The following is a 57,671-nucleotide window of genomic DNA, read 5'->3' on the forward strand; positions in this document are numbered from 1 at the left end:
CAGCACCCCCCGGATCATCAAGGACAGGGGCAACGAGTCATACCGGGCCTGGAGGCCACGAGCCCGAACCGGGCTCTACAAGGAAGGTAATGGGCAGAGCGGGCGGAGGGCGAAGCAGTGTCGGACGAAGGGCGGCTCGTCGCCGGGCGCTACCGGCTGGTCGAGAGCATCGGTCGCGGCGGTATGGGCACCGTGTGGCGCGCCGAGGACGAGGAGCTCACCCGTCAGGTCGCGCTCAAACGGCTCCACACACCGCCGCACCTGTCCGACGCCGAGATCACCACGCTGTACGAACGCGTCCGCCGCGAGGCGCGCAGCGCCGCCCGGGTCGTGCACCCCAACGTGGTCGTCGTCCATGACGTCGTCGACGACGAGGGGCAGCCGTGCATCGTCATGGAGTACGTCCCCGCCGGCACCCTCGCCGACGTCCTCGACGGCGGCCAGACGCTGCCGCCCGAGGAGGCGGCACGCATCGGCCTCGGTGTGATCTCCGCCGTACGCGCCGCGCACGCGGCCGGCGTGCTGCACCGCGACATCAAGCCCGGCAACGTCCTGCTCGGCCCCGGCGGCCGGGTCGTCCTGACCGACTTCGGTATCGCGCAGACCGCCGGGACCTCGACCCTCACCCAGACCGGGGAGATGATCGGCTCCATCGACTTCATGGCCCCCGAGCGGATCCGCGGCCACAAGCCCGGCCCGGCCTCGGACCTGTGGTCACTGGGCGCGACGCTGTACCAGGCGGTGGAGGGACGTCCGCCGTACCGCCGTGACACGCCCATGGAGACCGCGTACGCCATCGTCGTGGACCCGCTGGAGCCGATGCGCAAGGCCGGTCCGCTGGAACCGCTCATCGAGGCCTTGCTGTCGAAGGACCCCGAGGACCGGCCCACGGCGGAGCAGACGGAACGGGCGCTGCGGGCCGCCTGGTCCACCGGCCCGCCGACCGAGCGGTCCCCCGCTCTCCCCGTCGGCCCGGGGGGCGACGACTCGACCATGCACCACACCTCCGCGGCGCCGCCGGCCCCACCGGCGCAGACGGGAAGGAGCGCACGCCGTCGCCGTCGCGGCCGTAGGGGCCGTGTCCTGGTGCCGGTCGTGGCGGTCCTGGCCGTGGCCGCCACCGCCGTCACGCTGTACATGACGTCGCACCGGGCCGACCGGGCCGGAGCGGGCGCGGTGACCACGCCCACCCCGTCCGCGTCGCCCTCGCCCGTCCCCGACGGCTACCACCTGGTCCGCGCCGACCGGCTCGGCGTGTCCTTCCCCGTGCCGGACGGCTGGCGGCCGAAGGGGCAGCCGAGCGACGACGAGGTCACCTACACCGACCCGACCGGCCTGGCCGGCGTCACCATCGGCATGGTGGACCCTGCGGGCTCCAACCCCGTCGGCCACTTCAAGGACATCGAGGCGAACACCAAGGCCAACTACTCCGTCTACCGCAGGCTGCGCATGCAGGAGACGACCTTCCGGGGCAAGCCGGCGGCGGTGTGGGAGTTCACCTTCCAGGGTCGGGCCCGTGTCTTCCGCGCCATCGACCTCGGCTACGGCACCGCGGGCGGCCGGGAGTACGACATCTATCTGTCGGCCCCGGAGGCCAAGTGGAGCACCTACCGCCCGGTCTTCGACCACGTCAGGGACGGGTTCACGGAACAGCCCCGGTGAGTCCGACGGGCCCATGAGCCCTATGTGCTCGGAAAGGGGGCACGCCGTGACGCGGGCGTGGACCCGCAGCGGTGTCTCCAGCGGTACGGGCCGGTGGTAGCGCATGTCGAGCGAGACGGTCATGGCGGGGCTTCCGGCCGCGTAGCAGGCAAAGCCCATCAGCTCGTCCAGCAGCACGCTCGGCATCGCACACGAAGGCGTGCCCGGTGTCCACCAGGGTGCGCAGCTCGCGTCCGAGCGCGGCGATCGCTGCGCGCCGGCACTCCCTGCGCCAGTCCCCGTCCATGACGGCCACGTCGATCACCATCACGTCGAGTTCCCGCTCGCAGACCGCACGGAAAATACCCCCGGGGGTACCCGTGTTATGGTGGAAAACAGATACCCCAGGGGGTATTTCTTCGGCGGAAGGGAGTGTCTCGTGTTCTTCGTCGACACGATCGAAGTGGCCGGCCTCGGCAACCGGAGCTATCTGGCGGGCGGCAGGCTCACGGCCGTCGCGGTGGATCCGCCGCGCGACATCGACCAGGTGATCGCGGCGGCGGCGCGGCGGGGTGTGCGGATATCGCATGTGGCCGAGACCCACCTGCACAACGACTACGTCACCGGCGGTCTGGAACTGGCCCGTGTCACGGGCGCCGCCTATCTCGTGCCCGCCGGCGCCACGGTCGCCTTCGAACGGGTGCCGGTCGACGACGGGGACCGTACGGAGGTCGATGCCGACGGCGGGCTGGTTCTGCGCGCGGTGGCGACCCCCGGGCACACCCCGCACCACACCTCCTACGTCCTGGAGGAGCGCGGAACGGCGGTCGCGGTGTTCACCGGCGGCTCGCTGCTCATCGGCACCGTCGGGCGGCCCGACCTGGTCGAACCACGGCTGACCGAGCGCCTCGCCCGCGCCCAGCACGCCTCCGCGCACCGCCTCGCGGCCGAACTGCCCGACGAGACGCCGGTGCTGCCCACCCACGGCTTCGGCAGCTTCTGCTCCTCGGCCCGGGCGGAGGGCGGCGACACGACCATCGGCAAGGAGAAGGCGTCGAACGGGGCGTTCACCCGTGATGTGGACACCTTCGTCGCCGATCTGCTGGCCGGACTGGACGACATTCCCGCCTACTACGTCCACATGGGCCCCGCCAACGCCGCCGGACCCGCGCCCGTCGACCTCACCCCGCCCGCCGTCGCCGACGCCGACGAGATCGCTGCCCGGCTCGCGGCGGGGGAGTGGGTGGTGGACCTGCGCAACCGCGTGGCCTTCGCCGAAGGACATGTCGCCGGTTCCGTCAACTTCGAGGCCGAGGGGCAGCTCGCCACCTATCTGGCCTGGCTGATCCCTTGGGGCAAGCCGCTGACGCTGCTGGCCGAGTCGGCCGGTCAACTCCGCGCCGCGCAGCGGGAGCTGGCCCGCGTGGGCATCGACCGCCCGGCCGCGGCCGCGACCGGTGATCCGTCGGACTGGGTGCGCGCGGGCGAGACCCCGGTCTCCTTCCCGCGCGCCACGTTCGCCGACCTGGCGGACCGCCGACGGGACGGGCACGTGGCCGTGCTCGATGTCCGGCGGCAGAGCGAACGCGAGGGCGGCTTCGTGGACGGGGCCGTCCACATCCCCCTGCATGCCCTGCACCGGCGGCTCGGCGAGGTCCCCGACGGCCAGGTGTGGGTGCACTGCGCCGGCGGTATGCGCGCCGCCATCGCCGCTTCCCTGCTGCACGCCGCCGGCCGGGACGTCGTCGCCGTCGACGACTCCTTCGGCGCCGCGGACAAGGCGGGACTGACCGGGAGGAGCGGACCGTGTCGTTGAACCTGTTCAGACGCGGGCCCGGCCGGGTCGACGCGCGGCGGGCCGCCGAGTGCACCGGACACGTGGACGGTGTGCCGGCGGAGCGGGACGCCGTACTGCTGGACGTCCGCGAGTCGTACGAGTGGCAGACGGGTCACGCCCCGGGCGCCGTACACGTCCCCCTGTCCGCGCTGGCGGCGGGCGCGGCACTGCCCGAGCGGGTGGCGGGCCGGCCCCTGGTGGTCATCTGCGGCTCGGGCAACCGGTCCCGGCAGGCGGCCGAACTCCTGGTCGCACGGGGCGCCGACGCGGTGGACGTGGTGGGCGGGATGCGCGACTGGGCCCGCCTCGGGCTGCCCGTGGTGGACCGGCACGGTGAGAGCGGAACGGTCGCGTGAGTGTTCTCGTACTCGCCCTGGTGTCCGGTGCCGTCATCGGCCTGGCGCTGGGCGCGCTCGGGGGAGGCGGCAGCGTCCTGGCCGTCCCCGCCCTGATCTACCTGTTCGGTTTCACCCCGGTCGCGGCCACCACCGCCGGCCTGGTCATCGTGGCCGTCACCACGGCCACCGCGCTGCCCGCGCACGCCCGGGACGGTCAGGTCCGCTGGCGCACCGGACTGCTGTTCGCGGCCGCGGGCATCGGGCCCGCCATGCTCGGCGGGCTGGTGGCCGCGCGGCTGCCCGCGGCGGTGCTCACCGCGGCCTTCGCCCTGGTGGCGCTGGTCGCCGCGGTGCGCATGCTGCGCCCGCGGCCCGGCCCGCCCGATGCCGTCCGCACGGTCCGGCCCGGCCGGGCGGCCGCTGCGGGGGCCGGACTCGGGGCGGTGACCGGAATCCTCGGAGTGGGCGGCGGCTTCCTCGCCGTACCGGCCCTGGTGAGCGTCCTCGGGCTGCGCATGCGGGCGGCGGTGGGGACGAGCCTGCTGGTCATCACCCTCAACTCGGTCGCCGCCCTGGCGCTGCGCGCAGGCACGGCCGACGGACTGGACTGGGCCGTCATCGGACCGTTCGCCGGGGCCGCCGTCCTCGGCGCCTGGGACGGCAAGCGCCTTGCCACCAAGGTGTCGGGGCACGCGCTGCAGCGGATCTTCGCCCTGGTGCTGCTGGGTGTGGCCGGCTTCATGTTGATCGGCTCGGCCGTGTGACGGCCGCAGCCGATGGATCCCTCACGCCAGTGACAGGAACAGCTTCTCCAGACGGGCGCGCATCTGCTCGACGTCCTCGCCGTTCCTGCGGCCCGACTCGACGTCGGTCAGGCACTGCTGCAGACCGGTGGCGATGATGGCGAAACCCGCCCGGTCCAGGGCGCGGGAGGCCGCGGAGAGCTGGGTGATGACGTCCTCGCAGTCGCGCCCCTCCTCGATCATCCGGATCACACCGGCGATCTGGCCCTGAGCGCGACGCAGCCGGTTCAGCACTGCCTTCAGTTCCGCACCCGCGAGCTCCATCTCCACGACTACTCCTCCGTCGACGTATACCCCTAGGGGTACTGTACGTCCCGGTTCGGGACGGCGTCGAACTCCGACGAACTCAGAGCCCAGCAAAGGATCACCACTGCCGTGACTGCCTCCTCCGTTCCCTCCGCCCTCGCCACCGACCAGGTCCATGGCCTGCTCCACCGGCTGACGGTCATCGATGTGCGCACGCCCGGCGAGTACGCCTCCGGCCATCTGCCCGGTGCGCTCAACATTCCCCTGGATGCGCTCCGCCGCGCCCTGCCCGGCATCCGGCAGGCCGCCGAACGCGGCGACGTCCTGGTCGTGTGCGCCTCCGGGGCCCGCTCGCGGAACGCGTGCAACCTCCTTGCCGAGCAGGGCATCCCGGCGGCGACGCTGACCGGCGGCACCGCCGCCTGGGCCGCCGCAGGACACGACCTGCACCGGCCGACTCAGCGAGCACGGGCAACCTGGGGCATGGAGCGCCAGGTACGTTTCACCGCGGGCACGCTGGTGCTGCTGGGCTTGGCGCTCGGCCTCCTCGTGCACCCGGCCTTCCAGCTCGTCTCGGCGGCCATGGCGGGCGGCCTGGTCTTCTCCGCGCTCACCGACACCTGCGGCATGGCGGCCCTGCTCGGCAGACTTCCGCACAACCGGCCCCGCCCGGCCGACCTCGACGCCGCGCTGACGGCCCTCCGCAGCGGCTGACACCCCTGGGGCTGGACCTGGCCGAGTGACCGGAGAGCCCTGAAGACCGATGGATATCGGATGGCATGAGCCGGCCCCGAACTGGCACGCTGCGTCCCATGGATCGCGCGGAGGTGCTGCTCATCGGAGGACGGGCCGGAGTCGGCAAGACGACGGTCGGCTGGGAGGTGTCGGCGCTGCTGCGGACCGCGGCGGTCGCTCACGCGGTCATCGACGGTGACTTCATGGGGCAGGTGCACCCCGCCCCGGAAGGCGATCCGCATCGCGCGGAGATCACCGAGAGCAATCTGACCGCGGTATGGGCGAACTACGCCCGGCGCGGCTGTCGCCGTCTGATCTACACGAACACGGCGAGTGTGCTCCCCGAGGCGGCGGGCATGTTCGAGCGCGCCATGGGAGCGGAGGTGCGGGCCGTACGGGTCCTGCTCACCGCCACCGATGCCACCGCCCGAGAGCGGCTCGTACGGCGGGAACTCGGCTCGGAGCTGGAGAAGGAGATCGAGGGCAGCGCCCGCAAGGCCCGGATCCTGGACCGGCGGGCCCCCGCGGAGGCGGTGCGCGTCATGACGGACGGACGCACCGTCGGGGACATCGCGCGCGAGGTCGTCGCCCTCACCGGCTGGGCGGGGCAGGGGAGTTGACCCTCTCCACGGAGTACCGGCAACCGCCGAGTCGCGCCGTAGGGTGGCGCGCATGAGCATCGACGGTGTTGCGCTGCGTCCGGTGACCGAGCCCGACCTGCCTGTCATGGAACGCTTCCTCATCGATCCGGAGACCGTTGTGCCCTTCCAGTGGTGGGGTTGGTCGGACACCGGGCGCTGGCGGCGCCAGTGGGCGGACAACGGCCTGCTCGGCGACGACGGAGGGCATCTGATGGTGGTGCGCGGCGCGGAGCGGCTGGGGTTCGTCGCCTGGCGGCAGGTCAGGCCCACCCGGACCACCACCTACTGGAACATGGGCATCAACCTGCTGCCGGAGGCCCGCGGACAGGGCGTCGGAACCGAGGCGCAACGGCAGTTGGTCCACTACCTCTTCGCGAACACCACGGTCGTACGCATCGAGGCGGACACCGAAGCGGGCAACATCCCCGAACAACGCGCCCTGGAAAAGGTCGGGTTCACCCGGACGCTACAGCATCCTGCGCGGCGAACTGGCCTGAGCATCGCGCTCGAACCCTGAGCACCCCGCTCAAAAAAACCAGGGCAAAAAGCAAAGGCAAGGAGGTCAGCCACTCCTTGCCACTCTCAACTTATAGCGCACTGGGGGGCTTGCGGCAAGGCCCCGGTCGTGCCGCACAATCGCACGCCGAGGCCACAAGCTGCGGAAATGGGAGCTTCACGACGTGCATGTTCTGTCCGGTGACATGACCCCCTTGACCACCCGTGCGTTCGACCTTCCCGACCGACTCGCCCACAAGGCCGACCCCACCCTGATCGCCGGCGACGAGCGGCACTTCGCCGCGATCGCGCAGAACCTCGAGCAGACGATCGCCGAACTGTCCGCCCGCCTCGAGACCGAGCTCAAGGGACCCGGCGGCATCGGCCGGCAGGCGATGGACCGGGACATGGAGGTGCACCGGCTGACCGGCCGACTGCGTGCCCTGCGCCGCTTCGGCCTGGACCTGTGCCTCGGACACATCGTCAGCGCGGACGACCCCGAGCCCGTCTACATCGGACGACTCGGCCTGACCGACAGCACAGGCCGTCGCCTGCTGCTCGACTGGCGCTCTCCCGCGGCCGAGCCGTTCTTCGCGGCGACCCACGCCAACCCGATGGGCCTCGCCAGCCGCCGACGCTATCGCTGGACCCGCGGCCGGATCAGCGACTACTGGGACGAGGTGTTCACCGCCGACGGGCTGGAAGGGCGCGCCGCGCTCGACGACCAGTCCGCGTTCATCGCCAGCCTGGGCAGCAACCGTTCGGCCCGCATGCGGGACGTGCTCGCCACCATCCAGGCCGACCAGGACGCCATCATCCGGGCGGGATCCCGCGGCGCTCTCGTCGTCGACGGCGGCCCCGGCACCGGCAAGACCGTCGTCGCCCTGCACCGCTCCGCCCACCTGCTCTACTCCGACCCCCGCCTCGGTCACCGTCGTGGCGGCGTCCTGTTCGTCGGCCCGCACCGGCCCTACCTGGACTATGTCGCCGACGTCCTGCCGAGCCTCGGCGAGGAGGGCGTGCAGACCTGCATCCTGCGGGACCTCGTCGACGAGGGAGCCGGCGCGAGCGTCGAGAGCGACCCCGAGGTGGCCCGTCTCAAGTCGTCCGCGGACATGGTGAAGGCGATCGAGAAGGCCGTCCGGTTCTACGAGGAGCCGCCCACCGAGGCGATGACGGTCACCGTCGACTGGACCGGCATCCGGCTGACCGCGGACGACTGGGCCGAGGCGTTCGACGCGCCGGAACCCGGCACCCCGCACAACGAGGCGCGTGATCAGATCTGGGACAGGCTGGTCACGATCCTGGAGGACGGATACGACGGCGACGACCTGCCGCCGGAGCAGTTCCGCAGGGCGCTGCGGCAGGACAAGGAACTCGTCGGGACCCTCAACCGGGCGTGGCCGCTGCTCGAAGCGGCCGACCTGGTCGGAGATCTGTGGTCGGTGCCGGCCTATCTGCGGATGTGCGCGCCCTGGCTGAGCCGCGAGGACGTCCGCAGGTTGCAGCGGGCGGATGCCCAGGCCTGGACGGTGTCCGATCTGCCGCTCCTGGACGCCGCCCGGCAGCGGCTCGGCGACCCGGAGACCGCCCTGCGCAGGCGCCGGCACGCGGCTGTCCTCGCCGCCCAGCGCGAGCGCATGGCGCAGGTCGTGGACAACCTCATCGACGCGGCGGCCGATTCCGGCGCCGACGGTGACGACGGCGAAGGCCTGGTGAGGATGTTGCGCGGCCAGGACGCCAAGGTCAGCCTGGTCGACGAAGCCGAACTGACCGTCGCCGAACCGGACCTGCTCGCGGGCCCGTTCGCGCACATCGTCGTGGACGAGGCCCAGGAACTCACCGACGCGGAATGGCAGATGCTGCTGCTGCGCTGCCCGTCCCGCAGCTTCACCATCGTCGGTGACCGTGCCCAGGCCCGGCACGGGTTCACGGAGACATGGCAGGAACGGCTCGAACGGATCGGGCTCGACCGGGTCAGTGTGGCCTCCCTGAGCATCAACTACCGCACGCCGCAAGAGGTCATGACGGAAGCCGAGCCGGTCATCCGGGCCGTACTCCCGGACGCCAACGTGCCGACCTCCATCCGCAGCAGCGGCATCCCCGTCGTACACGGCGCTGTCGCGGAACTGAACCCGATCCTGGACACCTGGCTGGCCGGGCATGCCGAGGGGATCGCCTGCGTCATCGGCGATCCCGCATTCCGGGCGACGCCCCGGGTCCGGTCGCTGACCCCGGAGTTGTCGAAGGGGCTCGAGTTCGACCTGGTCGTCCTCGTCGACCCGGAGGCGTTCGGCCAGGGCATCGAAGGTGCGGTCGAAGGCGCGGTCGATCGCTATGTCGCCATGACGCGAGCGACGCAGCAACTCGTCATCCTCAACTCGTCACCCTCACAAGCTGAAAACCATTGAAGGGCCGTCGGAGATCCTTAGTAGGTTCCCTTCAGGGACTTACGGCTCGTCGCCTACTACTTAAACGGCCTGCTCGTCGAAGAGGACGACGCCCTGCTCGCCTGCCGCCACGGCGGCGAGCGGGCAGGGCTGCCGCCGCACCAGGTCGCCTTCAACCAGGGCCTGGCTCGCCCGGGCCCTGCCGGAAGGCGGGCGCCTGGTCACTCTGGAGGCCGACGAGCACCACACCGCCGTAGCCGCCGCCGACATTGCCCGTGCCGGGCTCGACCACATCGTCGACCTACGCGTCGGCAGGGTCCTGGATGCTCTGCCCCGGCCGGCGGACGAGGTCCCGTTCGGCCTCGTCTTCATCGACGCCGACAAGCCTTTCAACCCCGCCTACTTGGAGGGGCGTTCGAGCTGACCCGGCCGACACCGCCCCGCGCGTCTGGGGCGTCGGCCGCTTCACCGAGCTGATCGCGGAGCACCCCCGCCTCACGCTCGCCCAGTCCTGATCGCCGCGGACGTGGCGGACGCAGAGCCGCGACAGCTACATTTGTATCGCTACAAGAAAGCGGTTGTCATGCAGTGTCGCCCCCATCCACGTCCGTGACCCGACACAGGAGTGCGTCCGTGCCCAACGCCACCGCGGTCATCAACCTCGACATCGAGGGCCCGAGGATCAGCCGTCACCTCTACGGTCACTTCGCCGAGCATCTCGGCCGCTGCGTCTACGGCGGCTTCTGGGTCGGGGAGGACTCGGCGATACCCAACGAGCGCGGCATCCGCCTCGACGTCGTCCAGGCGCTGCGCGCCCTGGACATCCCCAACCTGCGCTGGCCGGGCGGCTGTTTCGCCGACGAGTACCACTGGCGGGACGGCATCGGCCCGCGCGAGCAGCGGCCGAGCATGGTCAACACGCACTGGGGCGACGTCGAGGAGAACAACCACTTCGGCACCCACGAGTTCATGGCCCTGTGCGAACTGCTCGGCGCCGAGCCGTACATAAGCGGCAACGTCGGCTCCGGCACGGTGCGGGAGATGAGCGAGTGGGTCGAGTACCTCACCCGGGACGGCGACAGCCCGATGGTGCGGCTGCGCAGGGCCAACGGCCGCGAGGAGCCCTGGCGGGTGAGGTTCTGGGGCATCGGCAACGAGACCTGGGGCTGCGGCGGCAACATGCGCGCCGAGTACTCCGCCGACCTGGCCCGCCAGTACGCCACCTACTGCCGCGACCACGGCGACAACAAGCTCTACCGCATCGCCTCGGGCGCCTCGGACGACGACTACAAGTGGACCGAGACGCTGATGCAGCAGATCAGCTGCTTCGGCTGCGAGGCCACCCCGAAGAACTTCTTCCAGGGCCTGTCCGTGCACTACTACACGCTGGCCGGCCCCTGGGAGGCGAAGGGCAGCGCGACCGTCTTCGACACCGAGGACCACTACCGCACCATGGTCGCGGCCCGCCGCCTCGATCGCATCCTGACCGGCCACTCCACCGTGATGGACGTCTACGACCCGGGCCGCACGGTCGGGCTGGTCCTGGACGAGTGGGGCACCTGGTGGGACGTCGAGCCGGGCACCAACCCGGGCTTCCTGTTCCAGCAGAACACCCTGCGCGACGCGCTGGTGGCCTCCACCCACTTCGACATCTTCCACCGGCACGCCGCCCGCCTGTACATGGCCAACATCGCACAGACGGTCAACGTCCTGCAGGCGATGCTGCTGACCGACGGCGACAGCTTGGTGCTGACCCCGACCTACCACGTCTTCGAGATGAACAAGGGCCACCAAGACGCCACTTCACTCGCCGTCCATCTGCGCGGCGACGCGCTGCGTCGCACGGTCGGCGACACGGAGCTGGAGACCCTGTCCGCCTCGGCCAGCGTCAAGGACGGGACGGTGCTGATCTCGCTGTCCAACCTGGACGCGGAGGAGCCCGCCGAGGTGACGCTCGACCTGCGCGGCCGCTCCGTCGGCGAGCCGAGCGCCCGCATCCTGACGGCCGACCGGCTGCAGGACCACAACACGCCCGGCACGCCGGGGACGGTCGCCCCGCGCCCCTTCGACGCCCTCAAGGCCACCGGCCAGGGGCTCACTCTCACGCTGCCGCCGCACTCGTTCGTCACGGTCAGCGCCCCGCTCGCCTGACACGACCCGATCCGACCGCGATCTCCGGCTCCGGCCGTCTCCCGGGAGGCCGGCAGTCGGCTCGGCGCCGCGTCCGAGGCCCCTGCCGGCGACCTGGCCGACGGGGACGGTGCGCAGGTCCCCGCCGCACTCCTTCACCGTCCTGCGCGACCGGGGTGAGGCATAGCATGCGAACGGGTTCCGAGACGGCAGGTCAGGGGTGAGGGTGACAACGATCCAGGACGTGGCGAAGGCGGCCGGGGTCTCACCGATGACCGTCTCGAACGTCATCAACGACCATCCGAACGTCCGACCCGCGACGCGCGAGAAGGTGCTCGAGGCCATGGCCCGGCTCGACTACCGCGTCAACGTCGCGGCCCGCAATCTGCGCAAGGGCCGTACCGGAACCATCGGCCTCGCCGTTCCGGAGGTGGACAGCGCCTACTACGGGCTGCTGGCCGCCACCATCATCGCCGCGGCCGAGCGGCGCGGCCTGAGGGTGAGCATCGAACAGACCGCCTCCCGGGACAACGAGCTGGACGCGCTGTCCCTCTCCCGCAACCGGCTCTACGACGGGCTCATCCTGAGCGCAGCGGGCATGGGGCAGGGCGATGCCGAGCGGCTCAGGGTGGACCACCCGGTGGTCATCCTCGGCGACCGGATCTTCGGCGGCCCCGCGGACCACGTCGCCATGCCCAACTTCGACGCGTCCCGCGCCGCCACCCGGCACCTGATCGAGCGGGGCTGCCGGCGTATCGCGATCGTGTGCGGGGCGGTCGAGGAAGTGGACACCTCCAGCCTGCGCATCGCCGGCTACCGCAAGGCCCTGGAGGACGCCGGCCTGTCCGCGGACCGCGCCCTGGTGCAGCAGGTGGACCGGCTCGGCATGCGCGAAGGCGCCGAACGGGCCCAAGAGATGGCGAGGAGCGGGCTCGACTTCGACGGCGTGTTCTGCGTGACCGACTCGCTGGCCATGGGCGTGCTGCGGGGCCTGGCCGACGTCGGCACGCGCGTACCCGACCAGGTGAAGGTGATCGGCTTCGACAACGTCTCGGAGAGCGAGTTCTTCATCCCCTCGCTCTCCAGCGTCGATCCGGACCACGACGGCATGGCCGAGCGGGCGGTCGACCTCCTGATCCGGCGCATCGAACAGACCGGCCCCCCGGCCCCGCACCAGGACGTCGTCGGCGGCTTCTCCCTGGTGATCCGGGAGTCGACGGGCGGCTGACCACCCCCTGACCCACCAACCGCGGCGAACCCGTCCTGCCCGACCTCGCCCCTGAGCGACCACACCCCAATGGCTCCACGGTGGGGAAGTTTTTGCCTGTGGCCGATTCCCGGCGGACGGGGCCTGGTGGCGCGCGGCGCCGCGGGTTTCGCCGATGCAAAGTGGGGCTGAAAAGGGCGGGTCGACGGGTCGTTCATGTTACGGCCGTGTTGACCAGGTGGTCGGTGCGGCGCACCCTCGCATATGCGTGGCAGTTACATCTTGTCTGTCGGTGAGACGTCGTTGCATGCGAGAAATCGCAGGTGGAACGGCATCCCCGTGCAGACCTCGAGCGGGAGGCACCCCATGTGCGGCATCACCGGCTGGATCTCCTTCGATCGCGACCTGGGCAGCGAGACGGTCGTATTGGATGCAATGACCGAGACGATGGCCTGCCGTGGCCCCGACGACCGCGGCACCTGGGTGCAGGGTCCCGCGGCCCTCGGGCATCGCAGGCTCGCGATCATTGATCTGCCCGGCGGCCGCCAGCCGATGACGGTCGGCACCCCGCACGGGACCGTGGCACTTGTCTACTCCGGGGAGACGTACAACTTCACGGAGCTGCGCCGCGAACTCACCGGCCGGGGCCACCGTTTCACCACGGACTCCGACACGGAGGTGGTCCTGCACGGCTACCTCGAATGGGGCGAGCGGATCGCGGAACGGCTCAACGGCATGTACGCGTTCGCCGTGTGGGACGGCCGCCAGGACAGGCTGGTGATGATCCGCGACCGCATGGGCATCAAGCCCTTCTACTACTACCCGACACCCGACGGCGTCCTGTTCGGCTCCGAACCGAAGGCGATCCTCGCCAACCCCCTGGCCCCCGCCCGCGTCGCGCCGGACGGCCTGCGCGAACTGTTCACGATGATCAAGACGCCGGGGCACGCCGTATGGGACGGGATGGCGGAGGTCGAACCCGGTACGGTCGTCACCGTCGACCGCACGGGGGTGCGGCGCCGCGTCTACTGGCAGCTGGAGACCCGGCCCCACACCGACGACCGCGACACCACCATCGCCACCGTACGCTCCCTCCTCGACGACATCGTGCGCCGCCAGCTCGTCGCCGACGTGCCCCGCTGCACCCTGCTCTCCGGCGGCCTCGACTCCTCGGCCATGACCGCGCTCGCCGCACGCCGGCTCGGCGAACACGGCGAGAAGGTACGCAGCTTCGCCGTCGACTTCGTCGGCCAGACCGACCATTTCGTCGCCGACGAACTCCGCGGCACGCCCGACACCCCGTTCGTGCACGACGTGGCCCGCACCGCCCACACCGAACACCAGGACATCGTGCTCGACGCGCAGGCACTCGCCGACCCCGCCATCCGCGCGAAGGTGATCAGGGCCCGCGACCTGCCCGCCGGGCTCGGCGACATGGACGCCTCGCTGTATCTGCTGTTCCGGGCCATCCGGGACCAGTCGACCGTCGCCCTGTCCGGCGAGTCCGCCGATGAGGTCTTCGGCGGCTATCTGCAGTTCTTCGACGAGGAGGCCCGCCGCGGCGGCACCTTCCCCTGGCTGGTCAACTTCCGCCGCCACTTCGGAGAGGACGCCGAGGTCCTGCGCCCGGACCTGCTCGCCTCCCTCGACCTGGACGGATACGTCGACGCCGGCTACCGCACTGCCGTCAGCGGCATCCGCCGCCTGGACGGCGAGAGCGACTTCGAGTACCGGATGCGGCAGATCTGCCACCTCCACCTCACCCGCTTCGTGCGCGTCCTGCTCGACCGCAAGGACCGCGCGAGCATGGCCGTCGGCCTGGAAGTCCGGGTCCCGTTCTGCGACCACCGCCTGGTGGAGTACGTCTACAACACGCCCTGGTCGCTGAAGTCCTTCGACGGCAGGGAGAAGAGCCTGCTGCGCGAGGCGACCGCCGATCTGCTCCCGAAGTCGGTGTACGACAGGGTCAAGAGCCCCTATCCGTCCACCCAGGACCCCAAGTACGCCACTGCGCTCCAGGACCAGGCCAAGGACCTGCTGGCCGAGCCCGCCCACCCCGTCTTCGACCTCGTCGACCGTGACCGCCTGCACCGCGTCGCCCACCGCGACACACCTGTGAACACGCAGTCCGAACGGCGCGGTCTGGAACGCGCGCTGGACCTGGCGGTGTGGCTGGACATGTACCGGCCGGACATCGAACTCGGCTGAGGCGGGCGGCGGTCCGGGCAACGTCGTCAGAACCGGCGCGTGGCGGCTGACGACCACGGCGTTGACGTCCATCGCGGTGGTCGTGGGGCCAGAGCCCGATCTCCTCGGCAAGCGGAGACCCACACGCCGAGGGAGCTTGCCCCCCCCGGGTCTCCACTCGGGCCGGCCTCAGCCCCGAAGCACCTGCCTGCCGGAGTGATCGACGCAGCGCGCGGCTCTGGCGTGACGTCACCTGCCGATCTCCTCTTTCACCTCCGCGTCGGGTGGGCGTGTCGGCCTCACGGCCTTGGAGACGGCCCTCGTACGGGGCGCCGGTCCGCCGGCGACCGCGCATGCGGAGCAAGCGCGCTCCTTCGCTGGTCGTGCGGGCCGGATCGCGGAAGCGGCCGTCCTGGTGTCCGGGCCCAACGCGCAGGCACCGTACGGCCGTTGGGCCGAGGCGGCCGGTACCGCCGATCTGCGCACCGGGCGCGCCATGAACACCGCCGACCCGCTGCGCATCGTCGGCGCCCTGGGAGGGCTCGCCGACTTGGACGGGGCGCGGGTCCGGATCGGCCGGGCCGCCGCCCCACGTCTCTCTTCCTCAGCGCCCTGTCGGCACGGTCGCGTTGCACCTCCCTGCGCGCTGTGCCACTTACGAGAGCGGTCCCAGGATCTCCTGCGACTCGATGAGCCCCTGGTCGACCTCGACGCCCTCCTGACGGCGCTGCTCGACCGGCAGCAGGCACGCGCCTTCGGACGTCTGCTGGAGGCGGTCCCCGGCACGCAGGAGCTGCACGACCCCGCCGCGTTCGTCGCCGAGGCGGTGCGCCGGATGTCCGCGATGCTCCGCGAGGACCCGGACACCTGGCGGCTGATCCTGCTGACCCCGGGCAACATGCCCACGGTGGTCCGTGACCGTATCGAGGCGGACCGCGAGCGGTTTCGGCTCCAGGTCGCGGGCTGGATCTCCACCGTCCTGGCCGACAGGAGTGGTCCGGCGCTCGACCCGCAGGTCCTCGCCCACGCTCTCGTCGCCTGCGCGGAGCACTTCGGCCGCATCGCGCTCACGGATCCCGGCAGATTCGATCCTCCGCCCTCGTCGACCAGGTGCAGATGATCCTCGGTGCCCTGTGGCCGCCGACGCGTTGACGGTGCGTCAGCGACTTCAAGCCGTGACGTGGAGAACGGCCCATCTGGTGGTCCTCCCGGGGTGGCGGGAGATTCCGTGCCGGGCGGAGAGGGCGGCGACGATGCCGGTCCCGCGGCCGTTTTCGAGGAGCTCGGCGACGTGCGGGCCGCGGCGCGAGGACCCTTGTCGACGTACCGGCCCCGCGTCGGTGACCTCGACACGGAGTGCGTCGCAGGTGCCGTCCTCCGGCATGGACAGCCGCAGCACTGTCGGCGGCAGCGCGTGGACGATCGCGTTGGTGGTCAACTCCGAGATCACCAGGAGGGCGTCGTCGGCCGTCGACGTGGGCACCAGCCATCGGGCGAGAACGGCGCGCGCCCGTCGGCGTACGGCGGAAACGGCCTCGGGGACGTGCGGCACCCGGAGGTCCTCGATCCGGGTGGTCGGCTGTGTCTCGGCGTCAGGCGTGTGTGTGGCGGGGGTGCTCACCTCGGTCGCCTCCACTGGTCTTTGCATCTCGTGTCGCCGGGCGGCAGTGGGTCCGCGCCGCCGGTGGCGTGCGGGTCACTCGGCGGTGGCGAGGATCTGGGCCAAGGCCGTGACGGCCTGTTCGGCGTCGGGGCCCTCGGCGCGGACGGTCACGGTGCTTCCGAGGGTGGCCCCCAGGGCCATGACAGCCAGGACGCCGGTCGGATTGACCGTCCGGTCGCCGTATGCCAGCTGTACGGCACTGGTGAAGGTGGCCGCGGCCCGGGCGAGTCGGCCCGCGGGGCGAGCGTGCAGATTGGCGGGCAGGACCACGGCCGCCTCATGGCTGGACGGGGGCGTCGCGGTCGTGGTGGTGGACTCAGAGCTTGTGGACATGACGGGCCTCCTTGGCGGCGTCGGCGACGGTCTTCAGATCGGCGCCGGATGCGGCGGTGACGACGGCTGCGACGGCCCCTTCGACGAAGGGGGCGTCGACGATCAGCACGTCGGGGTGCGGATGGTCTTGCAGGACGGTGCGGGCGGTCAGGACGGAGCTGCCCAGGTCGGGCAGGACGACGACACCCTGACCGCGGTCGACACCCCGGATGGCGGCGAGGACGAGGTCGTAACTGGTGCCGATCCGGCCGTCGTCGGTGCCTCCGGCCGTGGCGAGGGGAACGGAGTCGGAGCCGATCTGCTCCACCAGCAGGCGAAGGCCCGCAGCGAGCTCGGCGCTGTGGGACACGAGTACGATGCCGACAGATGCGCTCATGAACAGCTAACGTAGATGTCGGAACAGCGTTCAGCAATAGTGAACCGAGGAGAATTTTTCGATGGTGCAGGCTGTGCAGCGAGCGGTGCAGATACTGCGGGAGCTCGCGTCCACCGGTCCGCGGCTCGGAGTGACCGAGCTGGCCGACCGCCTGGGCGTGGCCAAGCCGACCGTGCACGCGCTGCTGCGCACGCTGGAGGCCGAGGGTCTTGTGGTGCAGGACCGGGACAGTTCGAAATACCAGCTCGGCCCGGAACTGGTGCAGCTGGGCAATGCCTACCTGGACACCCAGGAGCTGCGTACCCGCTCGCTGACCTGGGCGGACCAGCTCGCGAACCGGACGAACGAGGCGGTCTGGGTGGCCGTGCTCACCGGCGACCACGTCCTCGTGGTGCACCATGCCTTCCGGCCCGAGGGCGCCGTGCAGATCCTCGAGGTGGGCGCGAGTATCCCGTGGAGCACATGCGCTCTGGGCAAGGCGATCGTGGCCTTCCTTCCGGCCGGCGAGCGTGAGCGGCTGCTCGCGGCCGAGCCGGCGGTGCTCACCGGCTCCAGCATCACGGCCCCGGAGGAGCTGGCCGGTCAGCTGAAGGAGGTCCTCAGGACGGGCTACGCGATCGAGGACCAGGAGTCCGCCATCGGCGACGCCGGTATCGCCTCTCCGGTTTTCGACCGCTCCGGCGAGGTGGTCGGCTCTCTCGGCATCGTCGGCCCCGTCGAGCGGATTCTGGCCGAATCGGCACGTCAGGAGCTTGCCGTCGCCGTCCGGGAGACCGCCCGCAACCTCTCCCGCGACCTGGGCGCCCCCCGCGGGGCCGCCGCGCGCACCACGCTCGGCTAGGCCCCGCCCGATCCAGGCCCCTCGGCGTACCGCCGTGGGGCCTTCTTCGTATCGGTCTGCTCGTCAATGGAGCGCGAGGGCTGTCGAACCTCTTGACAGGCCGGAAACGCGGGCTTAATTTCCGGAACAACGTTCATCCATAGTGAACGACCTGGTAGTCGGAGGCTAAAGCCACCACCTGGCTTCCCTCTCCCTTCACAGCCCGCTCCCCGCGGAGGAGGTGAGACGCCCGAGCCGCCGCTCGGCGCCGGGCGCCTTTCATGGAAGAAAACACCTACCCACAGAAGCTTCTGGCCGAGGTTCTGGGCACCGCGATGCTGGTGTTCATCGGCGTCGGTTCGGTTCCCGCGACTCTCATCGTCAACGGCAAGGCCCCGTTCACCTTCGCCGACCTGGGCATGATCTCGCTGGCGTTCGCCACGGTCGTCATCGCGATGATCTACGCGATCGGCCACATCTCCGGCTGCCAGATCAACCCGGCCATCACCCTCGCGCTCGCCGCGACGGGGAAGATGCCCTGGCGGGACGTCCCCGGTTACATAGCCGCCCAGGTCGCGGGCGCGGTACTGGGAGCCCTCGCGATCATCGGGGTGCTCGGCCACAAGGCCGTGACCGTCGGTCTGGGCATCGCCTCGTACGGCCCTCAAGTCAGCGCCGGGCAGGCCTTCTTCGCCGAAGCCGTCGGCACGGCCGTACTCGCCTTCGTCGTCTTCGGCGCGATCGACCGCCGTTCGGCCGGGGGTTTCGCCGGGCTCGCCATCGGTCTCGCCGTGTTCGCCGTCATCATGGTCGTGGGACCCGCCACCAGTTCCGCGATCAACCCGGCGCGTGTCGTCGGGCCCATGCTGGTCGGCCAGTTGTTCAACGGCACGGTCCACTGGAACCAGCTTCCGGTCTACCTGATCGGCGATGTCGTGGGAGCGGTCGCCGCCGGTTTCCTCTACGTCGCCCTGAACGCCCGCCGAGGCATCACCACCATCGCCGAGTCGACCCCCGAGCCCGTCGCAGCCGCCGAAGGAGCCCTGTCATGAAGAAGCTGATCAACGCCCCTGAAGCGGTCCTGGCCGACGCGCTGTCCGGGATCGCCGCCGCCCACCCCGCACTGAAGGTCGACGCGGAGCACAGGGTGATCACCCGCGCCTCGGGCACCAAGCCGGGCAAGGTCGCCCTAGTCTCCGGCGGCGGTTCGGGGCATGAACCCCTGCACGGCGGCTTCGTGGGACGGGGCATGCTGGACGCCGCCTGTGCCGGTGAGGTGTTCACCTCGCCCGTGCCCGGCCAGATGCTCACCGCGGCCCAGGCCGTCGACGGCGGCGCGGGCGTGGTGTTCATCGTGAAGAACTACACCGGCGACGTCCTCAACTTCCAGATGGCCGCCGAACTCGCCGTCGAGGAGGGCATCACCGTGGAGACGGTCCTGGTCGACGACGACGTCGCCGTCCAGGACTCCACCTATACGGCCGGCCGCCGGGGCACCGGCGCCACCGTGTTCGTCGAGAAGATCGCCGGGGCGCTCGCCGAGCAGGGCGCCGACCTCACCGCCGTCGCCGAGATGGCCAAGCGGGTCAACGCCTCCTCCCGGTCCTTCGCCGTGGCGCTGACCGCGTGCACCACGCCCGCCTCCGGCAGGCCGGGCTTCGATCTGCCCGAGGACGAGATGGAGGTCGGCGTCGGCATCCACGGTGAACCCGGACGGCGCCGCGAGAAGCTCCGTCCGGCCCGGGAGATCGTGGCCACCGCCCTGGACGCCGTCCTCGGCGACCAGCCTCTCGACGCCGGTGACGAGACCATCGTCATGGTCAACGGTCTCGGCGGCACCCCGCTCATCGAGCTCTACGTGGTCTTCAACGAGGTTGCCGCCGCACTCGCGGACAAGGGCGTGGTCATCGCCCGCAACCTCGTCGGCAACTACGTGACCAGCCTGGACATGGCGGGTGTTTCCCTCACCGTGTGCAAGGCCGATGCCGACATGCTGTCCCTGTGGGACGCACCCGTGAACACCCCGGCTCTGCGCTGGGGCATCTGAACCGAGCCGGGGGCGGGGTGCGCCACCCGCGCGGGCCGGGACGGTGCCTTCCCGCTGCCACGCCGCCCGGACCGCACCCCGCGCGCCGCCGCCCCGGCCCCGGCTCACCACACCACCCGCCAACCCCGTACCGACCCCGAACGGAGACTCCGTGGACACCGACCTCGCCCGCACCTGGGTGCAGGCCATCGCAGCCGCCGTGGACCAGCACAAGGACCACCTCACCCAACTCGACTCGGCCATCGGCGACGCCGACCACGGCACCAACATGCACCGCGGCTTCTCCGCCGCCGTCACGGCCCTGGCCGACTACGAGCCGGACACCGTGGGGGCCGTACTGGTCAAGACCGGCACCACCCTCATCTCCACCGTCGGCGGCGCCTCCGGACCGCTGTACGGCGGCGCCTTCCGTGCCATCGGCAAGGCCCTGGACACCGCCACCGCCGACCCGCAGCAGCTCGCCGCCGCTCTGGCCGCCGGCCTCGCGAGCATCGAGAAGCTCGGCGCGGCCGCACCCGGCGACAAGACCATGATCGACGCCTACACCCCGGCGCTGGCCGCCTTCCGGCAACAGGCCGACGCCGGGGCCGACTTGGGCGCCGCGGCAGCGGCCGCCGCCGACGCCGCCGAAGAGGGCATGCGCGCCACCACCCCGATGCAGGCACGCAAGGGCCGCGCCTCCTACCTCGGCGCCCGCAGCATCGGCCACCAGGATCCCGGCGCCACCTCCACCGCCCTGGTCTTCCGCGCCCTCGCCGAGACGCTGGGGGCCCGGTGACCGACCGCCGCACCTTCACCGGGCACGCCGCCGCACCCGGCACAGCCCTCGGCGTTCTCCACCGCACCGACCGTCCCTTCACGAGAGGAGCATTGCCCCACCGCGCAGGCGGCGATCCCACCCAGCAGATCACCGACGCCTTCGACGCGGTCGCCCTCCGCCTGCTCGAACTGTCGACCTCGCTGCGCGCACAGGGCAAGGACGAACAGGCCGACATCATGGAGGTCAACAGCTACATCGCCCAGGACCCGGATCTGCGCGACCAGGCCGTCAAGGCAGCGAAGGACGGCCGGCCGGTACCCGTCGCCGTCCGGCAGGCCATCGACACCTACGCCAAAACCATCGCCGCTCTGGACGACCCCAACCTCGCCGAACGCGCCGCGGACGTACGGCAGGTCGGCCGGCGCGTCCTCGCGCACCTCCACGGCGACACGGGGCCGGCCCCGGACCAGCCCCTCGTCCTGGTCGCCCGTGAAATCGGCGCCGCGGACCTGCTGGAACCCGGCCGGACGGTGACAGCCGCCATCTCCGTGACCGGCGGCCCGAACTCCCATGCCGCCATCGTCGCCCGCTCGCTGGGCGTCCCCTTCCTCCTTGCCGTCGACCCGCGGCTGCTCGACCTGCCGGACGGGCGGGAGATCCTGCTCGACGCCGATCAGGGCAGCGCTGTCGCCCACCCCGACGACGAGGAACGCGCCAGTGCCCTACGAGCGATGGAGGCCGCCCGGACCCGCAGGCTCGCCCTCGCCGAGGAGCGTGACCTGCCCGCCGAGACACTCGACCGCCACCGCATCGTGCTGCGGGCCAATGTGGCCACCCCGGCCGAGGCCCGCGCGGCCCTGGCCACGGGCGCCGAAGGTGTCGGCCTGCTCCGCACCGAACTCCCCTTCCTCAACCATCGCGCCTGGCCCACCCGCGCTCAGCACGCGGCGACCCTCGTCCCCGTCCTGCGCGCACTCACCGGGCAGGTCGTCACGGCGCGCACGCTCGACTTCGCCGACGACAAGCTGCCGCCGTTCCTCGCCGAGAGCCGCGAGGACGGGCGGCTCGGGCGCGGCCTGCCCCTCATGCTCGCCCAACCGGACGCATTCGCCGACCAGTTCCGCAGCCTGCTCGGTGCCGGCGCCGGCACGGACCTGCGCATCATGATCCCCATGGTCGCGAGCGTCGGGGAACTGCGCGCCTGCCGACGCCTCCTCGAGACCGCGGCCACCGAAGCCGGCGTCCCGGTGCCACCCCTGGGCATCATGGTGGAACTGCCCGAAGCGGTCGCCGCCGCCGACGACCTCGCCCGCGAGGCCTCCTTCTTCTCCATCGGGAGCAACGACCTCACCTGCCAGATCCTGGGCCTGGACCGGCGCGACCCCGCCGCCACCCCCGCCATGGCGGCACACCCCGCCGTACTCGACGCCATCGCCCGCGTGGTCGCCGCCGCCCACCGCCACGATCGCCAGGTCTCCGTCTGCGGCGACGCCGCCGCACACCCCCTGGTGACCCCCCTCCTCATCGGCCTCGGCTGCGACAGCCTCTCGGCCGGCCCCGCCGCCCTCGACGAGGTCCGGTCCCGCATCCGCCGCCTGCGCCACGACACCTGCGCCTCCCTGGCCGCCGTCGCCCTCACCCGCGAGACGCCCGAAGAGGTCTGGCGACTCGTCGAGCAGTGCTGTCAGCCGTCGCTGCCCTGGGACGAACGCGCCTGAACCGCGAGGGGGGCGAAGTCGTGCATTTGTTGTGAGACTGCTGTGGAGCAGTGTGGCGATGTTCTGGTTTGATGCCCCACGTGTCGCTGCACGAACTGCGCATGACGGTGCTCGGCGAGGTCGGCGCCGGCTTCCGGGCCCAGCCGCTGGAGCTGGGCGGGCGGCGGCAGCGTGCCGTGCTCGCCATGCTGATCGTCGCCCGGGGCTCGGTCGTCACCCGTGACCGGCTGGTCGAACGGGTGTGGGGCGGCACACCGCCGCCCAGTGCGGCCGCCTCGCTGCACGCCCATGTCTCCCATCTCAGGCGCTGCCTCGAACCGGACCGGGAGGCGAGGGCGCGCGCCGGAGTCATCGTCAGCGAGGGAGCGGGTTACGCCTTGCGGCTGCCGGACGACGCGGTGGACGCCTGGCGGTTCGAGGCGGCGCTGCGGTCCGCCGCCGTCCACTTGGACCAGGACCGGCCCGCTCAGGCGGTGTCCCTCCTGGAATCCGGGCTCGCCCTGTGGCGGGGCCCCGCCTACGCGGAGTACGCCGCCGAGTCCTGGGCGCGCCCGGAGGCGGTGCGTCTCACGGAACTGCGTGAGCTGGCCCGCGAGCGCCTGCTCGCCGCCCGTCTCGCCCTCGGCGAGGACGCCGTACTCGTCCCCGAACTCGAATCCCTCGTCGCTCAGGACCCGCTCCGTGAGGAACGCCGCCGTCTTCTCGCCCTCGCCCTCTACCGCGCCCACCGCCAGGCCGACGCCCTGGAGACCCTGCGCCACGGGAGGAAGGTGCTGCCGGCCGGGTCCTGCGCTCCAGGGACGGCTCTGGGCGACCTGGAAGCCAGGATCCTGGCCCAGTCCCCTGAGCTGGACGCCCCACCCCGACCGATGGCGGACACCGCCCCTGCTTCGTCCGGCACGTCTTCTCCCTCAGGGCCAGGGTTCGTCCCTCGCCCCGCCCCACGCACCGACGTACTCGTGGAGCGGGATCTCCAGATCTCCGAGCTGCGCGACAGCCTGCGCGCGGCGATGGACGGCAGACCCGCCGTCGTGCTCATCGAGGGCCCGGCCGGCATCGGCAAGAGCCGTCTGCTCGGCGAGGTCTCCGAACTGGCCGCCGGGGAACGCGTCCTGACCCTCACCGCCAGGGGCAGTCAGCGGGAGAAGGACTACGGCTTCGGGGTCGTACGCCAGTTGTTCGAGCGGGTGGTGAGCGGCAGTGAGGAGTCCCTCCTCGCCGGGGACGCCGTCGCGGCGGGCGCCGTCTTCGGGGGGATACGGGGGCAGCAGCCGCAGAGTTTCGCCGTGCTCAACGGCCTGTGCGAGCTGACGCGGAAGCTGGTACGAGCCCGTGGGCCGCTGGTGCTGGCCGTGGACGACGTGCAGTGGTGCGACAGCGGTTCGCTGCGGTTCCTGGCGTATCTGGCGGGCCGGCTCGAAGGGCTGCCGGCGCTCATCGCCCTCACCCTGCGGACGGGGGAGCAGCAACACGGCGAGGAGCTGCCGGGAGCGCTGACGACAGATCCCGAGGTGGTGCGGATCAGGCCCACTCCGTTGACGGCGAGCGGGGTCGCCGGACTCGTACGCCGGACGCTCGGTGCGGAACCCCAGGAGGAGTTCACGGCGGCCTGCCATCGCGCCACGGCCGGAAACCCGCTGCTGCTGCGGCAGTTGCTGCGGGCACTGCATGCACGCGGGACACGGCCCGACGCCGCGCACACCCGGGAGGTCGCCGAGACCGGGGCGCGCGCGGTGTCCGGGCTGGTCCTTGGCCGGATCGCGCGGCTGCCCGAAGGCGCACGGGCCGCCGCGCAGGCCGTCGCCGTGCTGGGAGACGGGGCGGCGACGCTCGCCGAGATCGCGGCGCTCATGGAGAGGCCGGAGACGGAGGCGGCACAGGCGATCGTGCCGCTCGTGCAGGCCGACATCCTGCGCGACGGCCGACCCCACGCCTTTGTCCACCCCCTCGTCGGAGACGCCGTCTACCGCGAACTGCCTCCCGGCGAGCGGCAGTTGCGGCACGAACGGGCGGCCCGCGCGCTGTCCGCCGCGGGCGCACCTCCGGAGCGGACAGCGGCCCAGCTGCTGCTCGCCCCGCACCGGGGCGACCCGGGTGTGGTGGACATCCTCTGCGCGGCCGCCCGTGAGGCCGCCGGCCGGGGCGCCCCCGACGCCGCCACCACCTACCTCACCCGCGTTCTCGACGAACCGCCCGCCCCCGAACGCCGCCCCGAGGTGCTCCTCGAACTCGGGCGCGCCGAGATGCTCGGCAACGGCCCGGCCGCCGTGGACCATCTGCGGCAGGCCTACGACACCCTCGCCGACCCGGAACGCAGAGCGGTCGCCGCCCTGCTGCTCGCCCGGATCCTGGTCTTCGCCGGCGGGCACGGCCAGGCCACCGAGTTCGCCCGCCGGGCAGCGGCGGAACTGCCCGCCGAGCTGAGCGACGAACGGCAGGGGCTGCTGGCGCTGGAGCGCATCAGCGGGTTCATGCACGGCCTGGACCAGCGACTGTGGCGCACCGTCGAGGACCCCGTCGTCGAAGGCGAGGGCCCCGGCGCCCGGATGCTCGCCGCCAACCTCGCCCGGGAGGCCGCCTCGGACGGCAGCAACCGGGCCCGGGCCGTCGAACTGGCCCGCTTCGCCGTCGCCGACGGAGTGCTCCAGGCCGCCGGGGAGGAGATGCTCTGGTACACCGCCGCCATCGTGCTGCACCTCGCCGACGAGGAGGTCGGCGAGCTGTGGGACGCGGCGGTGTCCCGCGCCGTCGAGCGCGGCTCGCTGTTCTCCGTGCTCGCCACACACCTCTGGCGCGGCTTCACCCAGTGGAACCACGGGGACCTGAACGCGGCACGGCAGTCCCTGGAGACCGCGGTCGGACAGTCGGAGATCTGGGGTCTCGCGCCCGGGGCCCCGCAGGGCCGCACCTTCCTGACCGCCGTCCTGCTGGACCTCGGCGACACCGCGGCGGCTCGCGCCAGTCTGGAGCGGATGCGCGGCTGGATCCGGGGAACGGAGGGGCAGCGGCTGCTGGGGGAGAGCGAGGCAGGCGTCCTGAACGCGGAAGGCCGCTACGAGGAGGCGCTGGCCGCCCTCGACGGCGTGGGGCACCTCCAGCCCGCCGTGGCCAACCCGGCGTGGTGGCCGTGGTCGTTGCTGCGGGTGCGCGCACTCGCGGGGGTCGGCCGACGGGCCGAGGCGCTGGCGCTGGCCGAGGAGCAGCTGACGGTCGCCCGGGGGTGGGGTGCTCCCAGCACACTGGGGCGGATGCTGCGGATCGTCGGACAACTGCGCGGGCCCGAGGGCGAGCCTCAACTACGCGAGGCGGTCGCCCTCCTGGCGCATGGCCCGGCACGGCTGGAGTACGCCCGCGCGCTGTACGCGCTCGCCGCACACGCCCCGGAGGACGAGGCCGGCTCCTTGCTGGGCCGGGGGCGGAGCATCGCGCGGGAGTGCGGGGCGGCGGGTCTCGCGGAACACGGACTAACAGGCGTAGGTGAAGCTGGTCGAGGCCGTCAACCGGTCCGGCGAGAGCACGTCGAGGGTGGCGGTGGCCTTCATGGTGCCGCGGCCGTCGAAGCTCCAGCGCAGCACGACCTCTGAGCTTGTGACGTTCCTGCCGACCTCCTGATGGAGGACGGCCGACGCCGTGCCGTCGCTGCGCTTCCAGCGGTAGTCGACGGTGCCGGCATGGCCGTCCGTCTTGAGGACTCCGGTGACGACGACCGTCTTCGCGCAGTGCCCGGCCTCGGGTGCCGTCACCGTGGCGTCCAGCACGTTCAGCGGTGACCCGGCCGCCGTGCAGGACCGCATGGCCACGACGACGGCCACGACGACCGCGACCACCACCAGCAGGAACCGCAGTTCGCGTCGCCACCACGGCCGGGGCCGGCGAGCGGTTACGGCGGACGGCACCTCCGGGGTGACCGTGCCCCGCCAGATGCCCGTCGCGCGGTTGTCGGTGGTGCCCGGCGCACCGGGCACGCCGGGCCCGAAACGGGTCTCGCCCTCCGCCGCTTCCGAGGGCGGAAGATGCAGCGTGGCGGCGGGATCGGTCGGCGGGAGGGTGGCGGTGAGGTCGAGGTCGCCGGAGTGGGACTCCGGGTCGGTGCGGGCGAACCGCAGTCGGGGGTCCTCGGAGGGTGTGCTCATCGGGGCGGGTCGCAATCGACGGGAGCCGCGGTGGACTGGAAGGAACCGTTGCCGGAGTCGGCGGCGGGATCGGTGGTGACCCTGACGCCGAGGTAGTCGTAGCGCGTCGGGACGGGGAAGGCGTGGGTGTAGCGGCCCGAGATCTGCGTCTTCCCCTTGGGCAGTGCGACCGGGTCGGTGGCGACGACGGTGCCGACGGCGCCGGCCGAGTCGCTGACGTACCAGCTGAGGTAGAGCGTGCCGTCGGCGGCGCCGTCGGTCGTCACGCTGACGGAGGCCACGATCGTGCAGGTGGCCGAGGTCGGGCCCACCGCGTTGATCTGTGCCGAGGTGACGTCGAGGGTGGGTGTGGGTGTGGGCGTGGGGGTGCCGCCGCCGCTCGTGGAACCACCGCTTGTCGTCGTCCCGCCGCCGCTGGTGGAGGAACCGCTCGTGGTCGTACCGCCGCCGGAGGTGCTGCCGCCGGTGGTCCCGCCGCCGCCCGTGCCGCTCGTACCGCCGCCCGTCGTGGACGTCGTCCCGCCTGCCCCGGACGATCCGCCGCCCGTGCCACCGGACGTTCCGTCGGCACTGGGCGAGGCGCCGCCCTTCCCGGACGCCGACGCGGAGGGCGCATCGCTCCCGGAGGGTGACGCGGAGCCGTCCGGCGCCGAGGGGCTGCCGTCGGGAGAGTCGGCCGACCCGGTCGGACCGGTCCCGTCGCCGGAGTCACCGGACCCGGCACCGTGCGTCGTGCGGTGCCCACCGCCCCCACCCGTGGCGACGGCCGTCACCGCGACCCCGCCGACCACCAGCACGACCCCCGCCGCCACTGAGGCCAGGACCTTCCCCCTTCTGCCGGGCAGCCGACGGGCGCCCGACCCGAGGGTGGTCGTGGCCAGGGCAGTCGTGCCCGAGGCCGTACCGTCCGCGAGCGGGAAGAGCAGGAGGAACAGGGCAGCAAGGGCGGCGAGTTCGCGTCGGCCGTTCTCCTCCCACTCCTCTCCGTACGCGCCCGCCGCGACGGCCTCGAGCTCCTCGACGAACGCCGCCGCGCTCTCCGGGCGCTCCTCGGGCGTCTTGGCCAGGCCCCTGCGGATCAGCGGGCGCACCGGTTCGGGAGCCAGCTCGGCCGGGATCGGTGCCTCGATGTGCTGGACGGCCAGCTCGGCCAGCGTCTGGCCCGGATACGGCTTCATGCCGGTCAGGCACTCGAAGAAGGTCGCGGTCGCCGCGTACACGTCCGTGGCCGGCCCGGCCGCACCGCCGGTCCACTGCTCGGGCGCCATATAGGTCGGCGTGCCCGAGGCATTGGCGGCCACCCCGCTCGGCACGGCGATCCCGAAGTCCACCAGCTTGGAGGAACCGTCGGCGGCGACCAGGACGTTGTCCGGCTTGTAGTCGCGGTGCACGACACCTTCCGCATGGGCCGCCGCGAGGCCGAGCAGCGACCCCTTGAGCACGACGAGCGCGGCCTCGGGGGTCGTGGCGCCGTGCTCCCGCAGCAGCTTGCGCAACGGCACGCCGTCCACGAGCTCCATGACGATGGCGGCACCGCGCGGACTCTCCACGTACTCGTACAGCGCCACGACATGAGGGGAGCGCAGTTCGCCCAGCAGCCGGGCCTCGGTGCGGAAGACCTCACGGAAGGCGGGGTCGTCACAGAGCTGTTCGGCGAGGTACTTGATCGCCACGTGGGTGCCGGTGGTGTCGTGCGTGGCCAGGACCACCCGGCCGCTGGCCCCCGAGCCCAGCTCCTTGATCTGTGTGTAGCCGGGGACCGCCCACGGGCCCCCACCGCGTATCGCTTCGCTCATGTCCTGTGCGTCCGGCCCGTCCCCCGGACCGCCCCCGTTCGTGCTCTTGCCGTGCCTCTGCCTCGTGATGCATCTGCCTCGTGATGCGTGTGCTCCCTCTGGGAAATGGACGATGCACCATCGGCCTTGCGAACCGCTTGCAAGCCGATCGCAAGTCGGGCGTCGGATTCTCCTCCCGACGGTTAGTCGTACGCCGATCACACAGGGGGGAATCGGCGTACGACGCCGTCCTCGGAGGTGTCCCCGCAGGTCACGGCATGCAGGGACTGCCGGGCACGCCGGTGCTCCAGGCGAGCCGGGCTGTCGGCCGCAAGGTCGAGCGCCTCCCGGAGTTCGGTCGCGCCGTCGGGCCCGCGCGCCTCACCGAGCAGCCGCAGTACCCGGGCGACGGTGCCGGGCGCGCCCCACCTGCGGGCCATCAACAGCTGCTCCCGCGCGAGCTGTTCGGCCCGGTCCCGCTCATCCAGCCCGGTCAACGCCCGCACCCGCAGCAGTTCCCCGTCCCACCACACCGGGTTCACCACCTCGGGCTGGAGATGCCGTACGCCGTCCAGCACGGCCAGCGCCTGTGCGTACCGGCTCTCGGCGAGCAGCACGCGGGCCTCGCTCTCCCCGCGCAGCCGCGCCCCCTCGGCACCCGCGCTCCGCTGCCGCATCCGCTCAAGGCAAGCACGGGCCGCGCCGATGTCCCCGAGGTCGAGCAGCACACCCGTCAGGAAGGCCCGGCACTGCGGGGCCCCGGGCGTGACCCCCCACGCGCCGAACTCTTCCAGCGCGGCCTCCAGCGACCGGCGCGCCTGGTCCAGCTCGCCGTGCCGCCACCGGGTGAACCCCTGCCACAGATGCGCCGAGAGCGCCCCGACCAGCGACCCCCGCTGCCCGGTGTACGTCAGCGTCTCGTCCCACAGCCGCCTCACGTCCTCGCCGGCCAGCTGCAGCACAACGCCCGCGGTGCACCAGGAGAGGATCTCGCCGCTGTGCAGCAGGACACGTTCGGTGAGCGCGAAGCGGGCGGAGGCGACGGCTGCGGCGCGGTCGAGTGCCCATACGGTGGCCTCCCTCGCCGCCTCGGCGGAGAGCATACGGGCGCCGGGCCCCTCGCCCAGGGGAGGTGGCAGTCGACCGCCCGGTCCGTCGGCGCCCGCGGTGCGGAGCCCGTGCGCGAAGGCGCCGAGCCGGGCCAGGGCCACCAGCCCCTGCCACTCGTCGGCCCTGCCGTCCGCAGCGGCTCGCCCGGTGGGCGGCAGCTGCGCCGCCGCCCGTGCCGCGAACTCGGCCGCCTCACCGGGCTTGCCGGTGTAGATCAGCGTCTGCGCGAGCAGACGGGCGGCGCCCGCGGCCGACGGTGACGTCTCGTACGCCTCCCGCAGATGCCGGGCCGCCGCCGGCCCGTCGACGAGGGCTTCGGCGCGGCCGAGTTCCAGCAGCACTTCGGGCCGGACGTCCTGGGCGGGCGGTTCGAGCAGCGCCCGCGTGAGCAAGGTGGCGGCGGCGTCGTTGGCGCCGCGGGTCCGCGCGCGTGCCGCCGCGGTGCGCAGGACGTCGACCACCCAGGGGTCGCCGCGGTAGGGGACCAGGAGCAGATGCGCGGCGATCCGCTCCGGAGCCGCCCCGGCACGGTCGAGCAGCCGCGCCGCCCTTCCGTGCAGGGCCGGTCGCTCCCGCTGGGACACCGTCCGCAGCACGGCCTCGCCGGCCAGGGGATGGACGAAGTCCAACGGGTACTGGTCACGGACCACTTCGGCCCGCACCAGGGCCGCCGTCGCCGTGGCCACGTCCTGCTCGGACAGCTCCGCGAAGGCGGCGACCGCCGGCAGCGAGGCCCCGCCGCCGAGGACCGCGATCGCCCGTACGACCTGCGCGGCGGCGGACGGCAGCCGGTCGAGCCGCGCGAGCAGGAGGCCGGAGACGGCACGGATGCCGGCCTCCTCCACGACGCGCGGATCCGTCGCTTCTTCCGCCGTCTCCAAGGTTCCGAGGACGTGTGTCAGCAGCAACGGCAGCCCCGCCGACACCCGGTGGCAGGCCTGGACGACGTCCTCGTGCACCAGGGCGCCGAGCCGTCGCCGTACGAGCCGATCGACACCTGCCGCACCGAGTGGCTCCGGCCGGATGTGGACCACCGTCGGGTCCTGCACGATGTCGGCCAGGACCTGCTCGTTCTCGTCCACGGCAGGAAGTTCCCCGGTGCGCAGCGCGGTGACCACGAGAATCGGCAGGGTCTGAATGCGCGGCAGCAGATGGGCAAGGAAGCGCAGGGACGCCGTATCGCACGCCTGCAGATCGTCCACGAGGAGGAGCAGGGGACGCCGCGAGGGCTCGTCGACGGTGACCAGGCGCTCGGTCAGTCGGTACAGCGCGTGCAGAACGTCGAAGCCGTGCGGGCCGCCGGCGACCGGCGTCGCAGCGGTCGGCGGCACGCCGGCCTGCTGGGTGGCTTCCGGGCCGAGCAACTGTCGTACGGCGTCGTAGGGTTCACGCGGGCGAGCGGGCGAGGAAGCGTGCGCACCGCGCACCCGTACGCCCGACTCCCGGCCCAACCGGTCCGCCTCCGCCAGCAGTGCGCTCCGGCCGATCCCGGCGGGCCCCTGCACACACACCAGTCCACCGCGGCCGGCGACCGCGTCCGACAGACACTCCTGCAGTTCGGCCAACTCATGTCCCCGCTCGACGAGTTGGCCGGACGCGGAGGTGAGCGCCGACCCGGTAGCCGGTACGGGCACGGCGAGGCGCGGCGCCCGGGACAGGATCTCGGCCTCGACGCCGCGCAGGGCGGGACCGGGATCAATGCCCGTCCGGTCGGCAAGAGTGCGGCGGGCGCGACGCAGTACGGAGAGGGCCTCGGCCCGGCCACGGGCCCGATAGCAGGCAAGGGCCAGCAGGGACCAGCGCTCCTCGCGCAGGGGCTGTTCGGCGACGAGGTCCTCGGCCTCGTCGAGCAGGACCTCGCCCTGCTCGCCGCGCTCCAGGCGGGCCGCCAGGAGCCGCTCCCGTACCACCTCACGCAACTCCGCAAGGCGCGCCGCCTCCGCCCGTGCCCAGGCCGCGTCCTCGAATCCCGCGAAGGCCGGGCCCCTCCAGAGGGTGAGCGTCTCGGTGAGCAGGCCGACCCTCTCCGCCGCCGATGTCGCGGGCCGGCCGGCCTGGTCGAGCAGCGCTTCGAACCGCCAGGCGTCGACCTCGTCGGGGGCGAGGCGGATCGCGTAACCGGCGCCCTCCCGTACGAGGACGCTGCTGCGGGAACCGGTCGTACGGGCCGGGTCCAGCTCCCGCCGCAGCCGCGAGACGTACGCCTGCAGAGCACCGACCGCGCTCGGCGGCGGCTCCTCGCCCCACATGGCGTCGACCAGCCGGTCGCAGGTGACCACAGCGCCCCGAGCCAGCACCAGCAGCGCGAACAGCGCACGCGGCCGGGGCCCGCCGAGGCTCAGTGCCCGCCCGCCACGCGTCACGGTCAGCTCACCGAGAACACCGATCCGCAGCCCGGCGGCCTCACGGGGCTCCGGCCCCCGGGCGCCCGGTCTCGGCCCCTCACCGTCGGCGTGCTCCATACGCCCATAGTGCCCGGCATGCGCCCACCTGGATGCCTTTCCCGACGGCTCCGGCCGGGCGGTCCTGGCTGATCCCGAAGGCAACGAATTCTGCGTTCTGCCCAGCGAGTCCGACCGGGCCGCCATGACTTCCCGAGGCTCCGGAAGGGGCATGGGCCCCGCACGAGCCGCGGGGCCCACGGGGTCAGCAGCTGGAATTGGTCTGGGTGAGCAGGCCCAGCCGCCACGGCAGGCTGTTGTAGTCGCCGCCGGCGCCTGGGTCCTTGCCCTGGTACAGGTACTGCAGCTTGCAGGCCGGGATCGTGAGCGTCTGGTCGTAGCCCGCGCGGATCATCTCGCCGTGACTGATGTCCCGGCTCCAGGCACCGGCCGGGAACGTCACGTTGCTCGCCCTGGCGAACGGATTGCTCTCGGACGCGGCCAGCGGTGCCCAGGAGCCGGCGAGGCTGCTCGCGGACCAGGAGCGGAAGTAGCGCCGGCCGTCCGAGCCGATGGCCTCGATGAGCAGGAGGTACTGGTTGCTGCCCTGCACCTTGTACACGTTGCTCGCTTCGAACAGGGCGTACTTGTTGGCGTCCTGGGCCGCGATCACGGTGTTGGTGAAGCCGTTCGGGAACTGGCCGACGGTCGTCTGCGAGCGGTAGAGGTGTCCGTTGTCGTCGGAGGAGAACAGGTAGCAGTTGGCGCTGTCGCAGATCACCCACATGTCGACCCAGTTGCCGCCTCCGATGTGCTGCCGGATGACGTCCGGCATCGACGAGTAGAAGTTGCGGGGCGCGCTCCACCCGTTGGGATTGCTGATGTCGGAGTTGGTGGAGTACGAGGCGTTGCCGGTCTGGTAGACGAGGTACCAAAGGCGCTGCGGCGCGTAGTAGAAGACCTGGGGCGCGGCCCGGTATCCGGTGCCGATGGCGGTGCGGTCCAGGTAGTGGTGCGTGGCCGAGCCGGCCTGGGACCAGTCACTGAAGTTCAGGTACACCAGGCTGTACCCGGAGGAGCCGGCCACGCTGGCGAACACGTGGTACTTGCCGTTGTAGAAGACGACCGTCGGATCCTTGATCCCGGCGATGGTGTGGCTGGCGTCCGGTTTGGGGGCGATCAGCGGGCCGCTGGAGCTCCATGAGTAACGGCTGGGCAGGGCGGCGGCCTTGGCGGCGCCGCGGGTCGCGGCGGGCGTGCCGCCCATCGCCGTCAGCGTGGCGTTGTACGCCGGCTTCTTGTTGCCGTTGCGGTCGAACAGCAGGGGGTTGTCCCCGCTGCGCCAGGAGTCGCTGTCGCGGATGCCCCACACCGTGATGCCGTTGCAGCGCGGCACGTTCAGACAGGCCCGCACCGTGTTCGCGTACGCCGTCGGCGAGGCCTGCGCGATGTCCAGCTCGGTGATCTGTACGTCCACACCCAGGGCGGCGAAGTTCGACAGGGTCGTCTGGAAACTCGCCGGAGGGCCGCCGGTGCCGAAGTGCGACTGGAAGCCGACGCAGTCGAGGGGCACCCCGCGCGACTTGAAGTCGCGGACCATGCGGTAGACACCTTGGGTCTTGGCGTCGCTCCAGTTCTCGATGTTGTAGTCGTTGTAGCAGAGCTTGGCCGCCGGGTCGGCCGACCGTGCGGTGCGGAAGGCCTGCTCGATGAAGCCGTCGCCCAGCAGGTTCTGGAAGACCGAGGAGCGGTGCTGGCCGCTGCCGCCGTCGGCGAAGGCCTCGTTGACCACGTCCCAGGCGTAGATCTTGCCCTTGTAGTGGTTCATGACGGTGGTGATGTGGTTGTTCATCACGCTGCGGAGCGTGTTCGCGTCCCTGATGGAGCTGACCCAGCCGGGCAGTTGGGAGTGCCAGACCAGGGTGTGGCCGCGCATCCGCTGACCGTGCGCCGTGGCGTGGCTGACGATCTGGTCGCCGGGGCCGAAGTTGAAGTTGCCGCGGGACGGCTCCGTCGTGTCCCACTTCATCTCGTTCTCGGGCGTGATCGCGTTGAACTCGCGGTCCAGGATCCTGCCGTACGTGCTGTCGCCGAGCCGTCCGGCGGCCACGGCGGTCCCGAAGTACCGTCCGGACTGGGCCGCCTGGGCGCCCAGCGTGGATGCCTGGATGGTGGGGCCGGGCGCGCCGGACGCCGTCCCGGGTGTCACCAGGGCGGCCACGGCGAGCAGGCCTAAAACCGGGACTCGGCGACGGCCGAGCCACTTCAGTGGGTTCATGCTTCTCCTCGTGATCGGGATTGACGCGTTCATGACATCCGACATGTCGAACGACCGTCGACTTGTCGAGCATCTCGGATGATAGGGACGCCTTAAGACGCGTCAATCCCTCTCGCATGATTCGTCGCTGGCGTCGAAACATTCGAAGGCCGCTGTCCGGTCAGAACCTGCCACGCAAAGCTGCTTCGGCCATAAGTATTGACATCCTCGATGGCATGCCTAGGATCCGTGACTGCTTGAGTTTCGTAATGGCCAACGAAAGTTGGGGAGTCCACTCGGGGAACCCGCGCACCGCTGTGCGCGAGTTCATCGAGACGGCCGGCGCGATCAGTGCCGGGCGAACTGGACCTGGGTCGCTTGCGCGACGTCCGGCCGCAGGGCGATCCCGCTGACGGTCAGCTGTTGCCCGTAGACGTCCGTGACTCTGATCGAGCCGCCGCATCCGGCGCCGTCGGCGGAAATGAAGTAGTTGTAGTCGGTGCGCGGCAACTGCCGCCAGCCGCCTGACGTGCGGACCTCCAGCCGCGCCACCGGATTCCGGTGGCCGATCACCTGGATGCCGCACCAGTAGGGGCTGGACCCGGTCTTGTACCTGATCGACATCGTGCCGACCGTGCTGGGGCTCACCAGCTGCCAGGTGATCGGCAGCCGGCCGACCTTGAGGTCGGCGAGCTTGGCGAAGGCCTGCTGACTGAGGTCGAGTTGCCCGGGTGCGCAGGGCAGGGGGCATTCGTTGGTGATCCGTACGGTGACGGAGGCGCCGTTGGCCGCGTGGACGAGCACGTAGGCGCCGCAGGCCCTGGCCGTCTCGTAGTCGGTGGTGTTCATCGCGGCGATCATGAGGTCGGCGCTGGGTCCGAACAGACAGGCGCCGTTTCCGTCACCGGCCTCGTAGGCGGTGGCGACCCCGGTGTAGGTCGTGTTGGGCCGGATCCGTCCTGCCGGTGCTGCCGCGGTGGACGTCGTTCGCCGGGAGTGCGGGGTGCTCTTGGCCGACGGACGAGCCGAATGGGTGGTCGCAGCGGCTGTCGGCGACGGCGTGCCGGTCGTGGTCGGGGACGCCGACGTGGCCCCGGGGCGCGCCTCGGCCGAGTCGGCGGCCCTCACCTGGGTGGTGGCGGAGGGGGTGCCCGCGGCAGACACTCCATTCGCCCCGCGGCCGGGGACCACCCCCATGACCATGACGGCGAGAACGCCCGCGGCGGCCAGTGCCAATGTGGTGCCCAGCTGGAGTCGGCGTCTGTACCTGCGCTCCCGCTCGGCCTGCCTCGCTGTCTTCATACCTGTCCGTTCGGAAGAGGGAACCGATGGTGCACTGGTCAGTTGCCGCGGGCCGCGAAAAGGTTGCCGACCATTTTCCCGGCGTCTCGCCGGCGGTTCCGGTCTTCCAAGCCGGACGGCGGCTGCGGCAGCGCACCAGAGGTACGCCACCGCAGCCGCTCGCAGATCCCGAGGGTCAGAGGGCCGTGAACGTCCACAGCAGGTTCGTACTGCTGCCGTACGTCCACTGCTTGGTGACGGAGCCCGAGGCGACGTTGCCGCCGCCGTCGAGGACCAGACCGGTGGTGCGGTTGGCGATCGAGTAGCTGCCGCCGCCCCGGTTGGTGATCTTCCACTGCTGGTTGGTGCCGCCGTTCCAGGCGGCCTGTCGGGCCGCGGAGCCGTCCGCGGTGGCGCCCCAGCCGTCGGCGACCATGCCGTTGGTGCGGTTGACCAGCTTGTAGTAGCCGCCGCCCACATCGACCGCCTGCCACTGGAGGTTGGAACTGCCGTCCCAGGTCCACTGCTTGAGGTTGGACCCGGAGGCCACGTTGCCGCCGCTGTCCAGGGCGAGACCGTCGGTGACGTTGGTGAGCCGGAAGTAGGCCGCCGGGTTGAACTGGACCCTCAGTGAGGTGATCTGGTCGTTGTTGCCGGTGGCCCGCAGATCCGGGTTGTCGGCGGTGAACGTCCAGGCGGTGCCGGTGAAGTTGTCACCGGAGTAGCCGATCACCTGGTAGCCCTGGGCCGGCCGGAGGGAGGAGATGCTGCGCGCGCCCACTCCCGCCGCGGTCAGGTCGGCCGCGGTGTAGTCGCCGAGAGCGAACGTGGCGGAGCTGCCCGTGTAGTTGACGTCCGTGAAGGCGACGGCCCCGGCGAGCGGCGTCACGGCCGGGATGGTGCCGGAGAAGGAGAGCTTCAGGACATAGGCGTTGGCGCTGTACGGCGCGGAGGACGGCAGGGTGACCGTGAGGCCGGAGGCGCTCTGGGTCGGCGTCGGCAGGTCGATGTAAGTGCCGGCTGTGGAGCCGAGAAGTTTCACCGAGGTCAGCGACGACAGGTTGATGCTGCCCGTGCCGAGTGTCTTGATCGTCAGCGAACTGCCCGGCCAGCCCAGGACGGTGGCGTACAGGATGTTGTTGTCCTTGTTGCGGGTGAAGCGGACGTCCTGCGCCGTGCCGGCCGTCGGATTGGTGAAGGCGCCGCCGCCCATCTTCGTCGGGCCCTCGCCGTACACGCTCCACGCGCGGGTCGAGTAGATCGACTCGCCGAAACGCTTCAGATGGTCGCCTATGCCGAGCAGGACGTCCTTCTGCGCCTGGGGGATGGTGCCGTCGGCCATCGGCGCGATGTTCAGCAGCATGTTGCCGTTCTTGCTGACCCGGTCGATGAACGAGTGCAGCATCTGCTGGATGCTGTAGTAGCCGATGCCCTGCGTGTAGCACCAGCTGGAGCTGGAGATGCTGTCGTCGGTCAGCCAGTACGGCGTGGTGATGTCGGCCGGACCACCGCGCTCGTAGTCGAAGACCTCGCCCTTGTTGTCGAACCCGTCCTTGTAGGTGGCGACCACCTCACGGCCCCAGCTGTTGGCCTGGTTGTAGTAGTACGACAGGAAGTTCAGGCGCTGGGTCTCGTCGACGGCGTCCAGCTTGAAGTCCTGCCACAGGATGTCGGGCTGGGCGCGGTCGATGACCTCCTTCAGCTTGTCGTACCAGAGCTGGTTCTCCGCGGCCGAGCCCAGCTGCCCGTAGAGCTTCTTCAGGCTCGGGTCCGTCTGGGCGGGGACGTACTCGTAGTAGCCGTTGAAGTGGTACGCGTGGTGCATGGCGACCAGCAGCTTGAGGCCCTTGGCGCGGATGGCCGTCGAGAACAGCTTCAGGAGGTTCAGCCCGGGGCCCTTGTTCACCGAGTTCCACTCGTTGACCTGGCTGTCCCACATGGAGAAGCCGTCATGGTGCTCGGCGACCGGGCCGGCGAACCTGGCGCCCGCGTCGACGAACAGCTGCGCCCACTCGTCGGGGTCGAAGTTCCCGCCCGCCGACTTCAGCTTCGGCGCGAACTTCACGAAGTTGCCCGCGAGGTCCTGCGCTCCGTTGATGAAGTTGTGGTAGGGCCACGCCGACGGCTGGCCGTAGGTCGCGATGTGGTGCTGGTTGGCGTTGCTGCCCGCGTTGTACATGTTGCGCGGGTACCACTCGCTGTCGTACGCGGGGACGCTGAAGACGCCCCAGTGGAAGTAGATCCCGAACTTCGCGTCCTGGAACCACTCCGGGGCCGGCGGGTGCTGGTCGACCGAGTTCCAGTCGGGCGTGTACGTGCTGGGCGCCGCCTGGGCCGTACCGGCTCCGAACACACCTCCGGCGACGGCGGCAGCGGCCACGCAGGTGGCGCCGGCCAGGAAGTGGCGTCTGCTGAGCGAACTGGACATGGAACATCCCTGGTTCAGAAGGGGACAGGGGAATGCAGCGGGCCGCTTGTTACGGATGAAGGTCCGCCATGTCTCCCGGGGATGTCAACCGGCGTGCAGGGATGAAAAGCACTGTGCAGTACGGTAGTTAGACCAAGCTGCAGCAGATTTAGTCCATTTTGCGACAGCGCAAACATGGCATGTCTGCCGGGGTCTTGCGTGTCGAGTGGGCTGACCCGGCGCTATGGATTGATGGGATGCATCTGTCGCCTCCGTGGTGCCGATCGGGCCGTCGAGATGGCTGTGACCTGGCATTTCATTTAATTGGCGACGAGGGTCTAGACAGCTCGCTGGAATCGAGCCTATAAACATCCCATCTCTACCGCGCGACGATAGTCAGGTGTCGTCGAGTCGGATCATCTCCCGCCCAGGGACGAGCGCGAGGAAGCATCGATGAGACTCAGGACCGCCCTCTGTTCAGCCGTCTCCGCCGTGTCCGCACTGGCCCTGCTCAGTGCGTGCAGCAGCGGCTCCACCACTTCGGCGTCGTCGGGCGGTAAGCCGCTGGTCGGCGTCGACTACCCGCGCTCCGACACCGACTTCTGGAACTCCTACATCAAGTACACGCCCCAGTACGGCAAGGAGCTGGGGCTGGACCTGAAGACCACCAACTCGCAGAACGACGTCGCCAAACTCACCGCCAACGCACAGACGTTCATCAGCCAGGGCGTCAAGGGCATCGCGATGGCCCCGCAGGACACCGCCGCCATCGCGCCCACCCTCGCGCAGCTGGAGGCGAAGAAGATCCCGGTCGTCACCGTCGACACCCGCCCCGACAGCGGCAAGGTGTTCATGGTCGTGCGCGCCGACAACCGGGCCTACGGCGAGAAGGCCTGCCAGTACCTGGGCACCAAGCTGGGCGGCAAGGGCAAGGTCGTCATGCTGGAGGGCGGTCTGGACTCCATCAACGGCCGTGACCGCACCGAGGCGTTCAACGACTGCATGAAGAAGAACTACCCCGGCATCAAGGTGCTCGGTGAGGCCACCAACTGGGACGGCGCGACCGCCGCGCAGAAGCTCCAGACCGACCTGACCGCAAACCCGGACATCAAGGGCGTCTACATGGAGTCCAGCTTCGCCCTGTCCGGCACGCTCCAGGTGCTCAAGCAGAAGGGCCTCCTGGTGGACCCGAAGGACAAGAAGCACGTCTTCATCGTGTCCAACGACGGCATCCCCGAGGAGCTCAAGTCCATAGCCGAGGGCAAGATCGACGCCACCGTCTCCCAGCCGGCCGACCTCTACGCCAAGTACGCCCTGTACTACCTGAAGGCGGCGATCGACGGGAAGACGTTCAAGCCGGGCAAGACCGACCACGACAGCACCATCATCCAGGTCCGCGAGGGTGTGCTGGAGGACCAGCTCTCCGCCCCGCTCGTCACCGCCGACGGCGCCACCTACGGCGGCGTGCCCAGCGTGAAGAGCGACGACAAGGCGCTGTGGGGCAACAACCTCGGCTGATCCTCCCCCGGAACACAACGGCCCACGAGAACAAGGCGGTTGAGATGAGCGACGGGGAGCGAGCAGTGACCCCCGCGCCCGCCCCGGCGGACGACGGGCGGGCCCCCGCAGCCCCGCCCGTCGTCCAGGCGACGGGCATCGTCAAACGATTCGGTCCGACGGTGGCCCTGAACGGCGCCCGGATCACCATCAGGCCCGGCGAGACCCACGCGCTCGTCGGCCGCAACGGAGCCGGCAAATCGACCCTGGTGTCGGTCCTCACCGGCCTTCAGGCCCCCGACGAGGGAACGGTGACCTTCGGCGGCGAGCCGGCCCCCCGGCTCGGCGACCGCGACGCCTGGCGCCGGCGCGTGGCCTGCGTCTACCAGAAGTCGACGATCATCCCCACGCTGACCGTCGCCGAGAACCTCTTCCTGAACCGGCACGACCACGGAGCCGGCCGACTCATCAGCTGGCAGGCCACCCGCCGCCGCGCACAGGACCTGCTGTCGGCCTGGTCGGTGAACGTCGACCCGCAGACCCCGGCCGCCGAACTGAGCGTCGAGCAGCGGCAGTTCGTCGAGATCGCCCGCGCGCTGTCCTTCGGCGCCCGTTTCATCATCCTCGACGAGCCGACCGCCCAGCTCGACGGGGCGGCCATCAACCGGCTCTTCGACCGCATCCGCGATCTGCAACGCCAGGGCGTCACCTTCCTGTTCATCAGCCACCACCTCCAGGAGGTCTACGAGATCTGCGACATGGTGACCGTGTTCCGCGACGCCCGGCACATCATCACCGCCCGGGTCGCGGACCTGCCCCGCGCCGACCTCGTCGCCGCCATGACCGGCGAGGCGGCCGCCGACCGGCGCGCGGAACGGGCCGTCACTCTCGACGCCGGCGCCACGGCCGCACTGAACGTCCGCGCGCTGCAGGGCGAGGGGTACGACGACGTCAGCTTCCGCATCGGGGCCGGCGAGATCGTCGGCCTCGCGGGGGCCGCCGGCAGCGGCCGCACCGAGGTCGCCGAGACCGTCGTAGGACTGCGGGCGGCAGCGGCGGGGGAGGTGGAGATCGCCGGGAAGCGGCCCCGGCCGGGCAGCGTGCCCGCGGCGCTCGCCGCAGGCGCCGGGTTCGTTCCCCAGGACCGCCACCACCAGGGCTTCGTTCCCGACATGTCGATCGCGGACAACGCCACGCTCTCCGTGCCGAAACGGCTCGGACAGAACGGGTTCCTGAGCCGCAGCCGCCGTGACCGGCTCGCCGAGGGCATGATCGAGAAGCTGGCGATCAAGACTCCCGGACCCGACCTGCCCGTCTCCGCGCTCTCCGGCGGCAACCAGCAGAAGGTCGTCATGGCCCGCGCCCTGGCCGACGACCCCCGGCTGCTGGTCCTGATCAACCCGACCGCGGGCGTGGACGTGCGCTCCAAGGAATTCCTCCTCGGCAAGGTCGAGGAGACTGCGCAGACCGGCACCGGAGTGCTCATCGCCTCCGACGAACTGGACGACCTGCGCATGTGCGACCGGGTCCTGGTGATGTTCCAGGGCCGTGTGACCTCAGAGATCGCCCGCGGCTGGCACGACCACGACCTCGTGGCCGCGATGGAAGGAGTGGACCTCCATGCCTGAAACCGTCCTCGCGGACACCGCCGCGGCGGGCACCCCCGAGCCCAAGGCCAAGCGGACCGCGCTGCTCGGCGGCCGGATACCCCTGGCCCGGCTGCGCGACCTCGCGCTCGTCCCGGCCATCGTGGTCATCGCGATCGTCGGACAGATCGTCAACCCGGTGTTCCTGCAGGCCGACAACCTCATCAACGTCCTGCAGACCATGTCCGAGATGGCCCTGCTGGTCCTCGCCCAGACGATGATCCTGATCGTCAAGAAGATGGACCTGTCGCTCGAGTCCACCATGGGCCTGGCACCCGGCGTCGCGGCCTGGCTGGTGGTACCGGCGGGCGCGGGCCACGGACTGGGCCTCCTCCCCGGCGCCTGGGCCATCCCCGTCACCCTCGCCACAGGTCTGCTGATCGGCGTGATCAACGCCCTGCTGATCATCCGCTTCGGCCTCAACGGCTTCATCGTCACCCTCGGCATGCTGATCGTGCTGCGCGGTGTCCTCACCGGCATCTCCGGTGGCCAGACCTTCTTCCAGCTGCCGCAGTCGATGCTCTACCTCGGCACGACCGAATGGTTCGGGATGCCCGCGTCCATCTGGGTCTGCCTGGCGTTGTTCGCCGTCGCGATCGTGGTGCTCGGCTGGACCAGCTTCGGCCGCTCCCTCTACGCCATCGGCGGCAACGTCGACGCCGCGAAGGCCGCCGGCATCCGCACCGACCGGGTGCTGTGGATCGTCATCGTCACCGGCAGCCTGCTCGCTGCCCTCGCCGGGCTGATGCTCTCCGGACGCCTGGCCTCGGTCGCCTCCGCGCAGGGCAACGGCTACATCTTCACCGTGTTCGCCGCCGCGGTCATCGGCGGGATCAGCCTCAACGGCGGCAAGGGCACCATGTTCGGGGCCTTCTGCGGCATCCTGCTGCTCTTCATGATCCAGAACGTGCTCACGCTGGCGGGTGTCCCCGCGCAGTGGATCGGCGCCCTCAACGGCCTGATCATCCTGGTCGCCCTGGCCATCTCACGCATCACCGGCGGCAAGGTCCAGGAGTGAACCGGGCGGCCCTCCGGCCGCCCGGCACCCTCCGCCGCACCGCCATCTCGTCGCACGGGGCCGTACCGCCCCTGCTCTCACAGGAGTTGCCGCCATGTCATCCGCCCCGTCCGCTTCCCCGGCCTCTGCCCGTATCACCGCCCTGGACGTGCTGGACGTGCGTTTCCCGACGTCCGAGCACCTGGACGGGTCGGACGCGATGAACCCCGAACCCGACTACTCCGCCGCCTACGTCGTCCTGCGCACCGACGCCTCCGACGGTCTGGAGGGCCATGCGCTGGCCTTCACCACCGGCCGCGGCAACGACGTACAGGCCGCCGCCATCGCGGCCCTCGCCCCGCACGTGGTCGGCCTGTCCGTCGAGGAGGTCTGCGGCGACCTCGGCGCGTTCTCCCGCTCCCTCGTCCACGACCCCCAACTGCGCTGGCTCGGCCCGGAGAAGGGCGCCATCCACATGGCCACCGGCGCGGTCGTCAACGCCGCCTGGGACCTGGCCGCCAAGCGCGCCGGCAAGCCCGTGTGGCGCTTCCTCGGCGAGATGTCCCCCGAGGAACTGGTCGCGCAGGTCGACTTCCGCTGGCTCTCCGACGCCCTCACCCCCGAGGAGGCCCTCGAGATCCTGCGCCGCGCCGAGCCGGGGCGCGAACAGCGCATCGGCCGTCTCCTCGACCGGGGCTACCCCGCCTACACCACCACCCCCGGCTGGCTCGGCTACTCCGACGAGAAGCTGGCCCGCCTGTCCCGCGAGGCCGTCGCCGACGGCTTCACCCAGATCAAGCTGAAGGTCGGCGCGGACCTTCAGGACGACATCCGGCGCATGCGCGTCGCCCGCGAGACCGTCGGCCCGGACATCCGTATCGCCGTCGACGCCAACCAGCGATGGGACGTCCAGCCCGCCATCGACTGGATGCGGGACCTGGCCCCGTACGACCCGTACTGGATCGAGGAGCCCACCTCCCCGGACGACATCCTCGGCCATGCCACGGTCCGCGAGGCGGTCACCCCCATCAAGGTCGCCACCGGTGAGCACATCGCCAACCGGGTCGTCTTCAAGCAGCTCCTGCAGGCCCGCGCGGTGGACATCGTGCAGATCGACTCCGCGCGGGTCGGCGGCGTGGGCGAGAACATCGCCATCCTGCTGCTCGCCGCGAAGTTCGGCGTGCCCGTCTGCCCCCACGCGGGCGGCGTGGGCCTGTGCGAGATGGTGCAGCACCTTTCGATGTTCGACTACGTCGCCGTCTCCGGCACCACCGAGGACCGCGTCATCGAGTACGTCGACCACCTGCACGAGCACTTCGTCGACCCGGTACGGATCGCCGACGGCCACTACCTTGCGCCGACCCTGCCGGGGCTGAGCGCGCAGATGCACGCCGAGTCCCTCAAGGAGTACGCCTACCCCGACGGCCCCGTCTGGACCGCCCGTGCCTGACGCACCGGCCCTCGTCGACGGCCACCACCACGTGTGGGACCTGCACCTCAGGCCGCAGCCCTGGCTGGACGAGCCCGGTCACGAGCCGATCCGCCGCAACTTCAGCTCGCACGCCCTGCGCTCGGCCGCGACCCGGCCGATCGCCGGACGGCGACTGACGAGCACGGTGGTCGTCCAGTGCATCGCCTCCGTGCCCGAGACCCGCGACCTCCTCGCGCTGGCCGACAGTGACCCGCTGATCGGCGCCGTGGTCGGCTGGGCGGACCTGACGTCCCCCGCGATCGGCGACGTACTCGACGACCTGCGGGCCGGGCCCGCAGGCCGCTACCTGCGCGCCGTACGGCACGTCGTGCAGGGCGAGCCGGATCCGCAGTGGCTGCAACGGCCGGACGTGGAAAGGGGGTTGCGAGCGGTGGGGGAGCGGGGCCTCGGATACGACGTGCTGGTGAGCAGCCGGCAGCTCCCGCAGGCCATCCGCCTCGCGGAACGGCTGCCGGAGCTGCCGCTCGTCCTGGACCACGCGGGCAAGCCCTCCGTCGCGCGGGGCGAACTGACCGACTGGGCACGGCAGGTGCGGCTGCTGGCCCGGCATCCCCAGGTCCACTGCAAGGTGTCGGGTCTGGCCACGGAGGCCGACCACGAGAAGTGGACCATCGACGACATCCGCCCGGTGTGGGACGTCCTGCTCTCCGCCTTCGGGCCCGACCGGCTGATGTTCGGCTCCGACTGGCCCGTCTGCGTCCTCGCCGGCGGCTGGAACCGCTGGGCCGCCACCGTCGAGGAACTCCTGGACGACTGCTCCGCCACGGAGACCCAGGCGGTGCTCGCCGGCACCGCGACCGCCTTCTACCACCTGACCCCCACCCCCACCCCCACCCCGACGAACGAGGGGACGCCGTGCTCCTGACCGAACTGCTGCACCCCGGCATCCTCGAATCCCTGGCCGGAGCCGGCCACGGCGCCCGCGTGCTGCTCGCCGACGGCCACTACCCGGCGAGCACCGCCACCGGAGAGCGCGCCAGAACCGTCCACCTCAACCTCGCCCCCGGCCTGCTCGACGTCACCACCGTGCTCGACGTCCTGCTGCGCGCCCTGCCCGTCGAGGCGGCGCACGTGATGGTGCCACCCGAGGGCGAACCGGAGCCGCCCGCCATCGCCGAGTACCGCTCGATGCTGGCGCCCCTCCCGGTCGACGCGCTCGGCCGCTTCGAGTTCTACGACGCCGCCCGCGCACCCGACCTGGCACTGGCGATCGTCACCGCCGACACCCGCACCTACGCCAACCTGCTGCTGACCATCGGCGTCCGCGCTGAAGGGACCCTGACCACACGATGACACTCGCCGTCCGTTACACGTCCGCCCGCACCCTGGACACCGCGCCCGCACTCAGTGCGCCGCCCGGTCCCGGCGAGGTGGAACTCGCCCCCGCCTTTGTCGGTATCTGCGGCACCGATCTGCACATCTTCCACGGCGACATGGATGCCCGGGTGGCCGCGCCCGCCGTCCTGGGACACGAGATGTCCGGCCGCGTCGTACGCGTCGGCCCGGACGTCGAGGGCTGGCAGCCCGGCGACGCGGTCACTGTGATGCCGCTGCGCTGGGACGACACCTGCCCGGCCTGCCAAGCGGGCCATCAGCACATCTGCCAGCACCTGGACTTCATCGGCATCGACTCGCCGGGTGCGATGCAGCAGCGCTGGACCGTGCCCGCCTCGACCCTGATCCGGCTGCCCGCCGCCCTGCCCCTGGACCGGGCCGCGCTCGTCGAGCCGACGGCGGTGGCCGTGCATGATGTGGGCCGGGCCGGCGTGCGCGAGGGCGAGCGCGTCGTGGTGGTCGGCGGCGGGCCGGTCGGCATCCTCATCGCGCTGGTCGCCCGCGCCGCCGGCGCGGAGGTGCGGGTGGTGGAGCTGAACCCGCACCGGCGGCTGCTCGCCGAGGAGCTGGGGCTGACGGCCTGGAACCCGGCCGACGAGGACGTGCCGGAGCTGGTGCGGGAGTGGAGCGGGGAGGCGGGCGCGGACGTCGCCTTCGAGGTGTCCGGCGCGGCGGGCGGCGTCGACACGGCGGTCGACGTGCTGGGAGTGCGCGGCCGGCTCTGCCTGGTCGCGATCCACCCCCGCCCCCGCGAGGTGAACCTGCACCGCTTCTTCTGGCGCGAACTCACCCTCGTGGGTGCCCGGTTGTACGACCGCTCCGACTTCGAGAAGGCGGTCGCCCTGGTCGCGGACGGCACCATCCCGGCCGAGCGGCTGATCAGCAAGGTCGTGCCCCTCACCCAGGCACCGGCCGCCTTCGAGGCCCTGGAGGGCGGCGGCGACGTGATGAAGATCCTCGTGGACTGCACCGACGACGCCCCGCTCGGGGAAGAGGGAGCCGCCGTATGACCGCCTTCGACCTGACCGGCAAGCTCGCCGTCGTCACCGGCGCCCGGCGCGGCATCGGCCGGGCCATGGCCCGCGCGCTCGCCGAGGCCGGCGCGGATGTCATCGGGGTGAGCGCCTCCCTGGAGGAATCCGGCAGCGCGGTGGAGAAGGACGTCACCGCCGCGGGCCGTACCTTCGAGGCGATCCGCACGGACTTCGCCGACCCCGCCGCCGTGCGGGCCCTGGGCGCGGATCTTGCCGGGCGGGAGCGTCCGGTGGACATCCTGGTCAACAACGCGGGCACGATCCGCCGCGCCCCGGCCGCCGAACACAGTGACGCGGACTGGGAGTTGGTGCTCCAGGTCAACCTGAACGCGCAGTTCGCGCTGACCCGGGCCGTGGGCGCGGCGATGGTCGCCCGCGGCGCGGGGAAGGTCGTCTTCACCGCGTCGCTGCTGAGTTTCCAGGGCGGTATCACGGTGCCCGGCTACACCGCTGCCAAGCACGGCATTGCCGGTCTGACCAAGGCGCTGGCCAACGAGTGGGCTGCTCACGGTGTGAACGTCAACGCGATCGCACCGGGCTACATCGCCACCGACAACACCCAGGCCCTGCAGGACGACCCGGTGCGCAGCAGGGCGATCCTGGACCGCATCCCGGCCGGACGCTGGGGCAACGCCGACGACCTGGCGGGCGCCACGGTGTTCCTCGCCTCTGATGCGGCCGCCTACGTGCACGGCGTGGTCCTGCCCGTGGACGGCGGATGGCTGGGCCGATGAGCGGCACATCCCTGGCCTCGGTACTGGGCGATGCCCGCCTGATGCCGGTGCTGACCGTGCCGTCCACGGCGAGTGCCGGCCCGCTGGCCGAGGCGCTCGCGGCGGGCGGCGCCCGCTGCGCGGAGGTCACCTTCCGCACCCCGGACGCCGAGCAGGTGCTCAAGACGATGGCCGCCCACGGCGGGCTCACCGTCGGCGCCGGCACGGTCCTCACCCCCGAGCAGGCGGAACGGGCCGTCGCGGCTGGGGCCCGCTTCGTCGTCTCGCCGGGCTTCGACGACGAGGTCGTGGCCAAGTGCCGTGAGCTGGGGGTGCCCGTGGTGCCCGGTATCGCCACCGCCACCGAGTTGATGCGTGCCCTGAAGGCGGGCCTGGACACGGTCAAGCTGTTCCCCGCCGAGCCGCTCGGCGGCCTGCGGACACTGCGCGCCCTGGCGGCCCCGTTTCCCGGGGTGCGGTTCGTGCCGACGGGCGGGATCGACGCATACCGCATGGCCGCCTACCTGGCCGACCCGGCGGTCCTCGCGGTCGGCGGCAGCTGGATGGCCACCCCGGCCCTTCTCCAGAGCGGTGACTACGAGGAGATCCGCCGGCTGACCGCCGACGCGGTCGAAAGGAGCAGGACGTGACCGACGTGGTGGCCCTCGGGGAGGTCATGCTGCGCTTCGATCCGGGCGAGGGACGCATCCGCACCGCCCGCACCTTCCAGGTCTGGGAGGGCGGCGGCGAGTACAACGTCGTGCGCGGACTGCGCCGCTGCTTCGGCCTGCGCACCGCCGTGGTGACCGCGCTCGCCGACAATGCGGTGGGCCGGCTGGTGGAGGACTTGATCCTGCAGGGCGGCGTGGACACCTCGCTGATCCGCTGGGTGGCGGACGACGGCATCGGCCGCAGTGCCCGCAACGGCCTGAACTTCGTCGAACGCGGCTACGGCATCCGCGGTGCGCTGGGTGTCAGCGACCGCGCCCACACGGCCGTCTCCCAGTTGCGCAAGGGTGACGTGGACTGGGACACGGTGTTCTCGGCCGGGGCGCGCTGGTTCCACACCGGCGGGATCTTCGCGGGCCTGTCCGACACCACGGTCGACGTCGCCGACGAGGCGATGGCGGCGGCCCGCCGTCACGGGGTCACCGTCTCCTACGACCCCAACTACCGCCCCAGCCTCTGGGCCGGCCGGGGCGGCGCCGAACGGGCCCGGGAGGTCGACCTGCGGCTCGCCCGCCACGCCGACGTGGTCGTGGGCGCACTGGGCCTGGCGGGCGAGCATCCGGGCGCCGTGCGTTTCCGGGCGCACGAGGTGCAGGACGCGCTCGCCGCCGTGGCCGACCTGCTGCCCGATGCCAGGGTCCTCGCGACGACCCTGCGCGAGGTGCCCTCGGCCGGCGTCAACGACTGGTCCTCGGCCGCCTGGTCCGCCGAAACGGGCCACGTCACCGGCCCGCGGATGCCCGGCCTGCACGTCCTGGACCGCATCGGCTCCGGCGACGCCTTCGCCGCCGGACTCATCCACGGTCTGCTCACCGACACCGGTCTGGAACGTGCCCTCGCCTACGGCACCGCCCACGGCGCCCTGGTCATGACCACACCTGGCGATGTCTCGATGGCCACCCTCGCCGAGGTCGAGGCACTCGTCGCGGGCGCATCGGCCCACGTCCGACGCTGACCGGCCTCCTCCACCCCTGTCCCCAGGAGCACGTCTTGCACCAGCGGAAGATCCAGAACACGCCGGTCACCGTCACCGACCTCGGCTTCGGGGCCTCCGTGATCGGCAACCTCTACCGCGTCACCCCGGCCGACGAGGCGACAGCCGCCGTCGACGCGGCCTGGCAGGCGGGCATCCGCTACTTCGACACCGCGCCGCACTACGGCCTCGGCCTCTCCGAACGCCGGCTCGGTGCCGCCCTGCGCGACCGGCCGCGCGAGGAGTACGTCATCTCCTCCAAGGTGGGCCGCCTCCTCGTCCCCAACGAACACCCACGGGGCGTCGACACCGAAGGCTTCGTCGTACGGGACGACCTGCGAAGGCAGTGGGACTTCAGCCGCGACGGCGTACTGCGCTCCATCGAGGACACGCTTGAGCGCACCGGCCTGGACCGCCTGGACATCGTCTACCTCCACGACCCGGACGAGCACTGGCGCCAGGCCGCCGAGGAGGCCATGCCCACCCTCGCCGAACTGCGCGACCAGGGCGTGATCGGCGCGATCGGCGCCGGCATGAACCAGTCCGCCATGCTCGCCCGCTTCCTGCGCGAGACCGCCGCGGACGTGGTGATGCTCGCCGGCCGCTACACACTCCTCGACCAGTCCGCGCTGGACGACGTCCTGCCCGCCGCACTCGAACTCGGCAAGAGCGTGGTGGCGGTCGGTGTCTTCAACTCCGGACTGCTCTCCTGCGACCGCCCCGCCGAGGGCATGAAGTACGACTACCAGAACGCCCCACCCGCTCTGATCGCCCGCGCCCGGGCGATCGCCGACGTCTGCGAGGCGCACGGGACCACCCTGCCCGCCGCCGCGATCGCCTTCCCGCACACGCATCCCAGTATCATCAACGTCACCCTCGGCATGCGGACTGCGGAACAGGTCGGACGAAACGTGCAACTCCATGATCAGCGCGTCCCGGACGCCCTCTGGGACGAACTCCGCGCTCAGGGGCTGATCAGGTCGGACGTGCTCGCGGGGCGCGGTGGCGGGAGGGATGCGCGGTGTCTCTGACGGACAAGGCCATCGAGCAGATCCGGGAGCTGATCCGCACCGGCGCGCTGCCGCCGGGCTCGAAGCTCCCGCCGGAGCCGGACCTGGCCGCCCAGCTGGGGCTGTCCCGCAACCTCGCCCGCGAAGCGGTCAAGGCACTGGCCGTCGCCCGCGTCCTGGAGGTCCGGCGCGGCGACGGCACCTATGTGACCAGCCTGCAGCCGAGCCTGCTCCTGGAGGGGCTCGGCGGCGCGGTGGAACTGCTGCAGGGGGACTCGGTCGCCCTGCAGGACCTCATGGAGGTACGGCGGCTCCTCGAACCGCTCGCCACGGCCCTTGCCGCCACCCGGATCTCCGACGATCAACTGACCGAAGTCAAACGGCACTTGGACGCGATGCGGGAGGCCCGCGACGACGTCGAGCAGCTCAACGCCCACGACGCCGCCTTCCACCGGGCCGTCGTCGCGGCCACGGGCAACGAGACCCTCCTCACCCTCCTGGAAGGGATCTCCGGCCGCACCCTGCGCGCCCGCATCTGGCGCGGTCTGGTCGACGACAAGGCCGCGGGCCGCACCCTCGCCGAACACGAGGCGATCTTCAACGCCCTGTCCACCCGCGACGCGGCCCTCAGCCAGGCCGCCGCACTGCTCCACGTGAGCAACACCGAGCAGTGGCTACGGGAACATCTTCGCTCGAGCGAATGAGTACGACTCATGTGCGAGACGGTCTCGTCTGCCGTCTCGGAGAGCATCGGACGACATCTACATCGACCCTGTGGGCGGCAGTGACAGCACCCCGGGAACCAGTTCCGGCGCCGCCTTCAAGCCGATCTTCCGGCGTCAGTCGCGCCGCTCGTCACAGGGGCCGCAGACGGTAGGCGGCGGTCGCCGTGCCGCCGAGGAGGGCCTGGAGGTCGTGCTCGGAACAGCCGGCGAGCAGTTCGTCCACCGTGGCGGCCCAGCGGTTCCAGCCGCCCGCCAGGTTGGCGACCGGCCAGTCCGAGCCGAACATCAACCGCTCGGGGCCGAAGGAGGTGAGCAGGACCTCCCAGACGGGCCGGATGTCGGCTGTCGTCCAGGTGGCATGGTCGGCCTCCGTGATCAGTCCCGACACCTTGCAGAACACCTGGGGATGGTCGGCCAGCCGCCGTATCCGCCGTTCCCAGTCCGCCAGTTCGCGCCGGGCGATGCACGGTTTGCCTGCGTGATTGAGTACTTGGGGGAGGCCGGGGAAGCGCTCGGCCAGTCGTATCGCCTGGTCCAGTTGGTGGTCGCGCACCAGGACGTCGTAGCTGAGCCCTCGATCGAGGACCGCCGTCAGTCCGCGTTCGACCTCGGGGTGCTGCAGCCACCGCGGGTCCGTCTCGCCCTGGACGAGGTGGCGCAGGGATCGCAGATATGTGCCGCCCGGGCCGGCGAGGAGCCTGTCGAGGACGTCGCCGATGGCCGGGGACCGCAGGTCGGCCCATCCGACCACCGCGCCGATCAGCGGTTCCTGGTCCGCGAGGGCGAGCAGGTCCTCGGTCTCGGACAGGTCCGCCATGCACTGCACCACCACCGTGCTGTGCAGTCGGCGGCCGGCGATCGGGTGGGTGGCGGCGGACCGGAGGTCGTCCGGGGTGAACGTGCGGTGGATCGATTCCAGGGCGGGGTCGTCGAGCCAGGGCTGCGGGCGCTGGTCGAGGTTCCACAGGTGGTGGTGGGCGTCCACGAGTGCGGGGGTGGGAGGTGTGGGCACTGGAGGTTCCATGTCGGGTCGGTGTGCTTGCGCGGTCAGGTGCCGGCCTTGTCGTCGGGTGTGTTCAGGTGCCAGATCTCGGGGAGCTCGGTCCACTGGCGTCCCTCGCCCCGGTCGGGGAAGGGTTCCTGGCACGGGTCGGTGAGCTTCCACCACCGCTGGGTCTCGGGGTCGGCCTCGATGGACGCCATGTCCGCCTCGAAGTCGTCCCCGATGTACTCCATGTAGGCGAAGAGCACGTCACCGTGGAGGTAGATGCTGTAGTTGCGGATATTCGCCCGGTGCAGGGCGGCTTCGACGCCGGGCCAGACCGCGGAGTGGAGCCGGAGGTACTCCTCGCGGTGCTCGGGGCGGAGCCTGATGGTCTGGGCGATGCGCTTCATGCCGATTCCCCTGTCGTGTCGGTGGAGTTGGTCTGCTCGGCAGCGGTGCCGAACGGCGTGCGATAGCTGGGAGTACGGGTGCGCAGCCCCAGCCGCAGGGTGAGCCGGATGCGCGTGGAGGCGGGCAGACGAACCGTCAGATATGGGCTGTCACATGGGACTTCGACCTCCGAGACCACCGGCTCGGTGTGGCCGTAGTCGTACATGTCCCCGATCCAGCCGTCGTCCGTGCAGGTCGTGTAGCGAACGCCGGTGATGGTGTGTTCGGCGAACGCGCCCGCCTGGACGATGACCACGCGGTCCGCTTCGGGGGCGAGGTTGACCAGTTCGACGGTGGTCGCCTCGGGGTCGATGGAGGTGACCAGGGCGGCCACGTCCGGGGGCAGGCCGGCGCGGCGGGCCTCGGCATCGTGGTAGCGCAGCCGTGTCTGCTGCAGGCCCCCGTTGTACAGGACCTGCGGGCCGCCCCAGGTCAGCTGCACGAGAGCCTCGGTGACCACGGGGTTTGACTGCTGCCAGACGTGGATGTCGGCCTCGGGCACGTCCAGGTCGCGGTAGCGGTCGATGCGCCGCAGCCGGTGGCGTACCTGGGCCTGCGCGGCGGCGAGGATGCGCTCGGGGTAGCCGGGGTCGTCGCCGGCGAGGAAGGCGAACCAGGCCTTCTCGTGCCCGGATTCCTCCTTGGCGCGAAAGGGCCGTAGGGTGCGCCAGTCGATGCCGCTCGCCTCCCGGAGCCCCTCGAGACGGGCGCGGTCGGCAGCCGAGGCCGTGTGGTGCCACAGGGCCACCGGTACGGGCAGGGTGACCGGGTTGTAGTCGAACCACCCCGAGTCGTTGTGGCGGAAGGGCAGGTGCAGTGTGGGCGTGTTCATGTCCGGGCCGAGCTCGACCGCCCACTTGGAGGGCAGGCTGGAGTCCGCCTCGGTGTGGGGCAGCACCTTGCCGTGGCCGATGAGGGTGTCCAGCGAGGTCGCGACCATGGAGAGGTAGTCGTCGTCTCCGGTCGCGGTCGCCGCGGCGAGCGCCGCGACACAGGCCGCGTGGCCGAGGCTGTGCCAGCCGTGCGGCCAGGACCAGCCGTAGTGACCGCCGTACCAGCGGCCTTCCAGAAGACTTCCGACGACGCCGTCCGGGCCGACGTTGTCGGGCATGAGACCACCGAGTGCCTGAGTCCGCTCCCGCCACGCGCCCACGTACTCGACGATCCAGTCCCGGTAGCGCTCGTCGCCCGACAGGATCCAGGCATTGAGGACCAGCCCGGCCGCGGCGAGGTTGACCGCCGTGTCGCCGACGCCCATCCGGTCGCGCATCTGGTCGCCGAGCCGCGGGTCCGCGGACAGCGGGAAGGGGCCGTCCGCGGCCTCGGGGATCCAGTCGAGGGGGAAGCCGTAGGTCTCCGCTTCCTTGAGCAGCCACGGGTAGACGTCCCCGTCGAACAGGCCGGTGCGGTCGGGGTCGCTGCCGTTGTGCGGGCGGGTGATGATGCGGTGCTCGGGGTCGTAGTTGCCCTTGGCGGGGTCGACGTACAACTCGGCGAAGCGCAGGGCACGTTCGGACCAGCGGTCGGGGGCGGCCATGCACAGGAAGTACAGCAGGAGCAGGCTCTCGCCCTGGTGGAACCAGTCGTAGCCGCGCTCGTACTCGTCGCGCAGCATGTCCAGTTCGGTGAGCTGCCTGGTCACGCCCTCCCAGTGCTTCTCGCTGGCGGGCAGGAGGTCGTCGGCGCCACCGAGGAGATAGAGCTGGGGCCAGTTGAAGAAGACCTCGTAGAAGTCGTCGACACCGTCGCGGGTGGTCAGGCGGCCGTTGTAGTTCAGCCGTCCGTCGGGGCCGGTGAAGTCGCGTTCGAAGCGGCGCCAGGCGTGGTCGAGCAGGTCGAACAGGGAGCGCTGGGCGACGGCCCAGCCCGGTGGTTCCAGCAGCGGCACCGCGGCCTGGATGGCGGGTGGGGTGACCGGGTGGGCGTGGTGCTGGGCGTCGTCGTCCGCAGTGTGGTCGGCGGGGCTCAGGGGCATGAAATGGGTCTCCGTTCGGGGGGTGGCGGCGCTATTCCTTGGTCGCTCCGGCGAGCATTCCGCTGACGAGGAAGCGCTGGGCGAAGAGGAACACGACGAGCACCGGTGTGATGGCCACGAGCGTCGCCAGTGCCAGTTGCGGGCGTTGGATGGCGAGGTTGCCGACGGTCGGGTTGAACGACGGCACGTTGCTGAGCAGACTGCCGACGCCCACCTGGACGGGCATCTGGTCGCTGTCGGGGAGCATCACGTAGGGCAGGAAGTAGTTCGTCCAGTTGGCGACGAAGCTGAAGAACCCGACCAGCGCGATGACGGGGGTCGCCAGCGGCAGGGCCACATGACGGAAGACACCGAACTCGGAGCAGCCGTCCATCCGTGCCGCGGCCAGGAGGTCCTTGGGCACGGCGGTGGTGAAGTAGATGTACGTCAGGTACACGCCGAACGGGTAGAACGAGTAGGGCAGGATGATCGACCACATCGTGCCGATCAGATGCACCGCGTTGATCTCCAGGAACAGCGGGACCACGAGGGTGGCGTTGGGCATCAGCATCACGACGAGGGTCGCGATCAGCAGGGTGTGCCGGCCGCGGAACTCGGTCATGGCCAGCGCGTATCCGGCGGGTATGGCCAGGCAGAGCGTGATGACCAGGGAGATCGCGGCGTAGAGGGCGGAGTTGCGCAGCCACAGCAGGATGGCGTCGTCCTGGAAGGCGGTGAGCGCGTGCCAGTTGGCTGTCAGCGCGTGCCAGGACCCGAAGGAGAGCGGGTTGTCGTGGACGAGTTGCTGGTCGGTCTTGGTCGCCGCGAGCAGCAGCCAGATCACCGGCAGCACGAAGAACACCACGAACACGGTGAGCACCGAGCTGGCCAGTAGCCGGGAGGCCACGTGCTGCGGGGGGCGGCGGCGCTTCCGTGGTTCCCCGTGTCGGGTTCGGCTCGTCGACTTCGCGCCCTGAGCGGTGAGAGGGGGAGTGGGCCGGGTCTTAGTCGGCATCGAAGAACCCCGATCGTGCGACGAAGACACCGGCGACCGACACGCTCACGACCAGGAGTTCGACCGAGACGGCGGCGGCGCCGTTGATGTTGTTCATCTGGAAGGCGAAGTCGTAGGTGAGCTGGTTGAGGGAGTAGTCGCGGCCGGCCACGCCGGTGCTGGCCAGGGAGAGCAGTTGCGGCTCGACGAAGAGCTGCGCTCCACCGGCGAAGGCCAGGATCACCATGTACACGATCCACTTGCGGAGCATGGGGATCTGCACCCGCCAGGCGGTCTGCCAGCCGTTCGCGCCATCGATGCGGGCGGCCTCCATGACGTCCTTGGGAATGTTGTTCAGCGCCCCGTACATGACGACGATCCAGCCGCCCGCGCCGGTCCAGAACGCGATGACCGTGAACAGCAGCGCCAGGTTGCCAGGGGCGATGACCTCGCCGAAGGTGTGAAAACCCAGCGTCCCGAGCAGGGAGCTGACCGGGCTGACCGTCGGGTCGAGCATGAACAGCCACACCAGCACGCTCGCGGCGCCGGCCAGGGCGCCGGGGATGTAGTAGAGGAAGCGCAGTGCCTGACTGAGCGGCCCGGAGGACAGCCGGTGCAGCAGGAGCGCCAGGACGACCACGAACACCACGAGCGAGAGGAGCCAGAAGACCAGGTACAGGGCCACATGACTCAGGGAGTCGACGAAGCGGAAGTCCTGTGCCGTGGTGACGAAGTTGGAGAGACCTGTGAAGGCCCCGCCGGCGTCGGTGAACGCGAAGTAGATCGCGTAACCGGTCGGTAGGACGCCGAAGGCGATCAGCAGCAGTACGTAGCCGGCGACGAATGCCATGCCGGCCCGGCTCTGCCGGGAGGTGCCGCGAGGGCGCCCCCGGACAGAGCCGGCCGAGGAGTGCGCGGAAGTCACTGGGCGACCTTGTATCCGTCGGCCTGGGCGTACTTGACGATCGAGTCCTGCCAGGCGGGCAACAGCGACTCGATGGTCTTGCCCTGCGTAAGACCGGGCTTGACGGTGGCGGCCCAGATCGCCTCCTGGCTGAACTGGCCCGAACCCCAGTCCGGCCACACCTGCGAGGAGGCGTCCTTGAGGGCACTCAGGTCACCGGCGAAGTACCCGGAGGCGGCCTGCGCCTTCAGCCAGTTCTCGGCGGCGGGCGCGTAGGCGGGGAAGCCGGGGGCCTTCGCGCCCTGGTAGGCGTTGTCGGTGGTCACCCAGGTCAAAAAGTCGGTGGCCGCCTTGATGTGGGTGGAGTGCTTGGACAGCAGCCAGGTGCCGCCGCCGACGTTGCCGGTGGAGGGTGAGGTGTCGCCCTGCCACTGCGGGATGGGCGCCACCGCGATCTGCTTGGCCGGGGTCTTGAGCCCGCTCTCGAAGACCGCGCCGCCGTACCAGGCCGGGCCCGGCATGAGCAGGACCTTCTTGGCCTTGTTCTTGTTGAAGTCGGTGCTGAAGACGCCGCTGATCGACATCGACTTGTTCTTGATGAGCACGTCCAGCAGCTTGGCCATCTTGGTGCAGGCCTCGCTGGTGGTGTTGACAGAGACGGCCTTGGGGCCGGTGATGTGGTTGGCACCGCACTTGCTCGCCCACAGGTAGATCTCCGGGGTGAAGGTGTCACCCGCGTCGCCCACCAGATAGCCGGGGTGCTCCTTGGCGACCTTCTCACCCAGCGCCTGGTACTGCTCCCAGGTCGTGGGGACCGTGTAGCCGAACTGCTTCAGCAGCGGCGCGTTGTACCAGAGCACCACCTGGGAGAGGTCGTTGCGCAGGCAGTAGAGGGTGCCGTCGACGGTGCAGACGTCGTTGGCCCCCTTGGCGAACCCGCCGAGCGTCGCGTCCGGGATCAGACCCTTGTTCAGCGGGGCGGCGAAGTTCGCGTCGACGGCCCAGCTCGCCTCGTTGTTCTGGGAGCTGAAGACGACATCCGGCCAGCCCTTGCCCGTACGGTTGAACAACTGGACCTTCGTCTGCAGGTAGTTGGAGCCATTGGCGTCACCGTCATAGCTGACGATGTGCAGCTTCACGCCCGGGTGCGACGCCTGGTACTGCTTCGCGGCAGCCAGCCGGGTCGCGTCCACCCACACCGTCAACGCCCCCTTGTCCTGGGCGGCCTGGGCGAATCCGTCCTTGGTAGTGCCGCCACCGGCACCGCCACCGCCACAGGCGGTCACGGTCAGCAACACGGTGGCCGCACAACCGGCCAGCAGGGTCGAGCGCCTCCTGCCGGACGGGCCTTTGTCGCGAGCCGAATCTTCGTTGACGGTCATGAGCGACTCCACTGGGTTTGCAGGCGCCCCGAGCAGATCGGGAGGTGGCGCGCGGATGGGGCGACGCCAGGCCGTCCCGGCCGGGCGTGCTGCGGTGGGCGGCTGTATGACCGCCGCTTTCGATGAAATTAGTCGCCTTATCTGGCCCACCGTCAAGGGTATGTGCAGCTTTTCTTGGACCCGTTGTGGACGTCCGTGGGGTGATCGGAGGCGGTCGTGCGCCGTAAAGGTGTTCTTTGCCGGATTCATCGGCAGATGCGTTTCTGTGCTGCACAGCGAGAATGAGTACGACTTATCTTGGTCTGAGGTATGATGTCGTTGGCTTCGCAGCGATCAGTCGCTGTCTCAGTAGTCACCCTGGAGGCGGAACCGATGAACGACACGCCCGCGACCGAAGCGGCCTTGCCGGAGCAGGCCGCTCCTGCCGCGCCACCGGCGGTGAACGGTGCGGGCGAACAGCGCGACTACCGCCCCGGCTACGAGATCGTGGCGGAGCGGATCCTCGAGTTCATCGCCGCGGCGCGGCTGCAGGCGGGTGACCGGCTCCCCACCGAGAACGACCTGGCCCAGACGCTCAACACCAGCAGGGCGGTGGTGCGGGAGGCCGTGAAGATCCTCTCCGCGCTGGGCCGGGTGCGGGCCCACAAGGGACGCGGGCTGTTCGTCGCGGACGACGAGGGGATGCTCATCACCAGCCGATGGGGAGGGTTCTTCCGTCCCGTCGACCTCGACCACGTCCTCATGCTGTTCGAGTTCCGCAGGGTTCAGGAGATGTCCGCGAGCAGCCTGGCGGCCACTCGTGCCACGCCGGCCGAACTGCGCACCATCGAGGTCGCGATGCAGCAGTGCCGCCACGGGTTCGAACACGGTCAAGTGGAGGTGTTCAACCAGGGGGACGACGACTTCCACGAGGCCGTCTCGGTCGCGTCGCACAATACGTTCCTGGTCAGTGCCGTGCGTGACGCGCGGCGTCTGCAGCGCCAGTCCAGCGCCATCGGTATTCACGACAGCTTCGGCACCGGTACGCGGCTCGCGGTCGAGGAGCACGAGGCGATCTACCGGGCCATTCGTGACGGCCGTCCCGACCAGGCGGCCGAAGCCACGGCGGTCCACCTCGACAGAACGCTGGAGGACTACCGG

Annotated in this window: 49 protein-coding genes and 2 pseudogenes (1 of these 51 running past the window's edge); 33 read left to right on the top strand and 18 right to left on the bottom strand. The window is 71.0% G+C overall.

Annotated features, from left to right (window positions below; translation table 11 throughout):
* Positions 1-117 precede the first annotated feature (117 nt).
* Positions 118-1,662 carry a protein kinase gene (locus ACFY1U_RS18900; RefSeq protein WP_390695238.1) on the top strand — a complete coding sequence of 515 codons (1,545 nt, stop codon included), beginning with the start codon at positions 118-120 and terminating at the stop codon, positions 1,660-1,662.
* Positions 1,663-1,767: 105 nt separating this feature from the next.
* On the opposite strand, the pseudogene ACFY1U_RS18905 reads toward ACFY1U_RS18900, so the two are convergent.
* Positions 1,768-1,848: pseudogene (locus tag ACFY1U_RS18905) on the bottom strand (PaaI family thioesterase); the annotation flags it as partial.
* A 232-nt stretch (positions 1,849-2,080) separates the two neighbouring features.
* Here ACFY1U_RS18905 and ACFY1U_RS18910 point away from each other — a divergent pair.
* The 3 genes from ACFY1U_RS18910 to ACFY1U_RS18920 are packed head-to-tail and all read left to right on the top strand — an operon-like array spanning position 2,081 to position 4,580.
* Positions 2,081-3,457, top strand: coding sequence for a rhodanese-like domain-containing protein (locus ACFY1U_RS18910; protein ID WP_390695239.1), 1,377 nt, complete (start codon positions 2,081-2,083; stop codon positions 3,455-3,457).
* Positions 3,454-3,834, top strand: coding sequence for a rhodanese-like domain-containing protein (locus tag ACFY1U_RS18915; protein ID WP_390695854.1), 381 nt, complete (start codon positions 3,454-3,456; stop codon positions 3,832-3,834). The genes ACFY1U_RS18910 and ACFY1U_RS18915 overlap by 4 nt, the downstream gene beginning before the upstream one ends.
* The gene (locus ACFY1U_RS18920) at positions 3,831-4,580 is read left to right on the top strand and encodes a sulfite exporter TauE/SafE family protein (protein WP_390695240.1); all 750 of its coding nucleotides are present in this window, start codon (positions 3,831-3,833) and stop codon (positions 4,578-4,580) included. The genes ACFY1U_RS18915 and ACFY1U_RS18920 overlap by 4 nt, the downstream gene beginning before the upstream one ends.
* Before the next feature lie 21 nt (positions 4,581-4,601).
* Here ACFY1U_RS18920 and ACFY1U_RS18925 read toward each other — a convergent pair whose 3' ends face one another.
* Positions 4,602-4,889, bottom strand: coding sequence for a metal-sensitive transcriptional regulator (locus tag ACFY1U_RS18925; RefSeq protein WP_390695241.1), 288 nt, complete (start codon positions 4,887-4,889; stop codon positions 4,602-4,604).
* Positions 4,890-4,994: 105 nt separating this feature from the next.
* On the opposite strand from ACFY1U_RS18925, the gene ACFY1U_RS18930 reads away from it, so the two are divergent.
* The 4 genes from ACFY1U_RS18930 to helR all read left to right on the top strand — a co-directional run bounded on the left by ACFY1U_RS18930 (position 4,995) and on the right by helR (position 9,147).
* Positions 4,995-5,579, top strand: coding sequence for a rhodanese-like domain-containing protein (locus ACFY1U_RS18930; protein WP_390695242.1), 585 nt, complete (start codon positions 4,995-4,997; stop codon positions 5,577-5,579).
* 98 nt (positions 5,580-5,677) lie between these two features.
* Complete coding sequence (locus ACFY1U_RS18935) at positions 5,678-6,220, top strand: hypothetical protein (protein ID WP_390695243.1); 543 nt, start codon at positions 5,678-5,680, stop codon at positions 6,218-6,220.
* Positions 6,221-6,272: 52 nt separating this feature from the next.
* The gene (locus tag ACFY1U_RS18940) at positions 6,273-6,758 is read left to right on the top strand and encodes a GNAT family N-acetyltransferase (RefSeq protein ID WP_390695244.1); all 486 of its coding nucleotides are present in this window, start codon (positions 6,273-6,275) and stop codon (positions 6,756-6,758) included.
* A gap of 184 nt (positions 6,759-6,942) precedes the next feature.
* Entirely contained in the window at positions 6,943-9,147 is a 2,205-nt protein-coding gene (helR, locus tag ACFY1U_RS18945) for an RNA polymerase recycling motor ATPase HelR (protein ID WP_390695245.1), read from the top strand.
* Positions 9,148-9,207: 60 nt separating this feature from the next.
* Here the strand turns inward: helR and ACFY1U_RS18950 are convergent, their stop codons facing one another.
* Positions 9,208-9,351, bottom strand: a complete 144-nt coding sequence (locus ACFY1U_RS18950) for a hypothetical protein (protein WP_390695246.1) — start codon at positions 9,349-9,351, stop codon at positions 9,208-9,210.
* A gap of 1 nt (position 9,352) precedes the next feature.
* On the opposite strand from ACFY1U_RS18950, the gene ACFY1U_RS18955 reads away from it, so the two are divergent.
* The 5 genes from ACFY1U_RS18955 to ACFY1U_RS18975 all read left to right on the top strand — a co-directional run bounded on the left by ACFY1U_RS18955 (position 9,353) and on the right by ACFY1U_RS18975 (position 15,770).
* A complete protein-coding gene (locus ACFY1U_RS18955) occupies positions 9,353-9,550 on the top strand; it encodes a hypothetical protein (protein WP_390695855.1) in 198 nt (65 codons plus the stop codon).
* Positions 9,551-9,759: 209 nt separating this feature from the next.
* Positions 9,760-11,277 (top strand): alpha-N-arabinofuranosidase, encoded by a 1,518-nt coding sequence (locus tag ACFY1U_RS18960; protein WP_390695247.1) that lies wholly within the window; start codon positions 9,760-9,762, stop codon positions 11,275-11,277.
* Between the two features lie 205 nt (positions 11,278-11,482).
* Positions 11,483-12,484, top strand: a complete 1,002-nt coding sequence (locus ACFY1U_RS18965) for a LacI family DNA-binding transcriptional regulator (RefSeq protein WP_390695248.1) — start codon at positions 11,483-11,485, stop codon at positions 12,482-12,484.
* A 345-nt stretch (positions 12,485-12,829) separates the two neighbouring features.
* Positions 12,830-14,671: an asparagine synthase (glutamine-hydrolyzing) gene (gene asnB, locus ACFY1U_RS18970; RefSeq protein WP_390695249.1), complete on the top strand. Its 1,842-nt coding sequence runs from the start codon at positions 12,830-12,832 to the stop codon at positions 14,669-14,671.
* A 286-nt stretch (positions 14,672-14,957) separates the two neighbouring features.
* On the top strand, positions 14,958-15,770 hold the full coding sequence (locus tag ACFY1U_RS18975; protein ID WP_390695250.1) for a hypothetical protein: 813 nt from the start codon (positions 14,958-14,960) through the stop codon (positions 15,768-15,770).
* 48 nt (positions 15,771-15,818) lie between these two features.
* Here the strand turns inward: ACFY1U_RS18975 and ACFY1U_RS18980 are convergent, their stop codons facing one another.
* The 3 genes from ACFY1U_RS18980 to dhaM all read right to left on the bottom strand — a co-directional run bounded on the left by ACFY1U_RS18980 (position 15,819) and on the right by dhaM (position 17,022).
* Positions 15,819-16,271, bottom strand: coding sequence for an ATP-binding protein (locus ACFY1U_RS18980; protein ID WP_390695251.1), 453 nt, complete (start codon positions 16,269-16,271; stop codon positions 15,819-15,821).
* A gap of 75 nt (positions 16,272-16,346) precedes the next feature.
* Positions 16,347-16,646, bottom strand: coding sequence for an HPr family phosphocarrier protein (locus tag ACFY1U_RS18985; RefSeq protein WP_390695252.1), 300 nt, complete (start codon positions 16,644-16,646; stop codon positions 16,347-16,349).
* The gene (gene dhaM, locus ACFY1U_RS18990; RefSeq protein ID WP_390695253.1) at positions 16,630-17,022 is read right to left on the bottom strand and encodes a dihydroxyacetone kinase phosphoryl donor subunit DhaM; all 393 of its coding nucleotides are present in this window, start codon (positions 17,020-17,022) and stop codon (positions 16,630-16,632) included. Before dhaM ends, ACFY1U_RS18985 begins: the two co-directional genes overlap by 17 nt.
* A gap of 61 nt (positions 17,023-17,083) precedes the next feature.
* Here dhaM and ACFY1U_RS18995 point away from each other — a divergent pair, with 61 nt between their 5' ends.
* The 6 genes from ACFY1U_RS18995 to ACFY1U_RS19020 all read left to right on the top strand — a co-directional run bounded on the left by ACFY1U_RS18995 (position 17,084) and on the right by ACFY1U_RS19020 (position 25,951).
* Positions 17,084-17,863 carry an IclR family transcriptional regulator gene (locus ACFY1U_RS18995; RefSeq protein WP_390695254.1) on the top strand — a complete coding sequence of 260 codons (780 nt, stop codon included), beginning with the start codon at positions 17,084-17,086 and terminating at the stop codon, positions 17,861-17,863.
* Between the two features lie 260 nt (positions 17,864-18,123).
* A complete protein-coding gene (locus ACFY1U_RS19000; RefSeq protein ID WP_390695255.1) occupies positions 18,124-18,894 on the top strand; it encodes an MIP/aquaporin family protein in 771 nt (256 codons plus the stop codon).
* Entirely contained in the window at positions 18,891-19,889 is a 999-nt protein-coding gene (gene dhaK / locus ACFY1U_RS19005; RefSeq protein ID WP_390695256.1) for a dihydroxyacetone kinase subunit DhaK, read from the top strand. The genes ACFY1U_RS19000 and dhaK overlap by 4 nt, the downstream gene beginning before the upstream one ends.
* A gap of 151 nt (positions 19,890-20,040) precedes the next feature.
* A complete protein-coding gene (gene dhaL / locus ACFY1U_RS19010) occupies positions 20,041-20,667 on the top strand; it encodes a dihydroxyacetone kinase subunit DhaL (protein WP_390695257.1) in 627 nt (208 codons plus the stop codon).
* A complete protein-coding gene (locus tag ACFY1U_RS19015; RefSeq protein WP_390695258.1) occupies positions 20,664-22,367 on the top strand; it encodes a phosphoenolpyruvate--protein phosphotransferase in 1,704 nt (567 codons plus the stop codon). The genes dhaL and ACFY1U_RS19015 overlap by 4 nt, the downstream gene beginning before the upstream one ends.
* An 80-nt stretch (positions 22,368-22,447) precedes the next feature.
* Complete coding sequence (locus ACFY1U_RS19020) at positions 22,448-25,951, top strand: BTAD domain-containing putative transcriptional regulator (protein ID WP_390695259.1); 3,504 nt, start codon at positions 22,448-22,450, stop codon at positions 25,949-25,951.
* Here the strand turns inward: ACFY1U_RS19020 and ACFY1U_RS19025 are convergent.
* The 3 genes from ACFY1U_RS19025 to ACFY1U_RS19035 all read right to left on the bottom strand — a co-directional run bounded on the left by ACFY1U_RS19025 (position 25,832) and on the right by ACFY1U_RS19035 (position 31,847).
* Positions 25,832-26,500, bottom strand: coding sequence for a hypothetical protein (locus ACFY1U_RS19025; protein WP_390695260.1), 669 nt, complete (start codon positions 26,498-26,500; stop codon positions 25,832-25,834). The two genes, ACFY1U_RS19020 and ACFY1U_RS19025, sit on opposite strands and share 120 nt — an antisense overlap.
* Positions 26,497-28,296 carry a serine/threonine-protein kinase gene (locus ACFY1U_RS19030; RefSeq protein ID WP_390695261.1) on the bottom strand — a complete coding sequence of 600 codons (1,800 nt, stop codon included), beginning with the start codon at positions 28,294-28,296 and terminating at the stop codon, positions 26,497-26,499. The genes ACFY1U_RS19025 and ACFY1U_RS19030 overlap by 4 nt, the downstream gene beginning before the upstream one ends.
* A 197-nt stretch (positions 28,297-28,493) precedes the next feature.
* The gene (locus tag ACFY1U_RS19035) at positions 28,494-31,847 is read right to left on the bottom strand and encodes a BTAD domain-containing putative transcriptional regulator (protein ID WP_390695262.1); all 3,354 of its coding nucleotides are present in this window, start codon (positions 31,845-31,847) and stop codon (positions 28,494-28,496) included.
* 40 nt (positions 31,848-31,887) lie between these two features.
* Between ACFY1U_RS19035 and ACFY1U_RS19040 the strand changes: the two are divergent.
* A pseudogene (locus ACFY1U_RS19040) lies at positions 31,888-31,980 on the top strand (VOC family protein); the annotation flags it as partial.
* A 51-nt stretch (positions 31,981-32,031) separates the two neighbouring features.
* Here the strand turns inward: ACFY1U_RS19040 and ACFY1U_RS19045 are convergent.
* The 3 genes from ACFY1U_RS19045 to ACFY1U_RS19055 all read right to left on the bottom strand — a co-directional run bounded on the left by ACFY1U_RS19045 (position 32,032) and on the right by ACFY1U_RS19055 (position 37,732).
* Positions 32,032-34,044 carry a non-reducing end alpha-L-arabinofuranosidase family hydrolase gene (locus ACFY1U_RS19045; protein ID WP_390695263.1) on the bottom strand — a complete coding sequence of 671 codons (2,013 nt, stop codon included), beginning with the start codon at positions 34,042-34,044 and terminating at the stop codon, positions 32,032-32,034.
* Between the two features lie 327 nt (positions 34,045-34,371).
* Complete coding sequence (locus tag ACFY1U_RS19050) at positions 34,372-35,325, bottom strand: expansin EXLX1 family cellulose-binding protein (protein WP_390695264.1); 954 nt, start codon at positions 35,323-35,325, stop codon at positions 34,372-34,374.
* Positions 35,326-35,500: 175 nt separating this feature from the next.
* Positions 35,501-37,732 carry an alpha-L-fucosidase gene (locus ACFY1U_RS19055; protein WP_390695265.1) on the bottom strand — a complete coding sequence of 744 codons (2,232 nt, stop codon included), beginning with the start codon at positions 37,730-37,732 and terminating at the stop codon, positions 35,501-35,503.
* Between the two features lie 432 nt (positions 37,733-38,164).
* Here ACFY1U_RS19055 and ACFY1U_RS19060 point away from each other — a divergent pair, with 432 nt between their 5' ends.
* The 12 genes from ACFY1U_RS19060 (at position 38,165) to ACFY1U_RS19115 (ending at position 49,841) form a co-directional block, all read left to right on the top strand.
* Complete coding sequence (locus tag ACFY1U_RS19060; protein ID WP_390695266.1) at positions 38,165-39,229, top strand: sugar ABC transporter substrate-binding protein; 1,065 nt, start codon at positions 38,165-38,167, stop codon at positions 39,227-39,229.
* A gap of 44 nt (positions 39,230-39,273) precedes the next feature.
* The gene (locus ACFY1U_RS19065) at positions 39,274-40,836 is read left to right on the top strand and encodes a sugar ABC transporter ATP-binding protein (protein ID WP_390695267.1); all 1,563 of its coding nucleotides are present in this window, start codon (positions 39,274-39,276) and stop codon (positions 40,834-40,836) included.
* Entirely contained in the window at positions 40,829-41,872 is a 1,044-nt protein-coding gene (locus tag ACFY1U_RS19070; RefSeq protein ID WP_390695268.1) for an ABC transporter permease, read from the top strand. The genes ACFY1U_RS19065 and ACFY1U_RS19070 overlap by 8 nt, the downstream gene beginning before the upstream one ends.
* Positions 41,873-41,966: 94 nt before the next feature.
* Complete coding sequence (locus tag ACFY1U_RS19075; RefSeq protein ID WP_390695269.1) at positions 41,967-43,301, top strand: L-fuconate dehydratase; 1,335 nt, start codon at positions 41,967-41,969, stop codon at positions 43,299-43,301.
* Positions 43,294-44,208, top strand: a complete 915-nt coding sequence (locus ACFY1U_RS19080; protein ID WP_390695270.1) for an amidohydrolase family protein — start codon at positions 43,294-43,296, stop codon at positions 44,206-44,208. Before ACFY1U_RS19075 ends, ACFY1U_RS19080 begins: the two co-directional genes overlap by 8 nt.
* On the top strand, positions 44,199-44,636 hold the full coding sequence (locus ACFY1U_RS19085; RefSeq protein WP_390695271.1) for an RbsD/FucU domain-containing protein: 438 nt from the start codon (positions 44,199-44,201) through the stop codon (positions 44,634-44,636). Before ACFY1U_RS19080 ends, ACFY1U_RS19085 begins: the two co-directional genes overlap by 10 nt.
* Positions 44,633-45,688, top strand: a complete 1,056-nt coding sequence (locus tag ACFY1U_RS19090) for a zinc-binding dehydrogenase (protein ID WP_390695272.1) — start codon at positions 44,633-44,635, stop codon at positions 45,686-45,688. The genes ACFY1U_RS19085 and ACFY1U_RS19090 overlap by 4 nt, the downstream gene beginning before the upstream one ends.
* The gene (locus ACFY1U_RS19095) at positions 45,685-46,446 is read left to right on the top strand and encodes an SDR family NAD(P)-dependent oxidoreductase (protein ID WP_390695273.1); all 762 of its coding nucleotides are present in this window, start codon (positions 45,685-45,687) and stop codon (positions 46,444-46,446) included. The genes ACFY1U_RS19090 and ACFY1U_RS19095 overlap by 4 nt, the downstream gene beginning before the upstream one ends.
* Entirely contained in the window at positions 46,443-47,075 is a 633-nt protein-coding gene (locus tag ACFY1U_RS19100; protein WP_390695274.1) for a bifunctional 4-hydroxy-2-oxoglutarate aldolase/2-dehydro-3-deoxy-phosphogluconate aldolase, read from the top strand. The genes ACFY1U_RS19095 and ACFY1U_RS19100 overlap by 4 nt, the downstream gene beginning before the upstream one ends.
* Positions 47,072-48,109 (top strand): PfkB family carbohydrate kinase, encoded by a 1,038-nt coding sequence (locus ACFY1U_RS19105; protein WP_390695275.1) that lies wholly within the window; start codon positions 47,072-47,074, stop codon positions 48,107-48,109. Before ACFY1U_RS19100 ends, ACFY1U_RS19105 begins: the two co-directional genes overlap by 4 nt.
* Before the next feature lie 35 nt (positions 48,110-48,144).
* A complete protein-coding gene (locus ACFY1U_RS19110; RefSeq protein ID WP_390695276.1) occupies positions 48,145-49,158 on the top strand; it encodes an aldo/keto reductase in 1,014 nt (337 codons plus the stop codon).
* Positions 49,149-49,841 (top strand): FadR/GntR family transcriptional regulator, encoded by a 693-nt coding sequence (locus ACFY1U_RS19115; RefSeq protein ID WP_390695277.1) that lies wholly within the window; start codon positions 49,149-49,151, stop codon positions 49,839-49,841. The genes ACFY1U_RS19110 and ACFY1U_RS19115 overlap by 10 nt, the downstream gene beginning before the upstream one ends.
* Positions 49,842-49,992: 151 nt before the next feature.
* On the opposite strand, the gene ACFY1U_RS19120 is transcribed toward ACFY1U_RS19115, so the two are convergent.
* From ACFY1U_RS19120 to ACFY1U_RS19145, 6 genes are all read right to left on the bottom strand, one after another.
* Complete coding sequence (locus ACFY1U_RS19120) at positions 49,993-50,874, bottom strand: amidohydrolase family protein (RefSeq protein WP_390695278.1); 882 nt, start codon at positions 50,872-50,874, stop codon at positions 49,993-49,995.
* A gap of 35 nt (positions 50,875-50,909) precedes the next feature.
* Complete coding sequence (locus ACFY1U_RS19125) at positions 50,910-51,257, bottom strand: L-rhamnose mutarotase (protein WP_390695279.1); 348 nt, start codon at positions 51,255-51,257, stop codon at positions 50,910-50,912.
* Positions 51,254-53,272: a hypothetical protein gene (locus ACFY1U_RS19130; RefSeq protein ID WP_390695280.1), complete on the bottom strand. Its 2,019-nt coding sequence runs from the start codon at positions 53,270-53,272 to the stop codon at positions 51,254-51,256. Before ACFY1U_RS19130 ends, ACFY1U_RS19125 begins: the two co-directional genes overlap by 4 nt.
* A gap of 31 nt (positions 53,273-53,303) precedes the next feature.
* Positions 53,304-54,158: a carbohydrate ABC transporter permease gene (locus ACFY1U_RS19135; RefSeq protein ID WP_390695281.1), complete on the bottom strand. Its 855-nt coding sequence runs from the start codon at positions 54,156-54,158 to the stop codon at positions 53,304-53,306.
* Positions 54,159-54,255: 97 nt separating this feature from the next.
* Positions 54,256-55,170 carry a carbohydrate ABC transporter permease gene (locus ACFY1U_RS19140; protein WP_390695282.1) on the bottom strand — a complete coding sequence of 305 codons (915 nt, stop codon included), beginning with the start codon at positions 55,168-55,170 and terminating at the stop codon, positions 54,256-54,258.
* Entirely contained in the window at positions 55,167-56,531 is a 1,365-nt protein-coding gene (locus ACFY1U_RS19145; protein ID WP_390695283.1) for an ABC transporter substrate-binding protein, read from the bottom strand. Before ACFY1U_RS19145 ends, ACFY1U_RS19140 begins: the two co-directional genes overlap by 4 nt.
* A gap of 372 nt (positions 56,532-56,903) precedes the next feature.
* Here ACFY1U_RS19145 and ACFY1U_RS19150 point away from each other — a divergent pair, with 372 nt between their 5' ends.
* Positions 56,904-57,671, top strand: the 5' portion of a protein-coding gene (locus ACFY1U_RS19150) for a FadR/GntR family transcriptional regulator (RefSeq protein ID WP_390695284.1). The gene runs 30 nt beyond the window's last position; 768 of the gene's 798 nt are visible here — the first part of the coding sequence; the start codon lies at positions 56,904-56,906; the stop codon falls past the right edge of the window.

This window comes from Streptomyces sp. NPDC001351 (assembly GCF_042896045.1).
Lineage (GTDB): Bacteria > Actinomycetota > Actinomycetes > Streptomycetales > Streptomycetaceae > Streptomyces.

Coding starts and splice junctions, on each gene's coding strand:
- ACFY1U_RS19055 (WP_390695265.1), bottom strand. CDS start 37,732: ATGTCCAGTTCGCTCAGCAGACGCCACTTCCTGGCCGGCGCCACCTGC.
- ACFY1U_RS18995 (WP_390695254.1), top strand. CDS start 17,084: ATGGTGCAGGCTGTGCAGCGAGCGGTGCAGATACTGCGGGAGCTCGCG.
- ACFY1U_RS19090 (WP_390695272.1), top strand. CDS start 44,633: ATGACACTCGCCGTCCGTTACACGTCCGCCCGCACCCTGGACACCGCG.
- ACFY1U_RS19050 (WP_390695264.1), bottom strand. CDS start 35,325: ATGAAGACAGCGAGGCAGGCCGAGCGGGAGCGCAGGTACAGACGCCGA.
- ACFY1U_RS19125 (WP_390695279.1), bottom strand. CDS start 51,257: ATGAAGCGCATCGCCCAGACCATCAGGCTCCGCCCCGAGCACCGCGAG.
- ACFY1U_RS19100 (WP_390695274.1), top strand. CDS start 46,443: ATGAGCGGCACATCCCTGGCCTCGGTACTGGGCGATGCCCGCCTGATG.
- ACFY1U_RS18985 (WP_390695252.1), bottom strand. CDS start 16,646: ATGTCCACAAGCTCTGAGTCCACCACCACGACCGCGACGCCCCCGTCC.
- ACFY1U_RS19000 (WP_390695255.1), top strand. CDS start 18,124: ATGGAAGAAAACACCTACCCACAGAAGCTTCTGGCCGAGGTTCTGGGC.
- asnB (WP_390695249.1), top strand. CDS start 12,830: ATGTGCGGCATCACCGGCTGGATCTCCTTCGATCGCGACCTGGGCAGC.
- ACFY1U_RS19025 (WP_390695260.1), bottom strand. CDS start 26,500: ATGAGCACACCCTCCGAGGACCCCCGACTGCGGTTCGCCCGCACCGAC.
- ACFY1U_RS19070 (WP_390695268.1), top strand. CDS start 40,829: ATGCCTGAAACCGTCCTCGCGGACACCGCCGCGGCGGGCACCCCCGAG.
- ACFY1U_RS19075 (WP_390695269.1), top strand. CDS start 41,967: ATGTCATCCGCCCCGTCCGCTTCCCCGGCCTCTGCCCGTATCACCGCC.
- ACFY1U_RS19145 (WP_390695283.1), bottom strand. CDS start 56,531: ATGACCGTCAACGAAGATTCGGCTCGCGACAAAGGCCCGTCCGGCAGG.
- ACFY1U_RS19130 (WP_390695280.1), bottom strand. CDS start 53,272: ATGCCCCTGAGCCCCGCCGACCACACTGCGGACGACGACGCCCAGCAC.
- helR (WP_390695245.1), top strand. CDS start 6,943: ATGACCCCCTTGACCACCCGTGCGTTCGACCTTCCCGACCGACTCGCC.
- ACFY1U_RS19060 (WP_390695266.1), top strand. CDS start 38,165: ATGAGACTCAGGACCGCCCTCTGTTCAGCCGTCTCCGCCGTGTCCGCA.
- ACFY1U_RS19065 (WP_390695267.1), top strand. CDS start 39,274: ATGAGCGACGGGGAGCGAGCAGTGACCCCCGCGCCCGCCCCGGCGGAC.
- dhaK (WP_390695256.1), top strand. CDS start 18,891: ATGAAGAAGCTGATCAACGCCCCTGAAGCGGTCCTGGCCGACGCGCTG.
- ACFY1U_RS19030 (WP_390695261.1), bottom strand. CDS start 28,296: ATGAGCGAAGCGATACGCGGTGGGGGCCCGTGGGCGGTCCCCGGCTAC.
- ACFY1U_RS19045 (WP_390695263.1), bottom strand. CDS start 34,044: ATGAACCCACTGAAGTGGCTCGGCCGTCGCCGAGTCCCGGTTTTAGGC.
- ACFY1U_RS19035 (WP_390695262.1), bottom strand. CDS start 31,847: ATGGAGCACGCCGACGGTGAGGGGCCGAGACCGGGCGCCCGGGGGCCG.
- ACFY1U_RS18935 (WP_390695243.1), top strand. CDS start 5,678: ATGGATCGCGCGGAGGTGCTGCTCATCGGAGGACGGGCCGGAGTCGGC.
- ACFY1U_RS19095 (WP_390695273.1), top strand. CDS start 45,685: ATGACCGCCTTCGACCTGACCGGCAAGCTCGCCGTCGTCACCGGCGCC.
- ACFY1U_RS18940 (WP_390695244.1), top strand. CDS start 6,273: ATGAGCATCGACGGTGTTGCGCTGCGTCCGGTGACCGAGCCCGACCTG.
- dhaM (WP_390695253.1), bottom strand. CDS start 17,022: ATGAGCGCATCTGTCGGCATCGTACTCGTGTCCCACAGCGCCGAGCTC.